Genomic DNA, 57,671 nt, shown 5'->3' with positions numbered 1-57,671 from the left:
AGCTTACATATACGATACGTTCAGGTTGCATTTTTAGCATCGTTTCGAGGCAGACCGCATCACAGCCTTTACGTGGAGGATCAACGACGATGACATCGGGGCGAAGCTCCGCGCCGTCGCTTGTGCTGCCTGCGACACTACGCTTTTTATCATAAAACTCGGGAAGGACTTCTTCGGCCTTTCCGCAGTAGAATTCCGCATTGGTTATGCCGTTTCTAAGGGCGTTCCTCTTAGCATCCTCAATGGCTTCGGGAATGACTTCGATACCATATACTCTGCCTGCCGTCTTCGCCATGGATAAAGTTATCGTTCCGATTCCACAGTATAGATCCCACACAGTTTCTTTTCCCGTCAAGCCGGCATATTCGATAGCCTGCTCATACAGCTTCTTGGTCTGGATCGGATTGACCTGGAAAAATGAAAGCGGCGAGATTTCAAATTCAAGTCCGCAAAGGGTATCTCGTATCGTGTCTTTTCCGTATATCGTATGAATCTCAAGGCCCATGATAACGTTGGTCTTCTCGGTGTTTATGCTCACGGAGATGCTGGTCATCCCATCAACTTTCGAAAGTTTTTCTATCAGAGTCTTTTGATTCTTAATGTATTCGGAAGAAGCACCGTCTTTTTTCCCTGACGAGTAATTTATAACAAGACACACCATTATCTCACCGCTTGTAAATCCTTTACGGATAAGAACATGGCGAACAAGTCCTTTCCCTGACACCTCATCATATGGAGCGATCTTATTTTCTTCCATGTGAGATCTGATGATCTCCATTATCTCTTCGTTCTCTTTTACCCCGATATGACATGCCGTGGTCGGAATGATACTGTGCGTTCTTCCTGCGTAGAATCCCGTCACGACATTTCCGTTCTTATCACATCCAACGGGAAACTGCGCCTTGTTTCTGTATTCCCAGGGTTCGTCCATTCCGATTATGGGCATCATAATACTGTCGACAAACTCCGCGTCAAAGCCACCAAGCCTTACGATATTGTTTCTTACTTTATTCTGCTTGTAGAGAAGTTCTCTCTCGTAAGACATGTTCTGGAGCTGGCAACCGCCGCACTGACGCGCAATGGAGCACTTTGCCTCAACTCGATATTCGGATCTTTTTACGACCTCTTCAAGATGCGCATAGGCATAGTTTTTCTTGGCCTTCATGATCTTGGCTTTTACAACGTCGCCGATAACCGCATCCTTAATAAAAAGGGTATAGCCGTCTATCTTGCCTATGCCCTCTCCATCATTACCTATATCTGTAATTTCAACTTCAAAAATGTCGCCTTTGTTCTTCATACATCCTACCTAAATAATGGGCCGCTACCCCGGAACCATTCCTACTTCCAGCTCAGCCTATGAAGCTCGCCTTCTCTCTCAAGTCCCTTGAAATCGTTCTGTCTGAGTGCCTCGTATAGAACGATGGCAACGGAATTGGAAAGATTGAGCGATCTTATATCTTCACCCATGGGAATCCTAATACAGGTTTCTTCGTTGTCTACAAGAATCTCTTCAGGAATTCCCGCGCTCTCTTTTCCGAACATAATATAGTCGTCCATGCCAAAAGAAACTTCGGTATATGTCCTCTTTGCCTTGGTTGTAGCCATCCAGATCTTGGCATTCGGGTGCTTTTCTTTAAAGTCATTAAAGTCTACATACCTTGTAAGATCCAGCTTTTTCCAATAATCCATTCCGGCTCTTCTCAGTTTCTTTTCATCGATCCTAAAGCCGAGCGGTTCTATAAGATGGAGATCCGTTCCCGTTGCAACGCAGGTTCTTCCGATATTTCCTGTGTTCTGTGGAATCTCCGGTTGATGTAAAATAATGTGCATTTCTAAATTACTCCTCGTCATCGGCATCCATCGACTTAGCCTTGGGAAGAGAGAAGATAAACTCCGTTCCGACACCGGTTGTGCTGATGACATTAATATTTTCTTCGTGGGCCTTAACTATCTCTTTTACAATGGCAAGGCCAAGACCCGTTCCCTTCTTATCCTTACCTCTGGACAAGTCGGATTTATAAAATCTGTCAAAGATAAGCTTCTGGTCTTCCTTGGGAATACCGATTCCGCTGTCCTTGACGGAAACAAAAACTTTGCTGTGTTTCTCAGTAGTCTCGATCTTGATCGAAGAATCCTTGTGACTGAACTTGATCGCGTTATCCACGAGATTGTAGAGAACCTGCTGAATCTTACTCATGTCGGCGTTGACAAGCATCTTTTCCTCGGTGAGCACTAGCTCTATGGCGATCTTTTTATCAAGACATGTTCCTTCAAAAGACTCTGCTACATTTCTGATAACCGCGTTGATGTCAAAGTCACTCTTATCAAGGAGCATTCCCTTGGTGTTGAGATTGTTGAGCGTAAGCATTTCATTCGTCAGCTTGGTAAGTCTGTCGGTCTCATTTATTACAATCCCAAGATACCTGTCGTGCATCTCTTCGGGAATAGTACCGTCCTGCATTGCGACCAGATAGCCTTTTATGGATGTAAGCGGCGACCTGAAATCATGTGATACGTTTGCGATAAACTTCTTTTGATCTTCTTCCTGACGCGCAATCTCGCCCGCCATATATGACAGCGAAGCTGCAAGGTATCCCATCTCATCCTCGGATTCCACGGAAAACTCGTATCCCATGTTTCCGACGGCGTACTGCTCCGTCGCCGTTGTGATCTTTCTAAGCGGCAGATACACAAGCTCTGTAAAAAAGATAAGGATGATAAGCGACAACAGGAAAAGAACAATAAGCATTAGATATGATATGTTCAAAAACCCGTCAGCCGAAGCCTTAATCTCGGAAATCGGTTCATGAATAATAACATATGCCTGCACCTTGTAATTGGCCGTGATCGGCGCAAAAACACTGAGCGTCTCTTCGTTAAATGTATTCCAAAAAGTTCCTGTCGTGTAATATGTTGTTCCGATCACCGTGGGATCGAATCCAACAATCACGTCTTTCTTGTTCTGCTCAAGAACTCTTGATGAATCCAGAACAAGTCTTCCCGAGGGATTTACGATCCAGATCGGTGAGCCGCCCATATAGCCTGAAAGCGCCACCATCTGTTGATGCACGGCTTCAAGCGAGGTCTCACTGTTGTACAGATCAGCCGCGTATGTGTTTGCTATCTGTGTGGCAACCTGATACATACTGTCAGCCTTATCACGTCTAAGGCGCTCATAAGTCATACCGTGTACAAAGGTTGCAACAACAATAAAACCGAATATGGCAAATAACAGATATGCTAAAAGAAACTTTAAATAAAGCGTCCTCTTCATTTACTGAACTACCTCAAATTTATATCCAATGCCCCAAATAGTTTTAAGGCTCCAGTTCTCATGGTCTCTTAATTTCTCACGAAGCCTCTTGATGTGAACGTCAACTGTTCTTGTATCGCCCACATACTCGTATCCCCAAATCTGATCAAGAAGCTGCTCTCTTGTAAAAACATGATTCGGTGACGCCGCAAGGAAGTACAAAAGCTCAAGCTCCTTGGGCGGCATATCTACTCTGTCTCCCATATATGTAACAGAGTAATTGGTCATATTGATCTCGAGATCGGGATATCTGACAACCTTGTCATCAGACTCGGAAAGCTCCTGAGTCTGAGGTTTATAGCGGCGAAGAACCGCCTTTACTCTTGCCACCAGCTCTTTTGAATCAAAAGGCTTTTCCATATAGTCATCGGCGCCCATCTCAAGTCCGAGCACCTTATCAAAAACCTCTCCCTTTGCAGAGAGCATGATTATCGGGACCTGTGATTTGGTCCTTATTTCTCTGCACACCTGATATCCGTCGATTCCCGGCAGCATCAGATCCAAAAGAACAAGATTGGGGGCAAAAGAATCAAAGACGTTGATCGCCGACTCTCCGTCATTGCAGATCTTGGTCTCAAAGCACTCCTTTATAAGATATAAAGAAATAAGCTCTGCGATATTATTGTCATCATCTACTATTAAAATTTTCTGTTTGGCAACCATTTTACCTATCCCCTTCATTTGATAAATGTAACTATAGTAACGCCGGCGTCGCCTTCGCCGAATTCTCCGAGTTTAAAAGACTTAACGTAAGGCACACCCTTTAGATAATTGTGCACCGCCTGTCTGAGAATTCCGGAGCCCTTTCCGTGAACGACTCTGACGTTGTTAAGATGAGCCATATATGCGTCATCCAGATATTTATCCAGCGCCGCTATTGCATCGTCGCTGTTCTTGCCTATAAGATTGACTTCCGTCTTGATATTGGAAGCCCTCGAAAGATCCATCTTGGAACTTCCGGTATTTCTTCCGTAGAACTTTTTCATTGCCGTCTTGGCATCATCGTCACTTATGATAACGAGATCGCGAATATTCGCTTTGGTTCTCATGATGCCGCACTGAACAAAGAGATTGCCGTCCTTATCGGGCTTGGAACTGATCGTTCCCTTTAGTCCCATAGACACGATCTTAACGGATTCACCGAGCTTAAGCTGAGACTCCTTAAGAATGGGATGTGTATCCTTTGGCTTTTCTTTCTTTTGAATCGCCTTGTTCTTGTCGGAAACCTTCTGTCCGATGCCCGTCCTTGCTCTCTCAAGATCCTGCATGGATGCATTGGGTCCTGCTTTTCTGAAAGCTCGTATGGTCTCATCCGCAACATTTTTGGCTTCCTGAAGGATATCTCTTGCCTTCTCATTGGCCTCTCTTAAAATCTCTTCTCTCTGGCTGTCGAGCTTACTTGATTTCTCTTCGATCCTGCGCTTTAATTCTTCTACTTCCTTCTTGTACTGCTCGATCTCGAGTCTCTCGTTCTCGATCGTTTTTCTGCTGATCTCAAGGTCCGCAAGAAGGTCTTCAAACTTTTTATCTTCTGTGCTTATCTGCTCTTTTGCTGCTTCGATTATCTCTTCGGAAAGACCGAGCTTTGAAGAGATCGCAAACGCATTACTCTTTCCGGGGATTCCGATAAGAAGTCTGTATGTTGGCTTTAGCGACTCAACATCAAACTCGCAGCTGGCATTTTGTATTCCGGGCGTATTGAGTGCATATACCTTGAGCTCGCTGTAGTGCGTTGTTGCGAGCGTTCTTATCTTTCTCTTGTGCAGATCGTTTAAGATGGATATCGCAAGAGCCGCTCCCTCTGTGGGATCCGTTCCTGCTCCAAGCTCATCAAAAAGACACAGCGAATTCTCGTCCGCATTTTTCAGTATCGATACCGTGTTGGTCATATGCGATGAGAAAGTAGAAAGAGACTGCTCAATACTCTGCTCGTCTCCTATGTCCGCATAAACTTCATTGAACACCGAAAGCTCAGACTTATCTGCCGCAGGTATCGCAAGCCCCGCCTGTCCCATCAGTGTCAAAAGACCTACCGTCTTAAGCGTTACTGTCTTACCGCCGGTATTTGGTCCGGTTATGATGAGCATGTCGAAATCGCGTCCTGCGTATACGTCTATCGGAACCACCTTGTCTTTTGCTATAAGAGGATGTCTTCCCTTCTTGATATCAAAAGCATGATGGTCGTTGAATATCGGTGTGATCGCATTTATCTCAAGTGCATAGGATGCCTTTGCAAAAACGAAATCAAGATCCGTCATGATATCGCAGTTATAGCCTATTGCCGCCGCATGCGGTGCTATCTGAAGGCTAAGCTCAAGAAGTATTTTTTCTATCTCAGCCTGCTCCTGAAGCGACATCTCTTTTAACTTATTATTGAGTTCGACAACCGCCGCGGGCTCTATGAAAAGTGTTGAACCGGAAGATGACTGATCGTGCACGATACCGCTTATCTGTGACTTGTACTCAGCCTTAACGGGAATGCAGTATCTGTCGCCACGCATTGTAACAACGGCGTCCTGAAGATATGTCCTTGAGGCTCCGTTTATCATCTTTCCCAGCACATCTCTGATCCTGTCGTTCGTAAGCATGATTCCGCGCCTTATGTGCCTCAAAGCGGGACTTGCATCAGAACTCATCTCATCTTCCGATTTGATGCACCTTCTGATCTCCTGAGATATAAATGTAAGCGGCTCCAAGAGCTCAAAGCTCTCCGAAAGAGAATCTCTTTTTTCGTCATCTCTTTCCGCGCGTCCGTATGATTTAACTCTGTTGACGTTATCGAGGAAAGACGCAAGGCCAAGAAGCGCTCCCATATCAAGCGCGCTCTCGATCTTGAGCGCCTTAAGAACTCCCTTAAGATCCTTATTGTCGCCAAAAGAGATCGAACCTTTTTTGAAAACTCTCTCTATTGCATCATTCGTCTTTTTCAGGTTCTTCCTGATCTCAGCGATATCCGAAGAAGGCTCAAGTTCAAGGCACATCTTCTTTCCGGGCTGGGAAGATGCGTGATCTGCGAGTTTCTCTATTATCTTATCGTACTCAAGTACGTGTAATGCTTTTTGGTTCATGTGCTGTAAATCCTTTATTTCACATAGTTATCCAAAGTACAGTTTACCATTTTAAGTGTACCGTGGCTAGTGTAGTTGTGCCAAATCGCAGAAATATCGGCACTTTCGCGGACTGGCATTCAAGGTAAAAAACATTTATAATTAAGCAATACGGCGGAGGTAAAAAAATGCCTATTAATCCTGAAGAAAATAAAAAAGATACCAGCTTTATAAGCGAAAAGATAAAGCAGCGTCCGATCAACAGAAAAAAGCTGCTAAGAAGAACTATCATTACGATTTCCCTTGCGGTTGTTTTCGGCATCGTTGCGTGCCTTACTTTCCTGGTGCTTCAGCCTGTTTTTAACGACACGCTTTATCCCGAGAATTCGCCCGAAAAGATTTCTTTTCCCGAAGAGACTGTAAACGACGAGCTCTCTCCCGAGGAGATGTTTGCCAATGACAATGCTATTGCCGCAAGCGAAGCAATGAGTCTTGAAGAAGACGAAAAGAATAAGATAGACGAAGCGCTTGCCTCATATTCTTTTTCCCAGTCCGACTACGGTAAACTCATGTCATCACTTAAACTTGTGGCAGATGAAGTCGGAAGAAGCGTTGTTACGGTAACTTCTGTAACAAGCGACGCGAACTGGATCAATGATTCATATGAGAGCAGCGGAAGTGCTTCCGGAATAATCGTAGCGGATAACGGCACCAATCTGTATATTTTGGCACCTTCATCTGCTGCTTCCGATGCAAAGAGTATACGCGTGACATTCTGCGACAACTCAACTGCAGATGCCACTTTAAACCTTATGGATACCGTCACCAACCAATGTGTGATCGTGGTTAAAAAAGCCGATCTTGATGAGCACACCACAAAGAGCATAACGACGGCTGCTCTGGGAAGCTCCAACTCAGGCAATCTTACCGGACTACCCGTCATCGCAGTCGGCAGTCCCATGGGGATTAAGGATTCAATATGTTACGGGATAATCACCTCGGACAAAGCGCCTCTTAATCTCGTTGATTCATCATACAAACTGATCACAACGGATATAAGCGGAAGCTCCTCCGGAAGCGGTGTCCTGGTTAATCTAAGCGGAGAGGTTGTGGGCATTATTGATATGACCTACTGTCCCACCGATATACCGAACCACATCAGCGCGATCGGTATTTCTGAAATGAAAACATTGATCGAGAATCTTTCCAATGCTACGAACAGGCCGTATCTGGGAATCCACGGAACAACGGTTCCCATTGATTTTCAACATGATAAGAATGTTCCCGCAGGCGCCTACATCACGCAGATTGAAATGAGTTCTCCGGCAATGCACGCAGGACTTCAGAGCGGCGACATCATTGTAAGGATCGGCGACTATGCCGTTAATTCATACGAGCAATTTGCATCCAGGCTTGCTCAATGCGAGCCGAATGATATAATAACAGTTACCGTTATGAGGCAGTCTCCTAACGATTATATCGAGATTCAGATGGAAGTTACTCTCAAGAGTTCAACACATAATTAAAATTTATTACTATACAGTAATTAGAAATGAGGATTTAAAATGAAGTTTATCAAGGATCTTACTCCCGGCGACAGAATTGCCGACATCTACATGTGCAAGCACAAACAGAGCGCCACTACCAAGAACGGCAAGGAATACTATTCTGTTATCTTGCAGGACAAAACGGGCACCGTAGATGCCAAGATCTGGGAACCCAACAGCGATGGAATAGATGAGTTCGACGATACAGATTACATCGATGTGTTCGGTGAAGTTACAAGCTTTAACGGAGCGATACAGGTTAACGTAAAGCGCGCAAGAAGGTGCCATGAAGGCGAGTATGATCCTTCTTTATATCTACCTGTTTCTTCCAAAGATAATGATGAGATGTACAAAGAGCTTCTTGGTATAATCGGAACGATCAAGAATCCTTATCTTAAAAAGCTCCTTGAAGAATTCTTTATTCAGGATGAAGCATTTATCACCGCATTTAGAAAATCCAGCGCGGCTAAGACCGTTCACCACGGATTTATCGGCGGATTACTTGAACACACATTGAGCGTAACCAAGCTCTGCGATTATTTCTGCACAGCTTATCCCATATTAAAAAGAGATCTGCTCTTAACAGCAGCAATCTGCCATGATATAGGAAAGACAAGAGAGTTAAGTCTCTTCCCTACCAATGATTATACGGACGAAGGTCAGTTCCTCGGACACATAGTTATGGGCGCCGAGATGGTAGGTGATAAGGCAAAAGAGATCCCGGATTTCCCCGTACTTCTAAGGCAAGAGCTTCAGCACTGCATTCTTGCTCACCACGGAGAATACGAATACGGCTCTCCCAAAAAGCCTTCCATAGTTGAAGCGGTAGCGCTTAACCTTGCGGACAATACCGATGCCAAGATGGAGACATTTACCGAGCTTCTCGGTAACATTACAACTCCCGGATGGCAGGGCTACAACAAATTCTTTGAAACCAATATCTACGATTCCAAGATGGATATGTAAATAAAAAACGCCAACCTGTTATTTGCAGGTCGGCGTTTTATTATTTATCCGTTTTCCTTAAATTGTTTTTATTCACAATCTTCGGAAGCATTTATCACCATGCTTGATACGCACCACTTATCAACAGAAGCCTGCCCCATTACGTTTACAAAATAAAGATCGTGAACACCTGAAAGGCTTGGGATTTCGTCTGCGATATAACACTTATACTCATTATTTGTGCCACTCACCATAATTTCATCCAAACATTTTCCATCGATTCCGCCGTCTCTTATCTCTATAACCGCCGGGCTGTTACTCTTAGCCAATACCATGAAAGAATTCGCTCCAAATTTCAGATCTACATTTTCAGATTTGAAATAATCACCTTCCTTTGAAAATGATACAACCTTTCTTCCGGCATCTTCTGAAATTGCCGATTCTTCAAAGCCTGTTCCATTCTCCGCTTCTACATAGTTATATGGATCAACGGTTGAAGCGTCATCAGGGCCTTTTCCGAATGCCGTCCAATTATCTATTGAGCATGCACCGTGGGTACATACGAAATAGATCTCGTTTATACCGGAAAGACCATTTGTCGGAGCGGAACAAAGCATATAATCGCCATGAGTTCCGTCTACTCTAAGTTTAGCGATAAGGCGACCGTCTATCTTTCCGCTTCTTACTTCAACAATTGAAGGCTCATCAGCCTTGTAGTTAATATCAATTCCTGATAATCCCTTATCAAAATCAACATCAATTATTCTGAAATAATCGCCTTCCTCAAGTGACATAACTTTTCTTCCGTCGGCCTCTGTGGACTCACATACCGAGCTTCCGAAGTTTGCTTCCGCTTCGACACCACCGTACGGATGTATGCTGGGTCCGCGGTGTCCCCATGGATCTCCTGCCGCCACTGTTGTGCACATCAGCATAAACGTGGTTCCTGCACATAAAATACTTGATACTACTCTTCCTTTTCTTTTCACTTACTCTTTTACCTCCTAAAAGTGTTTTTATATATACAATTGATTACTCAATCATATAGCGAACCGTGTCCTCATTAAGTGTTCCTTCTCCTCTTATACCAAACTCTATGGTCTGTCCGGGAGCAATAGTTGTATTCCATCCCTGAGGAGTGATCACATAAAGATTGTCATCTTCTTCGATGTTTACACACCAGCTGTCTTTTATGTTGATGTCAACTTTCCCCATTGTTATCTTCCAGCCTGTTTTCGGCTCATCGGAATTATTGGTAAGCTTGAAATTAACCTGATAGCCGTTGCCGCAATCGGTTATTGAACCCTCAAGCTCAAGCGCAGGCTTAGCGGGCTCTTCGGGCTGCTGTGGAGTTTCAGGCTCCTGCGGTTGTTCCGGTGTTTCGGGAACTTCCGGCTGCTCAGGTGTTTCGGGCTGCTGAGGTTCTGTTGGCTCTTCAGGCTGGTTCGGTTCCTCAGGATCATTCGGTTTGTCGGGATTGACCTTTGGCGTCGGAGCATTGTCGATTGCCCTCCAGTAATCAAAATCTACCGGATTATTAACCGTGAAATACACATCATGCATTCCTGTGATGTTTGATGTATATGCTGTGCAAGTTCCAAAATCAGGTGTTCTGATCAATGCTTTTCCAATAGGTTCGCTTTCGGGATCATCAAGATGAATTTCCATTACCGTATCGTAATATCTGGTTCTGGCTGTTATCTCTATGCCCTTAAGTCCCTTTGAAAACATCACATTCTTTAGTGAAACCACCTTCATATCACTGATCGGCGAATACTCGGTACCGTCCCTATCATAGAAGCCTCCTCCGTTTTCCATTGTCTCTGTTTCAACGGTCTCATACGGATTCACAACTACCGGAGGCTTGTTGATATCCTCTTTCGCAGGTGCTTTTTTCTCCGCGATCCACGCATCTATATAGCAGGTTCCCATTGTACATACAAAATAAATATTATTTTTTCCATAGATATCATCTGTCGGACAAGCAAAGTTATCATATTTTTTGCTTTTATTTATTTTAATCTCTCCAAGAAGTCTTCCGTCTTCTTTATCTCTTCTGACTTCAATGATTGCCGGCGTACCACCCCTGGCGTTTATCTTTAATTTTGAAAGTCCCTTATCAAAATTAACATCATTGACGTAAAAATAATCGCCCTTCTCAAGGCATATTACTTTTCTTGTCCATACGTCTTCCTCTTCGAGAGCATATCCCGAAGTACCAAAGTTAAGCTCCGCCTCGATTCCTTTGTAGGGATCAAGCTGCGGTCCCGTGTACTCAAGCGGGTCTGCCGCTATTGTCGTAACGTTCTGCATCAAAAATACTGCCGATGCAATTATACAACTAAATACTACTCTTCCTTTTCTTTTCACTTACTCTTTTACCTCCTAAAAATATAAAGGGGATCCAGTGATTGCCTAATGACAATCCTGAACCCCCTTCTATATGGCGTCATTTAACGCCTATTATAACATATTATTTCTTTTGGTTATTCAACCGTGTAGTTAATGGTGCTTCCAACCTGGCCTCTTCCGATCATACCAAACTCTGTTGATTGACCGTTGGCAAGTGTAGAGTTGTATGACATAGGAGTGAATACATAGTAATCACCTTCCTGTGAAACGTTTACACACCAGCTCTGAGAAACGTTGATATCGCTCTTCTTAACCTTGACTTTCCAGCTGTTAATTGTCTTTCCTGAGCTGTTAGTAACAGTGAAGTTGAGCTGATAACCATCATTCCAACTATTTTCTTTGTATGAAGCCTTAACTCCTGTTTCTACTACAGGCGGAGTTACAACAGGCTCCTTGTACTCTGTTACCTTCCAAGAATCAAATGAAATAACTCCGTTTGCTGATACAAAGTAGATATCTTTCTTACCGCTCAGATTCTGTGATGATTTAATTGTAAGCTCTTTAGCATCACCGCTTACTGTTGCTGAACCTAGAAGTGTTCCTGTTGCTGAGCCAAGTCTTACTTCAAGCTTTGCCGAAGCGGTTGAGCCTGCTACAACCTTGAATTCAGAAACACCATTAGAGAATACTACATTCTTAGCAACTACATTTCCGCCGTTCATGATACTTACAGCCTGCTTGCTAGGTGTAAGCATTGCATTAGTATAGCTTGCTGAAGGTATTGATTCTGCTTCAACCTTGTTGTAAGGATTGATGTCCTCATATACAGGAGGCTCTACTACAGGAGGCTGGTCTATCGATGTTGATCCTGCCGGCATAGCGTTCCAAGAATCAAGCGTTACCGAGCCGCCCTTAGCCTCAAGGTAGATATAATGTGTACCTGTTACATTTGTTCCCGCAGGAAGCTTTATGTATACCGGTTTGGTCATGTCTATTCCAACAGAAACACTTCCGATAGGTTCGGTAGCATCATCAATATATACATTGAGTTTAACCTTAGGAAGGTTAGTCTGTGCATATACGCCAAATCCTGAAAGCCCCTTGGAGAAGTCAATGTTCTGTACAAGGATGTATCCGTTGTCGTTAATAACTACGGACTGCTTATTAGGCGAAAGCATTGCGTTTGTCAAAGCGTTGGAATTTTCTGCCTCTACCTTGTTATAAGGGTTTACAGTCTGTCCAACAGGAGGTGTAACCACTACTGATCCGGACTTCTCTACCGCCTGCCATGCATCGAGTGTTACTGCTCCCTTCGCTGCTTCGAAGTAGATATAATGTGTACCCGTAAGATCTGTAGAAACATTAAGGTCTAATGCCTTAGTCATGTCTGTACCAACATTAACGGTTCCTGCAGGTGTCGTTGCATCGTCAAAGTATACATTAAGCTTAACTCCGGGCTTTGATGACTGTGCATATACCTTAAATCCTGAAAGTCCCTTTGAGAAGTCAACGTTCTGTACAAGGATGTATCCGTTTTCATTGATCATTACGGACTGTTTATTCGGTGTCACCTTTGCATCTGTTAAAGCGTTGGCATTTTCTGCCTCTACCTTGTTATAAGGATTAACTTTATCACCTACAGGAGGTGTTACCACTGTTCCGTCTGCAGCTTTTGCCTGCCAGTAGTCAAATGTGATGCTTCCATCCATTGTATCTACGAAGTACAGGTCGTGTGTTCCTGTTACGCTCGCCTTGGTATTGAACTTAAGCTCTTTAGCGTCTGTTCCTACCATGAACATTGCGATGCGCTCTCCGTCAGCCTTATCAAGTCTTACTTCCAGTCTGCTTGCTGCAGTTCCCTTTGCCATAACTGTGATCGCTGACAATCCCTTTGAAAGGTCTACATTCTTTGCTACTGCATATCCGTTCTTGTTGATAAGTACAGACTGCTTGTTAGGTGCAAGTAATGCAGAACTAAGCTCAGCAGAATCCTCTGCCTCAACCTTCTGGTAAGGATTTACTGTTCCACTTACAGGCGGCTCTACTACAGGCGGCTGCTCTACTGTTCCCTGACCTGCTTCTGCCTGCCAAGTATCAATGTTTATTCCTGAACCTTTTACTGCTACAAAGTAAAGAGTGTGCTTTCCGCTAACATCAGTTAATGCGGAAGTCTTGATCTCTTTTGCCTCTGTCGCAACTCTAACTGTAGCGATCTTCTCACCGTCAGCTTTATCTAATCTGATCTCAACTACAGAAGCCACTTTTGCTCCGGCTTTAACTGTAAATGAAGAAACACCGTTTGAAAGATTTACATCCTTTACAGCAAAATATCCGCCTTCTTTAAGGATGTTTACGGATGCACCCATAGGTGTTACCATTGCATCTTTCTTATCGTCTACATAATCCTTAGCCGCTACTGTGGTATAAGGATTTACGCCGCCACTTACCGGAGGCTCAACCACAGGAGGCTGCTCCACTGTTCCTGTTCCCTCAGATGCTTCCCAAGCATCGAGCTGAACAGAACCGCCTGCTGCCTTGAAATATACATCGTGCTTTCCTGAAAGAGCTGATGTAACTTCAAGTGTTGCTGCTGAAGTCATGTCTGTGCCGATATTGATCTCACCAACCAATGTGTCGGTTCCATCCACATAGACACCGAGCTTAACTCTGGGCTGTGTTGACTTTGCATATACTTTTACTTCTGAAACACCCTTTGAGAAATCTACATTCTTGGCAATGACATATCCGCCATCATCAATAAATACAGACTCTTTATTGGGTACGATCTTTGCGCTTACTCTTTCAGCAGAATCTTCTGCCTCAACCCTTTCGTAAGGATTAACCATTCCAACCTGAGAAGGTTCGGGTTCATCCGGAACATCGGGAACGTCGGGCTGATCCGGAACATCCGGCTGATCAGGCTGATCCGGTGTCTCCGGCTCATCGGGCTCTTCAGATGTAGAACCTGGCTCAGCTGTCCAACTGTCTACCAAGCAGGATCCGGCTACATTTACAAATGCAATGGCATCCAGATCATCTATACCCGATACGGATAGATCATATTCTTTGAACTCGTCGGTGGCGGTATACTTGACATTTCCTATCTTGTCGCCATCTTTGTCGCCTTTTCGAAGTTCAATGATACCTGCTCCGGTTCCTTTGATTTTTAGTGTGATCTTTGAGACTCCCTGTGAGAAATTCACAGAATGTGTAGAAAAATAGTCCCCGCTCTCAAGATTTACTGAAGTAACATCATATTCGTCTGTGACAGTTCCTTGATAACTGTGATCGAAATCAAGTTCCGCTTCGACATTTCCGTACGGCCTTATCTCCGGCGCAGCATATGCCGGCACCCCCTGTGCCATGATCGTAGTTGCTGCCATGGCCGCACTTAAAACTACAGAAACTTTTCTTTTCATTAAACGTTTCACCCCCTTGATTAGTGTAATGAATTTTTAGTAATTCCCCTTAAACGTTTAAGCTATTTTTATTGTAACAATAAAATATTTTTGTGCACAATGCGCAAATGTGCACAAAAATTAATCTTCTAAATAGCAATAATTACTTAACAAAAGCCATTTTGTTAAGTAAAAACTCAACAAACGCAGATTTTTTCGTAATTGCAAAAGGCGCCGGAATGTTTTTATAACATTCCGGCGCCCGGTAAAATTTATTTAATTATTTAAAGCTTCGATATAAAATTCTCAAGTCTTTCCATTGCCGCTTTTAAATTCTCAACTGAGTATGCATAAGATATTCTGATGTAGCCTTCGCCGCAATCACCGAATGCGGTTCCCGGAACCACAGCAAGCTTCTCTTCTTTAAGAAGTCTTGTACAGAACTCTTCACTGCTCATTCCGAATTTCTTGATAGACGGGAATACATAAAATGCTCCGTATGGTTCAAAGCAAGGAAGACCTATCCTCTCAAATTCATTGAGAAGATATCTTCTTCTGTGATTATACTGTTCACGCATCATCGTGACGTCGTCATCACCATTCTTAAGTGCTTCAATGGCAGCATACTGACTGGTTGTGGGTGCACACATGATAGCAAACTGATGAATCTTGACCATCTGTTTCATGATCTCTTCGGGACCGCATGCATAACCAAGTCTCCAACCGGTCATTGCATAAGCTTTGGAGAATCCGTTTATCAAAATGGTTCTCTCTTTCATTCCGGGCAAAGATACGATGGATACGTGCTTACCGTTGTATGTAAGCTCAGCGTAGATCTCATCGGAAATTACATAAAGGTCATTATCAACAACAACCTTGGCGATCGCTTCAAGGTCTTCTTTTCCCATAACAGCTCCTGTCGGATTGTTGGGGAAGGGAAGCACCAAGATCTTGGTCTTGTCTGTGATCTTATCTAGCACTTCCTGTGCTGTAAGTCTGAACTCATTCTCAACCTTAAGCTCGATAATAACAGGCTTTGCGTCAGCAAGTATTGCACAAGGCTCATATGAAACGTAGCTTGGTTGAGGAATAAGTACTTCATCACCCGGATCTATCATTGCGCGAAGCGCAAGATCAATGGCTTCAGAACCACCGACCGTAATAAATATCTCATTTATAGGGTCGTAAGTTACTCCCTGAGTTCTTTTAATATAATTGGATACTTCTTGTCTGAGTTCTTTTAATCCGGAGTTTGATGTATAGAAAGTTCTGCCCTTTTCAAGAGAGTAAATACCCTCATCTCTTATGTGCCAGGGTGTATCAAAATCAGGCTCACCAACGCCAAGTGAAATAGCGCCTTCTGTCTCCTGAACAATATCAAAGAACTTTCTTATTCCGGAAGGTTTTATATCTACAACCTTTTTTCCTATAGGACTTCTCATGGTGTTATTATCTCCCTTGTATCTTCATACTTCTTGGTAAGGATGGTTCCGTGATCCTTGTATTTCTTTAAGATGAAATGCGTAGCGGTACTAAGAACCGTATCCAAAGTGGCAAGCTTGTTATTAACAAAGCCCGCTACTTCCTGCAAAGTCTTTCCTTCGAGAATAACCATGAGGTCAAAACCGCCGCTCATAAGATATACGCTTGTAACCTCGGGATACTTATAAATTCTCTCAGCGATACTGTCAAATCCCAGTCCTCTCTGAGGTGTAACCTTTACTTCTATAAGAGCGTTTACTTTTTCTATTTCTGTCTTGGACCAATCAACCATTGTGTGGTATCCGCAGATAACGCCCTCTTCTTCAAGCGCCTTGAGTTCATTGGCGACTGCTATCTCATCCGCTCCGATCATCACGCTAAGCTCATGAACATCAATGCGGCTGTTCTTCTCTATGATTCTTAAGATTTCTTCTCTTGTACCCATATTAACCACTCCTCTTCTTCTATTCTCTCCGCTAACTATAATACTAGGTAGGCGGTAACAAATCAACAAACAACCTTGTGTATCTCATCAGGCTGCGGAAGTTCCAAAAATCTGCTCTCATCCGCATTTACTATTACGCGATCGTTTCCCTTTTCAAGCGTTCCTATGACGGATGCTGCGATTCCCGCTTCATTTAGCGCATTTACCATTTGCTCGCCATCATCAGTTGCTATCAAAAGAGCTCCTCCCGACAATAATCTGTACGGATTGATCTCATAAAACTCGCAGATCTCTATTGTTTCCTGTCTGACGGGAATACACTTAAGATCCACTTTCAGTCCGGTTCCCGCTCGCTCAGCCATCTCCCAAAGCCCGGCGAAAATTCCTCCGTTTGAAAGATCGTGAACGGCTATGGCTCCGGACTTTATGGCGACTGCGGCCTCTTTTGCCACAAGTGCATAATCTTTAAAATCAATAGCATCATCAATAAAAGACGCCGGATATTTGGTGGTGAGTTCTTTCTTGCCCAGCTTCGCTATTATCGCTGTGCCCTCAAGGCCTACCCACTTCGTAACTACCAAAGAAAGTCCCGGCTTTAGTTCTTTTTTCTTTGCCGCAAGATGCTTATCCTCCGCCGTTCCCACTGCTGTAACTGTGATGATCGGGCTCTTTACGGCTGAAGATATTTCCGTGTGACCACCGGCATAAACCACATCGCATTTCTTGCACGCTTCTATACAGTCATTAATGATCAGCTTTAATTTCTTTTCTTCGGTATCTGTATCCAAAAGTATGGAAACTACAACATGGTCGGGAACAAGCCCCTGTGACAAAAGCCCGTTAACGGCTTTAACAACGGCATAAAATCCGGCATCCTCCACATCTAACATGAACGGATACACCACGGAAAATACCTTTTCAGAATCAGAAAAAGCGCAGTCTGTCCCTACAGCTGCGCTTACTCTTTCTTTAAATTCTGTCTTTATTGGTTTTAGTATGGAACGCTTCAAAGCGTTCTCGGATAACTTTCCTATTTTCATGCCTTTTTTAAAAGGTCCTTTTCTTTATCACTCTTCCGGCTCAGCCTCTTCCTGTGGTGCATTTGCTGCGTTTATCGCATCCTGTGCTGCCTGATAAGCTGCTTCCGAGCCCTCTGCACTTTCCGAGTCCTTGGCTGCTTTGAGCGCTCCGGCTACTGCCTTTATCGTTCCGACATCCCCCGTTGCGATAGCGTTGTTAAGCTGCGCCATGTCATTTCCATCTGCCCCGGACGTACCTACAGAGACTTTCCTGGGTTCCATCTTGTAGACACTACTGTTAATCTGCTCACGCGAGGTTTCTGCACCGTTTTCGGTAACAACCTTCCAAAGCTGCGCCTTTACACCTTTATGTGCAGACTGCACGCTCACCTGTCCAAGTCCCATACCTGCGTTTGTAAAGATCTGGTCCGCTGAAGGAGCTGTCTCTTCGAGAGTCTTACTCACGTAGGATACCGCTCTTCCGGCCGGTCTTGTCTCCTGCCCGTAAATATTAAATGTAATGTGCTTATCACTTGTTGTATAGCCCTCAATATAGATAGGTGCATCTGTATTGTTCACGAATCTGAAATTCTTACCGCCGGACTCCGCAATGGCTGCATCTGCTGAATAAGCAACATAATTGACTATCATGGAATGGTTATGTCTCTCGGTAACTTCAAGCTCTGAAAGAAGCACTGCGTTGTAAAGTGTTGTAGATACCTGACAGATACCGCCACCGAAACTTTCTACGACTGTTCCGTTAAGATATGATCCCGCCTTCAAATATCCGTTAGCTTCTGTGAAAGGAGTTATCGCCTCAAGCACATTAAACTCCTGTCCGGGATATACCGTCGCACCGTTTATATGTGAACAACCGGTCTGAACATTGGTACTTCTGGATGAACCTGATGTCTTATAGCTTGTTGTATATGATCCGAGAACATCCTTAACTTTAGCAAGCTCTTCTCTGCTTCCGAGAGGCTCATTTGCTGTTATGGAAAGAGCCAGCTCCTCGCCGCTTCCTACCTTGGCATCCTTAACATAAGCCTTGATAAGCTCCGCAGATGCAGCTGTATCTACTTCATAGCCCGTCTGGCCTTCTGTTATCTCAAATCCTTCCGCGCCCTTTTTAAGGCCGAAATTCACGGTCTCTCTGTTAAAATTCTTGGCGCAGTTTTCAAGTACTGTGGCAATCGCTTCATCGTCGAAACCATACTCTATATCAAAATTATAGTTATTGACCTCAAGATCCTTGAGCGCCTTATATCTCGCTATCACATTTCCTTCGTGACCAAGCGCATATGCATCTTCCACAACGTCTCTGTTATCCCAGGATATACCAAGCTCAGAACCTGTGATCGTGAGCTTCTGATCCTCTTCGCCGATAAGCGAAATTTCCGCCTCGTGAAGATTGCTAAAATAATCATCAATCGTCGCGGCAGCCTGCTCAACAGTCATATCCGAAACATCTATATTGCCGATGCTGACCCCTTTTGCGATTGTCTTTTCCGCAGCATTTACAGGTGCTGAGGGAATCAAAAACGCCAGTAAGAAAAAGAGGCAAATCCCTCCAAATAGTTTTTTCATAATGCTTCCTCTGTGCTATTATGTTCTTATATTATTGACTTAAAAAAGCCTTGATTACTGAAAGGATATTATAGATGAAATTCCCTTTTTTCGCAAGCTTCGTTGTGGTAGCAATTTTTTTTAATATCAGTATGCGCAGAGTCTCAAGAAAAGAAGAAGACAAAGAGGCTGCTTTCTGGCGCAAAGAACGCGAAGCCAACAATGTCAGAAGAAAAAGTTTGGATAATCTTGACTATATCAGCATCCCTGTGGATATTCTTCCTTTTGATACCGCAGGTGACAATGCCGCGTTAAAAGAAGCAGAGAAAAAAGTCTCTGACCTTAAAGACGAAAAAATAGTTAATCTTACGGGAATCACGAACACCGATCTTAAACTCAAATACGGAACAGCCAATATAACCGAGCTTTCAAGGTTTGATCAGAACTACACTTCACTTGTATGTGCTCTTCAGGAATGGGGAAAAGAATTGTATAATCTCGGAAGATACGAGGATTCTGCCAAGGTGCTTGAGTTTGCGGTCAAGACAAGATCTGACGTGACCGCAACCTACAAACTCCTTGTCGATATGTACAAGACAAAGCTTGAATTAAACGAAGAAGAAATTAAAAGAAAAATTGAGGGACTTATTCCCATTGCAAAGAATCTAAATTCCCTCAGTAAAAAAAATATCTTGGCATTGCTTGAAAATTAAATCGCGCAAGGGCCTCCGCCAATCTCTACAATGTAGAACGTAGCTTCGTATCCGAGCTTTTTAAGGTAGTTTTCTCCGACTGTCTTAATGAAATTATCAACCGCTTCGTCTTTTACGATTGAAACCGTACAACCACCGAAGCCGCCGCCTGTCATTCTTGAGCCGATAACTCCGGGTATCTTCCACGCTTCCTCTGCAAGCGTATCAAGCTCTATTCCCGTAACATCATAATCATCGCGAAGAGATTCATGTGATGCTCTCATAAGTTTACCGAACTCATCGAGATCACCGGCCTTAAGAGCCTTAACGGCATCGATAGTTCTCTGATTCTCATATACGGCGTGTTTAGCTTTCTTTTGCATATCGGGATCTGTCAAAAGAGCTTTATGCTCCTCAAACTCTTCCGGCGTAAGATCGCCAAGTCCCTTTATGTCTACACTCTTTTGAAGGATCGCAAGTGCATCTTCGCACATCTTACGTCTTGCATTGTACTGTGAGTCCGTAAGTTTGTGCTTTTTATTGGTATTTGCGATAACAATCTTTGCTCCCTTTAAAACAATCGGAGCATATTCATAAGAAAGATCCGCAGTATCAAGGAATATAGCGTTGTTCTCTTTTCCCATCGCGGAAGCAAACTGATCCATGATTCCACAGTTGCAACCGTTGTAATTGTTCTCCGAATACTGACCTATAAGCGCAATATCCTGATTGGAAACATCAAATCCATACAGATCTCTTAAGATAAATCCTGTAAGCACCTCTAAAGACGCAGATGATGAAAGTCCTGATCCGTTAGGAATATTTCCGTCTATTACCATATCAAAACCGGTATCAAGCTTCATTCCTCTTTTTTCAAAAGCCCATACAACACCCTTGGGATAATTGGTCCATCCCGCTTCATCGGATGGCTTTAGCTCATCAAGAGATGTTTCTATAACACCTGCGCTTTCGATATTTACAGAATAAAATCTAAGCTTGTTGTCACTTCTCTTAGAAACAGCAGCATATGTTCCGATAGTGAGTGCGCACGGAAATACATGTCCGCCGTTATAATCTGTATGTTCCCCGATTAGATTAACTCTTCCCGGAGCGAAATATGTCTTTACATCCCCGCCATCCGGAAACACCTTGTTGAAAGCGTCTATTACCGCTTTCTTCATGTCCTGATCTATCATTGTAACCCCCTACCCCTTAGTTCTTGGCAGCTTCGATAAGCTTATCTTTAAGCTGATTCTCAATCTGGGCAAGCTCAAGCTCTGCCTCGCGGCGTCTTGCCTTACCGTCAGTCTGGATCTTAAGAACCTCATCGAGAGTTGTGATAAGCGTCTCGTTTGTATGCTTAAGTGTCTCGATATCAACGATTCCTCTCTCTGCTTCCTTGGCGCTCTCGATAGTAGCAACCTTGAGAGCATCTGCATTCTTCTTAAGAAGCTTGTTGGTCATATCGTTAACTTCACGCTCTGCCTGAGCAGCCTGAGTTGAATGCTCGATTCCGATAGCAATGACCATCTGGTTCTTCCAAAGAGGAATGGTGTTAACTATAGTAGACTGAATCTTCTCTGCCATAACGGTATCGGAACTCTGTACCATACGGATCTGAGGTCCTGTCTGCATTGCTATTGTTCTTGTAAGCTCAAGATCATAAATCTTCTTCTCAAATCTGTCGCACTTATTGGCAAAATCCTTAGCTTTCTCTGCGTCCTCGGGAAGACCTGACTCCTCTGCCTTCTTCTGAAGTTCAACAAGAGTATTGGTTCTCTCTTCTTCAAGTCTCTTCTTTCCTGCAAGAATGTACATGGAAAGCTCTTTATAGTAGTTAAGATTAAGATCATACATCTTATCAAGGATATCAACGTCTTTCATAAGTGTGATCTGATGTCTTTCAAGCTCTTTACTGATAGTCTGAACGTTGGTCTCAACCTTGTTGTACTTAGCCTTCATAGCCTCAAACTTGTTTGCACCCTTCTTGAAAAATGCAAATAAGCCCTTCTCATCCTCGGCAATCTCGAAGCTCTTAAGCTGAGTAACAAGATCGGTGATCATATCACCAACTTCGCCCATATCCTTTGTCTTTACGTTATCAAGTGCCTTCTCTGAAAAGTCGGCAAGCTTTTTCTGTGTTCCTACGCCATAGTTCATGATTCCTGCTGAATTGGCTATGTCGATCTGCTTGCTGAACTCCTCAACCTGCTTAAGTTCCTCGGGAGAAAGCTGTGCCTCAATAGCAACGTTACCGTTATCTTTAGCTTCTTCCTTGGGAGCTTCCTGCGCAGCTGTAGCTGTAGCGGTTGCCGCTTCTTCCCCAAAAGTAAGTGTAGGTGCAGCGGGTGCTGCATCAAAATTAAATTCCTCGCCCATCATTTCCTCCTGATTATGTATTTCTTATTCGCTCTTCATCTGCATGGCAACTCCTTGCCCTTCTGCAGTAAGTCCGTCCTGTGCCATCATTGTCTTCATAACTGAGATATCCGAAGAAATATCCCATGCCATATCCTGAAACAGGCTGTCCAAAAGATTCTCAAACGCTTCGTTGATCGTATCCATTGCATCACTAATCTCTGCCTTGGTCTTGGTTACGTTATCAAGATCAGGTTGCTTTTCAAGCTCAATATATGCGGATAAAAGCTTCTTCGTCGTCGGAAGATAATAATCCATAAGCTTGTGAAGCTCATCAGCGCTCTCGGGATTCTTGCGAACCTGAGCAAAGATCTTGTTCATGATCTCTTCAAGACGATACAGCTTATCTGACATCTCTTCCGTATCGGGAATCTTATCATTTATCGTTCTTACAAACTTAATGTATTCTGTTCCGTCGCTTAATATATCTTTGGCAGTTCCCGGAAGTCCGGCTTCCTGCCTAGCCTTCTTATTGGCCTCTTCAAGCTCTTTTCTTTCTCTCTCGACTCTGTCCTTCTCGGCTCCAAGATACATCTGATAAGCATTATCCGTTATCATGCATGTCTTTTCCGTGGCGTCGAGTCTGGCTCTGGGAAGGTATCCCTCCTTGATCAGTTCTTTTATATCTTTAAGAACCGTCTCGTCCCTCTTAAGACATCTCTGCGCAAGTGCACTGATATCAAAGTATTCAACTGTTCCGAGCACTCTTCCGTAGTCATAATATTTCTTGGTAAGCCTTTGCTTCTTGGCTCCTTTGTGTATAACAAAACACAGCATTCCAAAGATCGCGCCCAGTGCTATTGCTACCGGCGTTGCCACCGTTGACACTGTTGCCGCCATTATCGCCGCCAAAAGCGCGCCGACTCCGGTTATTGCACCAAAGAATGTTCCGAAAAAAACAGTTAAAAATCCTTCGGATTTATTGACCTTCTTTTGTAAAAAAGGAATCTGTCTCTGTATCCTGGCAGCATTGAACTGCTGTCTGTATACTCTGCCCTGACCTCCGCTTGAGTATCTTGTATGCCTAGGTATCGATACCGATTTAACGCTTCTTGTGATATCTGAAGCAAGTTTACTGTAATCGTTACTGTCAATTGCGGCAGAAACGCTTTTTAGTATATCCTTGCCTACATCTACAAGCTCATCTTGTATATTTTTTGCCATAACTATTCCTGATCCTCCAACAGCCGATTACAATAAGTAAATCAGCGATAAAACGTATCTAATATTTTACAGTAAAAAAAATCAAAAAACAACGCCCCAACAGTAGTAGTCGAGGCGTTTTTATACTTTTTTTACTTACTTGATATCCACTTTGATCTTATCGAGGTGCCATACCTCATCAACATACTCTTTTATAGTTCTGTCAGACGAGAATTTACCGCAGCTTGCAGTGTTGAGAAGTGCCATCTTCGCCCAGCGTTTCTTATCGGAATATGCATCCGAAATTCTCTTTTGTGCTTCCAGATATGATTCAAAGTCTTTTAAGATAAAGTACTGATCTGCTTTGCTTGAATTCTGCGTATTGAGAAGGCAGTTGTATAAAGGTCTGAACAGTTCCTTATCTTTGGAGAATGTTCCGTCAACAAGCATATCCAGAACCGTCTTTACATTAGGATCGCTGTTGTAGATATCCATCGGATTGTAGTTTCCGTTCTTTTCGTAATCCATAACTTCCTGAGAAGTAAGTCCGAAGATAAACGCATTTTCTTCTCCGACTTCATTTACGATCTCTACATTCGCTCCGTCCAGAGTTCCGAGTGTAACGGCGCCGTTTAGCATCATCTTCATGTTACCTGTTCCGGACGCCTCTTTACTTGCCGTCGATATCTGCTCGGATACATCGGCTGCCGCAAAGATAAGCTCTGCGTTGGATACCTTGTAATCTTCTATGAATACGACTTTTATCTTTCCGCCGATACTCTTGTCGTTATTAACAACGTCGGCCACCGCGTTTATAAGCTTGATCGTAAGCTTTGCGGTAAGATAACCGGCTGCTGCCTTTGCTCCGAAGATATAAGTCTTCGGATAGAAGTCCTGTCCGGGATGGCTCTTAATATCGTGGTACTTATAAATTACCTGGAGGATATTAAGGAGCTGACGCTTATATTCATGAAGTCTTTTTACCTGAACATCAAATATTGACTTGGGATCGACCTTAACGCCGTTGTGCTCAAGGATATAAGCCGCAAGTCTTTCCTTGTTCTTGTACTTGATATCCATGAATTCTTCCTGAGCCTTCTTGTTGTCCGCAAAGTCTTTCAGCTTGGACATCTGAGAAAGATCGACAATCCACTCGTCTCCGATCTTCTTGGTGATCCATTCCGCCAAAAGAGGATTTGCATGCATAAGGAATCTTCTCTGTGTGATACCGTTGGTCTTGTTATTGAACTTCTCAGGCATCATCTCATAGAAATCCTTGAGCTCTCTTTGCTTAAGAATCTCAGTATGGAGCTTGGCAACACCGTTTACGGAATGGCCGCCCACGATCGCAAGATGAGCCATCTTGACCTGATTGTCATAGAGAATGGCCATACTTCTTATCTTGGCCTGAACGTCAATTCCCGCCTGGTTGGTGTATTTACGCATGATCTGATCGACAAACCTTCTGTTTATCTCATCAACTATCTGATAGATTCTCGGAAGAAGTCTCTGGAACAGGTCAACAGGCCATTTCTCCAGCGCTTCCGACATTATCGTATGGTTTGTATAACAGCAAGTCTTTAACGTAACATCCCATGCTTCGTCCCATGAAAGGAAATATTCATCCATCAAAAGACGCATGAGCTCCGCAACCGCAACCGTCGGATGCGTATCATTCAGCTGAAATACAGCCTTTTCGTAAAACTTCTTGATGTCCTTGTGGTTTCTTAAATATCTCTTCAGCGCAGTCTGAACAGAAGCGGAGATAAAGAAATACTGCTGCTTTAATCTCAGCTCTTTTCCCGCGATATGATTGTCATTGGGATACAAAACTTCACAGAGCTGGCTTGCAAGGTTCTCCTGCTCAACAGCCTTCTGATAATCACCCTTGTCAAAAGAGTCGAGGTGGAAGCATTGTACCGGCTCGGCTCCCCAGATTCTCAGTGTATTGACTATACCGTTTCCGTAGCCGACGATCGGAAGATCGTAAGGAATGGCCTTAACCACCTGATAACCTTCCTGTTTGAACAAGGTTCTTCCCTTGTCATCGGTATACATGTTTACGTAGCCGCCAAATTTGACTTCTTTTTCGTATTCGTTTCGCCTAAGCTCAAAAGGATTACCGTTCTCAAGCCAGTTGTCAGGCGCTTCGACCTGATAACCATCCACAATTTTTTGCTTAAACATACCGTATTTGTAACGTATTCCACAGCCGTAAGCCATGTAGCCAAGCGTGGATAATGAGTCAAGGAAGCAAGCCGCAAGTCTTCCAAGACCTCCGTTTCCAAGCGCAGGATCGGGTTCCTGATCTTCGATCAGGTTTACATCTATTCCGAGCTCATCAAGAGCCTCTTTTACCGGCTTATAAGCCTGAAGATTGATAAGATTGTTGCCAAATGCCCTTCCCATAAGGAATTCCATAGACATATAGTAGACAATCTTAACGTCCTGCTCAGATGCCGCCTTCTGCGTAGTCATCCAATGGTCGACAATGGCATCCTTGATAGCGTAAGCAGCCGCCTGGTATATTTCCTGAGGCGTTGCCTCTTCCATAGTCTTTCTGTACAGAGTCTTTACGTTGTATAGCACACTGCGCGTAAACAATTCTTTGTCAAAAGATAACTGTTTCTTCTTCATGCGATGCGCCCTCCTTAGCTGTTGCAAACGTATACCTATCAATATTTTACCGCAAAACAGTTAATAATCAAACTTTTTCGTGATACCAAAAAGAGGACTCCGCTTAGGAAGCGGAATCCTCTTTGATTCACTTGATAAAAGTATAGTACTTAAGGCTATATTTATCAAACCTTTTCTACGCCGATAGTAACCTTCTCGCCGTTGATATCCCATTCTTTTGCATTGGCAACGTCTGTGCCGAATACGATCTCATTGGCAAGTACCTTGGTTGCGATACTGTCGTTGTTGGCCTTAACGATCTCGGCAAGCTTGTCGTTACCGTTAAGTGAAACCTTGATGTGATCCATAACTTCGAAGTCTGAATCCTTACGCATTGTCTGGATCTTACTGATAATTTCGAGAACAAAGCCTTCCTTGATAAGCTCTTCCGAAAGATTTGTATCAAGCACAACTGTGATTCCCCAGTTCTCCTGAGAAATGAAGCCTTCCTTCTGAGCGATCTCGATAAGGAGATCTTCCTTAACAAGCTCAACATCAACGTCGTTTACATTGAACTTGATGCTGCCGTTGGTATTAAGCTCATCCATTGTAGCGTTACCGTCAAGACCTTCAAGATATGCCTTGATAGCTCCGATGTTCTTACCATATTTAGGTCCGAGTGTCTTAAGCTGAGGCTTGAAGCTGTAGCTTGTAAAATCTCTTACGTCATCTGTAAATGCAACATTCTTGACATTGAGCTCTTCTCTGATGATATCCGTATAGAACTCACCAACAGTCTGCTCTGCCTTAACATACATCTGTCCGATAGGCTGACGGTTCTTGATGTTTGCTGCGTTTCTTGCAGCACGGCCGAGTACTACGATATCAAGAACTTCTTCCATATCCTTCTCAAGCTTCTCATCGATCATTGACTGATCTACTGCAGGGAAATCGCAGAGGTGGATACTGATAGGAGCATCCGGGAAGCTTGTACGAACAAGATTCTGGTAAATTTCCTCAGTCATGAAAGGAACCATGGGCGCTGCTGCCTTTGAAATAGTAACAAGTGCAGTGTAAAGAGTCATGTATGCAGAAATCTTATCCTGCTCCATTCCCTTTGCCCAGAATCTTTCTCTGCTGCGGCGAACGTACCAGTTGGACATCTCGTCAACAAAGTTATCAAGAGCCTTTCCTGCTTCAGGAATTCTGTAATTCTCAAGGTTCTCATCAACCGCCTTTACGCAGCTGTTGAGCTTGGAAAGAAGCCACTTATCCATAACAGTGAGCTTATCAAGCTCAAGCTTGTATTTGGAAGCGTCAAATCCGTCGATATTTGCATAAAGAACGAAGAACGCATATGTATTCCAAAGTGTTCCGAGGAACTTGCGCTGTCCTTCCTGAACAGCGTCTCCTGAGAAACGGCTGGGAAGCCAAGGCGCACTGTTAACATAGAAGTACCATCTGATGGCATCTGCGCCGTACTTGGCAAGAGCATCGAAAGGATCTACCGCATTACCCTTGGACTTACTCATCTTCTGTCCGTTCTCATCCTGAACAAGACCAAGAACGATAACGTTCTTAAATGCAGGCTTGTTGAAAAGAAGTGTTGCCTCAGCATGAAGTGAATAGAACCAACCTCTTGTCTGGTCTACAGCTTCTGAAATGAACTGAGCGGGGAACTGCTTCTCGAAGAGTTCCTTGTTCTCAAATGGATAGTGAAGCTGAGCAAAAGGCATTGCTCCTGAATCAAACCAGCAGTCGATAACCTCTTTTACGCGGTGCATCTTCTTGCCGCACTTAGGACATGTAATCTCAAATTTATCAATATATGGTCTGTGAAGCTCGCAAGTCTCAGCAGAAGGATCTCCGGAGAGCTCAGCAAGCTCTTTTCTTGAACCAACGGAAAGCTGGTGTCCGCAGTCATCACACTCCCAGATATTAAGAGGTGTTCCCCAATATCTGTCACGTGAGATACCCCAGTCCTGAATATTCTCAAGCCAGTCACCGAAACGTCCCTTACCGATTGACTCAGGGATCCAGTTGATCTCCTTGTTGTTGCGGATAAGATCGTCCTTAACTTCCGTAACCTTAATAAACCATGATGAACGAGCATAGTAAAGAAGGGGTGTTCCGCATCTCCAGCAGTGAGGATAATCATGCTCCATCTTAGGTGCTGAATAAAGAAGTCCTCTCTTATCAAGGTCTTTTAATACCTCGGGATCCGCACTGATCGCGCCCTCTTCCATTTCCTTCTGAGTAGGCTTACATCTCATGCCGCCGAAAGGAGTCTCGGGCTTAAGCTTACCCTCTGAATCTACCATCTGTACAAGAGGCGCATCGTACTTACGTCCTACACGCGCATCGTCTTCACCGAAAGCGGGAGCGATGTGTACGATACCTGTACCGTCTGACATAGTTACGTATGTATCGCAATAGATAAAGAATGCCTTCTTGTGCTGCTTCTCTGCCTCATCTGCTGCACACTGATACAAAGGCTCATATTCCTTGTACTCAAGGTCTGTTCCGACATATGATTCAAGAACTTCGTATGCCTTCTGTCCCTCTTCCTGAACAAGAGATCCGAGAACCTTGTCTGCAAGTGCCTCTGCAAGATAATATACGTTGCCGTCTACAGCCTTAACCTTGATATATTTCTCATCGGGGTTAACGCAAAGACCGATATTTGAAGGAAGTGTCCAAGGTGTTGTTGTCCATGCAAGGAAATATGCATCCTCGTCCTTAACCTTGAAGCGAACTACGGCTGTGCGCTCTTTTAAGAGCTTATAGCCCTGAGCAACCTCGTGGGATGAAAGAGGTGTACCGCAGCGAGGGCAATAAGGAACTACCTTGAAGCCCTTGTAAAGTAGACCCTTTTTCCAGATTTCGTTAAGAGCCCACCACTCGGACTCGATAAAGTTGTCATCATATGTGATGTAGGGGTGCTCCATGTCAGCCCAGAAACCAACTGTGCCGGAGAAATCCTCCCACATTCCCTTATATTTCCAAACAGATTCCTTACATTTCTGGATGAAAGGCTCCATTCCGTACTCTTCGATCTGCTCTTTTCCGTCAAGACCAAGGAGCTTCTCAACCTCAAGCTCAACAGGAAGTCCGTGTGTGTCCCATCCTGCCTTACGAGGAACTGTATAACCTTTCATTGTACGATATCTGGGAATCATATCCTTGATCGCTCTTGTAAGAACGTGTCCGATATGAGGCTTACCGTTAGCTGTCGGAGGTCCGTCATAGAACATATACATCTCGCCTTTGCTGCGAGTATCCACGCTCTTCTTGAAAACGTCCTCATCTTTCCAGAATTGTTCAATCTTTTTCTCTCTGCCGACAAAGTTCATGTCAGTTTCGACTTTGTTATACATTCCAAAACTCCTTTCAAAAAAATGAAGCCCCGTCCTTTGTAAAAAGGACGAGGCTAAATTATGTTCACTCGTTATACCACCTGTTTACACATACGCGCCATAGCTTATAAAGTCTACGGTTGAATACGCTCCCCGATAACGTCGGGATATACGTCAGAACCTACTGTCATTTCAGTCCCGCAGCTCAGAAGTGATTTTCGGAAGTTCCTACTCGCACCGATTCGCACCAACCACCGGCTCTCTGAAAGCTTTCAAATACTGCCTACTGTCTTCGTCACAGCCTTTGTATTCTTAATAATGACATATAATACTACTAAACTTTTAATCGTGCAAGTCTGTTTTATGTCCAGGCCTTAAATTCCTCGTCGGTACACTTAACGTAATGAGTACCGTCAACGAGATGTTCGGTTCCCTGTTCATAGTCGATGCCCGATGTCTTGTAGTCATAGTTAACTGACACCCTGTTCTTCTCGAACTCAGGGTTCGGCACTGGAATCGCAGACAAAAGACTCTTCGTATACGGATGGATGGGATTACTGAATATCTCTTCCGTAGTACCCGTCTCAAGAAGGTGTCCTAAGTGAAGCACACCGATCCTGTCCGAAATGTACTTGACCATCGAAAGGTCGTGCGCGATGAACAGATAAGCTGTTCCCGTCTCTTCCTGAATGTCTTTCATAAGGTTAACTACCTGCGCCTGAATTGAAACATCAAGCGCCGAGATACACTCGTCTGCAATAACAAGCTTGGGATTCTGGATAAGCGCTCTTGCAATACCTACACGCTGTCTCTGTCCGCCCGAGAACTGATGAGGATATCTGTCGGCATGCTCCTTGGCAAGTCCAACCTTGGCAAGAATAGCTTCTATCTTTTCCTCTCTCTCCTGCTTATTCTTGTAAGAATGATGAATATCAAGTCCCTCACCGATGATGTCCTTAATCTTTTTTCTGGGATTAAGAGACGCCATGGGATCCTGGAAGATCATCTGCATCTGCACTCTGAGCTTGTCTTTTGTGCTCTTTGAAAGCTTGCCGCTGATCTCCATTCCATCAAACGTAACCTTACCGGAAGTCGGATCATAAAGTCTTATGATACTTCTTCCGATCGTCGATTTACCTGAACCGGACTCACCTACGAGACCGTAGGTCTCTCCGGGATAAACCTTAAAGCTTACATCGTTTACAGCCTTTACCGTGAATGTCTTGCTCACGGGGAAGTACTGCTTAAGTCCTTCTACTTCAAGAAGCGGTTTTTCATTATAATTTGCCGCCATTATTCTCCGCCTCCTTCTTCATTCTATCAATTCTTGCCTTGAGCTCCGCGGGCATCTCTACCTTGGGCGCTCTGGGGTCAAGAAGCCATGTTGCCGCCTTATGAGTTTCTGTTATCTCAAACATAGGCGGTTCCTTCTTGTCATCGATCTCAAGCGCATATGCGTTTCTGGGCGCAAATGCATCTCCCTCTTTTTCATGCAAAAGATTCGGAGGAGAGCCGGGGATCGTATAGAGTCTTGGCTCGTCTGTATCAAGATCGGGCATAGCGGAAAGAAGTCCCCATGTGTAAGGGTGTCTGGGATCATAGAAGATCTCATTGATATTTCCGACTTCGACGATCTTACCCGCATACATAACATTTACATAATCCGCAACCTTGGCTACAACACCGAGATCGTGAGTAATATAGATAACTGCAATGTTTCTTTCCTTCTGGATCTTCTTGATAAGCTCAAGTATCTTGGCCTGGATATTAACATCAAGCGCTGTTGTGGGCTCATCGCAGATAAGAAGATCGGGATTACACGAAAGAGCTATCGCGATAACTATTCTCTGTCTCATTCCACCGGAAAGCTGATGAGGATACTGCTTCATTCTCTTCTCGGCATCTTCGATTCCAACCTCTTCAAGAAGCTTAACGGAACGGTTCCATGCATCCTTCTTATCGATCTTGTAGTGCCAGATCATACCTTCCATGATCTGCTTACCGATAGTCATGGTAGGATCGAGTGATGTCATGGGATCCTGGAAGACCATAGCCATACGTCTTCCGTTGATGTGCTTTCTGATCCACGCCTTATCCATCTTGAGGATATCGGTCTCTTTCCACTGAGCGTCCTTATCAAGGTCGGGATCGTAATCAATTCCGCCCTTGTTGTCACGGTATCTGTAAATGATCTCACCGCTGTTTATAGTCGCGTTCTTGGCAAGGATACCCATAGCCGCACGCATTGTTACAGACTTTCCTGAACCGGACTCTCCAACGATGGCAACAGTCTCGCCCTGATAGAGGTCGATGTTGATTCCGCGGATAGCATGCACTTTTCCTGCTGTTGTATCAAAAGTGATATCAAGATTCTTGATATCCAGTATTTTTTCTTTTTTCTTCTCTGTACTCATAGCGTTTACATCTCCTTCAGCTTGGGATCAAGTGCTTCCCTAAGACCATCGGCCACGAGGTTAAAGCTCAGCATCAAAAGCGCCATCACTATGATCGGAGGGATTATCTGGTAAGGATGTGTAGTGAAGCTGTTAAATCCTTCTGAGATAAGTGATCCAAGTGAGCATCTCGGTACCGGAATTCCAAGTCCTACAAAGGAAAGGAACGCCTCCGTGAAAATAGCCGTAGGTATAGAAAACATAACCTGAGTAATGATAGGTCCGATAATATTGGGCAGGATCTCGCTGAAAATAATATGCATGCTTCCTGCGCCGAGTGTTCTTGATGCAAGAACGAACTCCTGCTCTTTGAGCTTAAGCATCTCAGCACGGGCGATCCTACTCATTCCCACCCACTCTGTAAGCATAAGAGCGATGATGATGGTGATCATTCCGGGCTTAAATACAAGGAGCAAAAGAGTCACGATAACAAGTCTGGGAATACCGTTGGCGATCTCAAGGATTCTCTGCATCACCATATCGACCTTGCCGCCGAAATATCCCGAAATAAGACCATAGCTCATTCCGATGATCATATCGATGATAGCGGCCGCAACTGCGATGATAAGTGAAACCTGAGCACCTGACCAGGTTCTTGTCCAGATGTCTCTTCCGAAGTTGTCGCTTCCGAACCAGTAGAAGGTGTCGGGAAGCTTCTTTTCAAAATAATAGTTAACGGTCTTTGTTCCCGACGTTGTATTGATATTCTCATGTCCGTCGAAAAGACCGGTGTATTCGATAATAGGTATTCTGGGCGCAAGGTTTTTCTGCTCCAGATTCTGTCCCGAATAGGTATAAGCATTCATTCCGGGACCTACAAATGCAAAGAAAGTGATGATAAGGACAAAAGCAAGTCCGAGTACTGCACTTCTTTTTCTGATAAAGCGGGCGATGACTTCCTTCCAGAAACTCTGGGAAGCAAAGTTAGAGTCAACCTCGATGTCCGCATTGTTCTTCTTTAAAACAAAATCCGCATCGGTAGGGATATATTCATTTTGGTTAATAACCGCTGATTCATTTGACATATCAGTCTCCCTCCTTTGCCACACGGATTCTCGGATCGATGATTCCGTACATGATGTCTACCACGAGCATGATACCGATGTACATTGCCGAGTAGATAAAGCTTAGCGCAATGACAACATTGTAGTCATTGGACTGAATAGCGTTTACAAGGAGTGATCCGACTCCCGGGATTGAAAAGATCTTTTCTACAACGAGGGATCCCGTCATAAGGTCTACAACAAGCGGCGCCAAAACCGTGATGATCGGAATAAGCGCATTTCTAAGCGCGTGGCTGAACACAAGCTTTCTTCCCGAAAGTCCTTTGGACTCCGCAAGAAGCATGTAATCGGAACCAAGCACCTCTATCATCTCTGATCTTGTGAATCTTGCGATAGATGCCATTGTAAACATTGAAAGTGAAATTGAAGGTAATACCGATGAACCAAGCACATCCTTAGCCGAGAACAGCATAGGGAACCACTTGAGCCTGAATCCAAACTGATATGAAAGCGCAAGCGCAAACACATAAGAAGGTACAGATACACCGATTACCGAAATGATGGTTGCCAAAGTATCCCACACGGTATCGTGCTTAAATGCGGCAAGAAGACCAAGCAAAAGACCTACTACCGCGCCGATAAGTACCGCCGCAAATCCGACTCCGATGGAAATAGGAAGTCTTGTAGCGATAAGCTGTGTGATAGGTGTGTTCTTGGATATCTTGTAGCTTACACCAAGATCACCTCTGAACATGTTTCCGACGTATTTAAAGAACTGAATAATGATCGGCTGATCGAGACCGTATTTTGCATACAGCGACGCTCTCTGTGCTTCGTTCAATTTCTCATCGTTGAACGGAGATCCGGGCATTAACTGCATCAGTATAAAAAGAATAAGTGTAATGGCAAGTAGTGTGAAAAGTGCTGTCACTACTCTTTTCAATATATATTTTCTCATATTGACTCCGAAAAAAGATAATGCGCAAGGGTGATATAGGTTATCACTACCCACCCTTGCGCAGTAATCATCTTATATTGCTATTAGTTCTTAACTGCTCTCTTATATACTCTGTTGAGTGCTACAGGATGGAACTCGATTCCTGATACGTTTGTTGAGATAAGCTCAGCATTGCACTGTGTATAAAGAGGGAAGATAACCGCATCATCCATTGCGATCTTCTCTGCATCATAAAGAGCTGCCCAACGAGCTTCGGGATCCATTGCGATCTCACCTGTTGTGCAATCGCTTATGATCTTGTCATACTCTGCGTTGCTCCAGAAGCCGTAGTTGTTCGGGTTGTTTGTGATCCACATACCAAGGTATGTCATAGGATCAGCATAGTCAGGACCCCAACGTGTAAGACCAAGCTCAAAGTCAGCTTCCTGCATACGCTCTACTCTCTCCTTCTTGGGCATCTGCTGAAGCTCAACAGTAAGTCCGGGAAGAGTTGTCTCAAGCTGCTCCTTAACTACCTGTGCAACCTTGATGGGAGCGTCGTCTGCATCGTGGATCATTGTAAGAGTGATGCTTGTAGCGCCGAGCTCTTCAAGACCCTTGTTCCAGTACTCTACAGCCTTGTCTGCATCATATCTGCAAACGTCCTCGAACTTCTTCTGGTCTGCGGAGAAATCGCTTCCGTCAGGGCCTGCTGCGAAGTCCATTGGAACACCTGTATATGTGGGAGCTGAACCATCCTTAAGAACGTCTGTTGTAATAGCCTCTCTGTTGAGTGCCATTGTAAGAGCAAGACGAATGTTGAGATTCTGAAGCTCCTTAACGTCTCTCATGTTGGGAGAGATATACCAAAGATATCCTGCACCGATTGCTGTGAATGCGGGATCATCCTTAACCTGGTCAACCTGCTCGCCGTTTACAAGTGTTGTATCAAGGTCACCGTTCTGGTAGCTCATAAGAGCCTGCTGTGAATCCTGGATTACCTGATAGCTGAGTCCGGGAAGCTTAACGGTTGCAGCGTCATAGTAATTCTCGTTCTTTGTCAAATGAATTGTTGTTGCTGCGGGCTGATACTCGTCAAGCACGAAAGCACCGTTTGAAAGTGTTGTCTCGGGGCTTGTTGCGAAAGTATCTGCACATCCCTCAAAGAATGCCTGGTTTACAGGGTAGAATGTAGGGAAGTACATAAGGCTTAAGAAATAAGAAACAGGGCAGTTGAGCTTAACTTCAAGAGTCTTGTCGTCAACGGCTGTAACACCAAGCTCTGCCTTATCCTTCTTGCCATCGATAATATCCTGAGCATTTACGATCTGTCCGATATCACTGAACATGAAAGAATACTCGGAAGCAACTTCGGGATCAACCGCTCTCTGCCAAGCAAATACGAAATCTGCTGCTGTTACGGCATCTCCGTTGCTCCAATTTGCATCCTCGCGGATATGGAATGTGTATGTAAGACCGTCATCAGCTACATCAACGCTCTCGGCAAGCGCGTTAACTGCCTGTCCGTCTGCATCCATCTGCATAAGTCCGTCTGTGTAATCTGCGATAACTTCGAATGATGTTCCGTCAGTTGCCTGCTGGGGATCAAGTGACTCAACGGGAGTCTCAAGCATAACGTTAAGATCTGATCCGGAGCCCTCTCCTGTTGTTTCAGCAGCTGTGTCTGCTGTGGTCTGCTGAGCATCTGAACCCTGCTGGTCCTGAGATACTCCACTGACAGCTGAGCTTCCGCAAGCTACAAGGCTCAGTGTCATGGCAGATGCAAGTACGATAGATAATAATTTCTTCTTCATACTTTTCCTCCTCTTGTTTCAAAATACATGTATACAATTATATGTATATTTAATATATGCGTTTTATTTAGCACTGTCAACCAAAATCGCGTTGTCGCGTTGAACTACTATAAGAGCTCAAGAAGCCTCTCCACGTCTGCTTTTTGGGTCGCCCAGTCTGTAGCAAAACGGATTACCGTATGATTATCATCATATTTTTCCCAAAATCCGTATCTGACATTCTTATCAAGCTCTTTTAACTTCTCATTTGAGACAATAACGAACTGCTGATTGGTCGGAGAATCCAGGAAAATCTCGTATCCTTTTTTCTTTAAACCATCTTTTAATAGTTCCGCAGTCTCTATGGCGTTTCTGCCAAGCTCGAAGTAGAGATCGTCCGTAAACAGCGTGTCGAACTGAAGTCCCAAAAGCCATCCCTTTGCAAGAAGTGCTCCGTGCTGCTTGATCACCGGAATGGGATGCTTTGTCGTAACTCCCTTTGTAAAAACAACCGCCTCACCAAAAAGCGCTCCGACCTTGGTTCCACCGATGTAAAAGACATCCGCAAGACTTGCGATATCTTTGAGGCTTACGTCGGTTCTTTTGCTCATAAGACCGTATCCGAGCCTTGCTCCGTCAAGAAAAAGAGGGATCTTATACTCTTTGCATATCTGAGAAATGTTCTCAAGTTCTTTCTTGGTATAAAGAGTTCCGTACTCTGTCGGATGAGAGATATAAACCGCTCCCGGGAATACCATGTGCTCGTGATTGGCATCGCCGTAGAAATCCTCAAGAAGCTTCTTAAGATCTGCAGCTGCGATCTTGCCGATATCAGATCCGTATTTCTCAGTATCTTTTTCCTCGCCATGACAAGGAAGCGTTATTACTTTATGTCCGGCATGCTCGATCGCTCCTGCCTCATGAGCTGCAATGTGGCCTGTGGACGCCGCAACGATCCCCTCGTAGGGTTGGATCAGCATATCAATTATTGTCTGATTGGTCTGAGTTCCTCCGACAAGGAAGAATACATCCGCATCCGGTGTTCCGCACGCTTTCTTTATCTTGTCGGCTGCACTCTTACAATATTCATCCGTTCCGTAGCCGTCTATCTGCTCGAAATTGGTCTCTGTCATCCGCTCAAGGATCCTGGGATGAGCACCCTTTGTATAATCACTTGAAAAAGAAATTCTCTTATCCATATTTACTCCTCTTCCACTCCCGTGAAATCTGTATATTCCTCGAGTACTTTAACAAATGCTTCGAGTCCTTTTTTATCTTCTTCCGAAAATCTTGCAAGTAAGGGGCTGTCGATATCAAGAACGCCGATCACCTTTCCGCCTCTGTGTATGGGCACCACGATCTCCGAATTGGAAGCTCCGTCGCAAGCGATGTGGCCTGCGAACTCATGCACGTTGTCAACAAGCTGCGTTTTGTCCTCGCCCGCAGCGGTTCCGCACACTCCTTTTCCGAGCGGTATCCTTATACACGCAACCTTTCCCTGAAAGGGTCCCAGCAAAAGAGATCCTTTATTCATAAGATAAAAACCGGCCCAGTTGAGATTCTCTATGTTGTCAAATAAAAGAGCAGATGCATTGGAAAGGACGGGAATGAAACCCGGTTCGTCTTCCGCAAGTGCCTTGATCTGCTCGCCCAGTAGTTTGTAATCTGTCATGTATTTTTCCTTCTTTCAATGCAAAATTAAACTTAGATTTGTACTGCATTAAAAACTATGATATATAAAAATAGTAAATGAATCAATTACGTAAAATCAATTAAATCGGAGTAAAAATGATCAACCAAAATACCATATATTATTCAGATGCAAAAGTGATCCTCAAGAGGGGTGAGGGACGTGAATTCAAGGCCGGCGGTGCCTGGATCTATGACAATGAGATTGCCCGTATTGAGGGTTCTTTTGACGATGGAGATATTATTGAGCTCAACGACTTCGACGGCTATTTCCTCGGATACGGCTTTATCAACACAGCTTCAAAGCTTCGAGTTCGCATGATGTCCAGGAAAAAGAACCATCCCGTAAATGAAGAGCTTATCAAGACAAGAGTCAGAGACGCCTGGGAATACAGGAAAAGGGTCATGACTTCCTATATAAGTACTTATCTGTATCAGTACGATTCTCCCATGGCGCTTACCATGCTCTCCTGCAGACTCATCTTCGGAGAGGCGGATTTCCTTCCCGGTATCACTATCGACAAGTTCGCAGATGTACTTGTCATTGAATCACTGGCTCTTGGCACCGACAGAATGAAGAACATCATCCTTGATGCCTGCAAAGAAGTCCTTGCGGAAGACGGCGTTACGATACGCGGTATCTATGAAAGAAGCGACGCCAAAGTGCGCGAGCTTGAAGGTCTTGAGCGCATAAAAGGTTTTATCGGAGAAGAATTCGACACCAAGGTTCTTATTGAAGAAAACGGCGTTAAATATTATGTAGATGTAGAGAACGGCCAGAAGACAGGTTTCTTCCTTGATCAGAAGTTCAACAGACAGGCGATCCGCGGCTTATGTAAGGGCAAAAGAGTTCTCGACTGCTTTACTCACACAGGCTCATTTGCTCTTAACGCAGCAGCAGGCGGTGCCGCTAAAGTCATCGGTGTCGACGCTTCGGACCTTGGCTGCGAACAGGCAAGAGAAAATGCTGCTCTCAACAATTTGTCCGATGTTGTGAGCTTTGAATGCGCCGATGTATTTGACCTTCTTCCAAAGCTTGAATCGGAAGGCGAATCTTTTGACGTTGTTATTCTCGATCCTCCCGCGTTTACCAAATCAAGAGCTTCTATCAAAAAAGCTGTCACAGGCTACAAGGAGATCAACATGCGCGGCATGAAGCTCGTAAAGGACGGCGGCTATCTTGCAACCTGCTCCTGCTCTCACTTTATGGACGAAGAACTCTTCCTTAAAACCATAAAGGACGCAGCCAGAGATGCGCATAAGAGACTAAGGCAGATCGAGTTCAGGCAGCAGGCAGCAGATCACCCTATTTTATGGGGCGGAGCGGCTTCTTATTACCTTAAATTCGTTATTTTTCAAGTTTGCGATGAAAAATAAAAAAAATGTGTTGACAACCCAGCACTTATACTCTAAAATCAATTTTGTTGTCGCGGTAAACACGGCAACGAAATAAACGCGATAGTAGCTTAGTTGGTAAAGCGCCACCTTGCCAAGGTGGAGACCGCGGGTTCGAGCCCCGTCTATCGCTTAAAAAAGGACATCCAATCGGATGTCCTTTTTTCATGCGATAAGACGGGTGCGAGAACCCGCGAGCGGGTGAAGAGGCCCTCGCTATGAGCACTTAGATGGCGCGAAGCGGCATCTTACGTGCGAGGCATGCAGAACACTTAGCGAGGTTCTCTCGAGCTGTAGTGTTCTGTAGTCTATCGCTTTTTTCTTTTAAGCAGGCAAAACCGCCTATTTCATCCCTTTTTCCTCATTCAATTTATTGTATAATAAGAAAGACCCAGTAATATCACTGATATTTGCGCGCATAAAGGAGAAAAGATGAGCGAACAAAAATTACCGGTAATCACAATCAACAGAGAATTCGGTGCAGGCGGAAGGAGCCTGGCTGCAATTCTGTCAGAAAAACTTGACATTCCTTATTATGACAAGGACTTTGTATCAAAAACCATGGAGGAAAGCGGCTTCGACGAGGAAGACGTTGAACGCGAAGGCGAGGAATTAAGTCGTTCTTCAAAGGTGCTCGATGACCTTTTTAACAGCACCGTTTCCTATACCAGTTCCCATGATGCCATCTTTAAAGCTGAAAAAAAGGTTATCTTAAAGCTTGCAGAAAGTCCCTGCATTATTGTAGGACGCTGCGCCAATATGATCTTGGCAGAAGCCGGTGTCGATTCAATTAACGTATATCTCCACGGTCCCATGGAAAATAAGATGCAACGTCTCGATGAGATCTCCATAGACGGAAAGCCTGTTACAGAAAAGTCCATGGAAGAACACGACCGCAAGCGTCGTACATTTTTCAAGAAATATACCGGAAAAGAAATGTCCGATGCATCAAATTACACATTCTGTTTTGATGTCGGAAAAATAGACATTCCTCAGTGTGCAGAAATAATACTTGCCACTTTGAATAGACCCTAAGACAACGCATTATAGGAGGAAACCACTATGAAAACCAGCATTAGGCAGAAGCTTATCTGCCTTCTAATTGCCACATCCATGCTTATACTTTCGGGATGCGGCGGCCAGAGGATGATGATGGGAACCGGAGGTACATCCGGAACTTATTATGCCTTCGGCGGTGTACTTGCACAGTACATGAAAGAGTATACGGATTACAGCGTAACCGCAGTATCAACTGCTGCATCCAAAGCCAATATCCAGAGTATCGGCGACGGCGATTATCAGATCGGATTTACCCAGTCAGACGTAATGAGCTACGCCTGGGAAGGAAGCAGATCATTTGAAGAAGACGGCCCTTCCACTGACTTCCGTGTCCTCGGTGCCCTTTATGCCGAGACCGTTCAGCTTATAACCATGAAGGACGACATTAAATCCGTAAGTGATCTGAAAGGAAGAAGCGTCTCCATCGGAGCACCCGGTTCCGGCGTGTATTTCAACGCCATGGACGTGCTTGAAGGCGCAGGACTTTCGGTTGATGATATCAAACCACAGTATCAGAGCTTTGATGACAGTAAAGAAGCTCTTAAGGACGGACAGATCGACGCGGCATTTATCGTAGCCGGCGCTCCTACTTCCGCCATCACAGAGCTCGCCACAACAAACGGTGTGAATCTGATCCCCATTGACGGAGAACTTAGAGACAACATCATGAGCATCTGTCCGTATTATACCCCCATGCAGATAGCCGAAGGGACCTATCCGGGACAGGATCAACCGATCGAGACAATAACGATCAAGGCTACTTTGATCGTAGATGCAGATCTTGATGATGAATGTGTATATAATCTCACTGCTGCTGTTTTTGATCATAAAGAAGCCATAGCAAAAGAAAATGCTAAGGGCGAAGAGCTTTCAATAGAAAATGCCACATCCGGAATTAACGTACCTTTCCACAAAGGTGCTGCCCGTTACTATGAGGAGCACGGTATTTCGGTACCTACACAGTAATGTAAAATATGACCAAAGAAGGAGATTTAATGAGCAATCAAGTTAAAGACTTAAATATAAACGCACCTTCGCAGGAAAACCTTGATGAGGTTATGAAAAAATATGACAGAGAATCCAATGTCCGCATCTGGACCGGAAAACCTGCAATAGCAGTTAAAGCTATATTGATAGGTTTTTCTTTGTTCTGTATATGGGTAACTCTGTTTGCCACATTTCTTGAAGAAATAAGACTTACATCATTCATGGGGCTTATCGTACTCCTTGGATTTTTGTATTATCCTGCAAACAAAAACAACAATAAAGAAAACCACATACCCTGGTACGACATACTTGGTATGATCTTAGGAACAGGCGCATTTTTGTATTACACCTTCAACGCCGAGCAGATCATTCAGCAGGGAACAAGATTTCAGCCCTACCAGATCGTGATCGCCGTGATCGGCATCATAGCACTTTTGGAAGTGACAAGACGAAGCGTAGGCTGGCCTATCCTGATCGTAGCACTGTTCTTTATCGTCTATGCCCTTGTCTATGGACTTACCAATCCATCGGCTCTCGGTAGACTTAATTATCTCGTGCGAAATCTGTTTTATGCAAAGACAGGTATTCTGTCGACCCCGATCAATGTTTGTTCCAAATATATTGTCGTGTTTATCATCTTCGGAGCGTTTCTTGAGCGCACCGGAATTTCAGAGCTTTTCATAAATCTTGCCAACTGCATTGCCGGTCGTTTCGCCGGAGGCCCCGCGAAGGTTGCCGTTATCTCATCTGCACTTTGCGGTATGGTAAGTGGTTCATCCGTTGGAAACACGGTTACTACCGGTTCCGTTACAATTCCTATGATGAAAGAGACCGGATATAAATCATCCTTTGCCGGCGCCGTAGAAGCCGCTGCATCAACCGGAGGCCAGATCATGCCCCCTATCATGGGTGCTGCTGCCTTCCTTATGGCTGATATCATCGGTGTTCCTTATTCCGACATTCTTTCAAGAGCTATTTTCCCGGCGGTCCTGTACTTTACAGGTATTTTCGTAGCTGTTCATCTGGAAGCTAAAAAACACGGCCTTACAGGTGTCCCGGTGGAAAAACTGCCTAAGTTCTCACAGCTTTTAAAGAAGATCTATCTTCTTGCTCCTCTTGTACTTCTTGTTATCTGGGTTTCCAAGAACATGATGACAATGCAGAGAGCTGCTGCTTATTCCATCGTAGTTGCCATCCTCGTAGGCGTGATTGAAGGTTTTGTCAGCGGAGATCGATTCACCTTAAAGAAGTTCCTTGAGTCACTTGAAGCCGGAGGAAGAGGAACAATTACAGTTGGTGCTGCCTGCGGAGTTGCAGGTATCATTTCAGGAACTATCACAATGACAGGTCTTGCCAATGAAATGATCAACGCCATCGTTGCCGTTGCGGGAGACAAGCTCTTTATCGCTCTCTTCCTTACGATGCTGTGCTGTATCGTCCTTGGTATGGGCGTTCCTACAACAGCCACTTACTGTATCATGGCTGCAACCTGTGCACCGATCCTCACAAGAATGGGCGTTCCGATAATAGCAGCTCACTTCTTTGTATTTTATTTCGGTATTGTGGCAGATATCACTCCTCCTGTGGCTTTGGCTGCATATGCAGGAAGTGCTATCGCAAAGTCCAATCCAATGCGTACTGCCATCGCCGCAACAAAGATGGCTGTAGCAGCTTTCCTGATACCGTATATCTTCTGCTTTAGCCCTGCGATGCTGCTTATAGATACTACCGTATCGAGCGTCATAATAATCTACGCAACCGCTCTGATCGGAATCATGGCAGTTGCTGCCGCACTGGAAGGATATCTGTTTACCGACATGAAGATCTGGGAAAGGATCATTATGATCGTAGGCGGAATCATGCTTATCTCTCCCGGTACTATAACAGATGCCGCTGGTGTTTCTGTTATAGCAGTTGCTCTTATCCTGCAGTTTATATCTAAAAAAAGAATAGCTAACGCTTAATATAATAACTCTATAACAAAAACCGAGGCATAATGCCTCGGTTTTTATATATCTGTCGTCTTAGACCTCTTTCACCGGTACCAGTTCTATATAACCCCTCTCGCCTATAGGCTCGAGCTGGATCCTGGGATTATTGTCATCCCATTTATATCCTATAAATTCAGGGTTATATTTCTTCTCTGCATCCCAGATCTCTCCGATCGCCTGCTCATAATTTTCTTCAGCAAACGGTTCTCCCCTGAAAAGAAGATATGAAGTCTTGGGAAGGTCGATAACCTCAAAGCCCTCCGGTACACAACCTTTGTATGTGGGTTCTACTTCCACACCCTGAACATACTCGCTCGTTCCGGGCTTGATAAGCTGCTTGGGAAGCCAGAGACAAACAGGTTCTCCCGTTATGGACTTAATACTTGTAAGAAGCCCCCATACATCACAGCCGACTTCCTTACAGTAGCTCCAATACTCTGTGGCTTTGATGCCTCTTTTTATGATAACTTTTCTCTCAGGTCTTTCGACCACTTGGATAAAAACATTTCTTGTTTCACTCATTTCGCTCACATTCCTTTCCTTTTCCATGATCAGACTGGGAGTAAAGAGCCAGATAGGTACAGGACTTGTCGCATATTCCTTTGGATTACAACCGAATTCACGTCTGAATGCGCGCTGATATCCATCGACGCTTCCAAAGCCCATTTCCATAGCGATATCCAGAATGAGATTCTTTTCATCTCTTAGGCAAAGCGCTGACTTTGATAACTTAAGGCGCCTTATATAAACAGCCGGCGTCATGCCCAGGTATTTGATAAAAAGCTTTCTGGCATACCACGGAGAAAAAGAAACAGCTTTCGCAAGATCTGTTATGTCTATCTCTTCCGTTATATGTTCACTTATGTAATCCTGCATCTTGCGTACTGCTTTTCTTTGTTCGTCCATCCGCTCATCTCCTTGTGAGCTAATAATACCTAAAAGTATGCTTTTGATTCTCGACTTTTTTTGCCCATTATCATTATATTACATTAAAAAACCCCGGATAAACCGGGGTTGTTATTATCCTGCATAAACTATATTGTCAAATAGGTCGTATTCACTGATCCCATTGATAAAGTGATCACCGTATTCTCCATCAGGCTGAGTAATTATAAGGTATCCGAGGAAATCTCCGTTTGCTGAAGTAAATCCAATACGGTCCTGCACAAGTGTACTGATGTAGATCGTGTCTCCTGCACTTGCGGTCCTTGCTGCCTGACCTGCTTCATATTCATCTTCAAAAGCAATGTCCTGTTTAAGGGTTAGCCCTATTTTATCTGCAGCGTAAAAGGTCTTCTCGTCTTTAGCAATAAATCCGTCTTTGCCATAGATAAAGGTTTTGGTTCCTCTCCATGAACTAAGTGCCTGTATCGACTTAAAAAGTACAACCTCATTGCCTTGGATCTTCACTCCGGAATCTTCATCGTTCAAAATACCCAACGGTTCGGATCCGATCTTCTCAAATGAACCATTGTTCCACATATATAATGTGGTCTCCCATCCGTTTAAAGGATCGTTGAGTTCGCTCATAATGAAATCGCCTTCTGAATTATGTACATAATAAGAAGTTGCCATTTCCCAGTCATTATTGGTATCTCTGTTTATGAGCTCGATGGTCTGATCGTTAATGACTAGATCATAATGTGTGTCATCTGAACCCGTTGCCATCAGCGTATCCATCTTGCCGTCTCCGCCGAGGTCTACCTGCTTTTCCTCATCATATTTAAGTTCAAAAAAGGTAAACGAACCATCAGCGGTAGCTTCACCGGAAACATCTGTTGAAGTAGCTTCAGTTGTGTTTTCTGTCAAAGAAACTTCGACCTCGGTTTTCTCATCTGATGTAACTGCTGCCTCTGTATTCTCAGTAGAAATGCTATTGTCTATATCCTCACTTGTATCCCCACAGGCACACAGAAGTGCAGATACCATTGTGATCCCTAATAATATATTTACATGTTTCTTCATTATTTTTCCTCCTAATCTGCGTTAGATGAGGACATTTTACACCATTTGTCGCAATTTGTAAATATATTATTTCAGCATGCTTAACAATCTCTAAAATACTGCCATTAGGCCTCAAACTCGGGGTCGATAGGTGAAATGCTGTAGTAGAAAAGCATTCCGTCATAAAGCTCCGTAGGTGCGATATTTATACGGTAGGAAGAATGTATAAGATAACCTAATCCATAGAAGCCTTCTCCCACACTTCCTGTTGTCACATTTGAATGAACGAGATCATAAAGAGCCTTGTCATTTTCAGCTGAAAGATCTTCAAAATCCAAATAGAACTTTTTATCCTCCATGTACTTAGCCTGATATGCCATAGGATCTGCAGTTGTCACGTAGTAATTCTTTCGCATATAAGGGTCATCTGCTGATGTTCTGATAACGCTTGAATTAAATGTTCCCTTAAAGAAATCTGTTCCGAGACAGTAATATGAATCACCGTACTTGTTCTTCAGCTCATTTCCCATAGTAGTAATTAAAGTAATATTATGCCCTTTTTTGCCGATATGTCCGTTATGTGCGGCGAGCATGATCTTACCTGAGCCGATTTCTTTTTCAAGGTCTAAGATCCAGCTAACATTTCCCGCCATGGCCCTATCTCTGAATGCTGACATTTCAGCATTAATGCCTTCAAACATCATATAATCAACAGTCACTTCTATGTTCTGTGTAACTTTTACTGCACAAGTTGTATCAAAGTCAAAATCATTTCCTGCTTTGCTTTCAATCGCTTCTCTGATCTGCGAAAGCTCATCCTTTACCTTCTGCGCCTGTTCTTTGTTTAACCTCGCCTGTCTGTTTTCATCCAAAAGATATTCAATTCCGGAAACATCGATTCCGCTGATGCCATTCTTATCCATGTAATCAGAGAGGAATGCATATCCCTTATCAGGGTTCTGCATATCAAAGCCATATATTCTAAGGCACTCTTCTTCAGGAACCGACTGATTATACTCTCTCATCCAGTCAAGAAGATCTGCCATCTGCTGTGTATGGTAAATTACAAAAGACATCTTGTTTACTATTTCTCTTGCGTCTCCCTCGCCGCCTTGAATATACGCATTTGCCTCAAGGCAATCGCCAAAATCCGCTTCCAGAACGATAGCCTTAAATCCGTGTTTCTCTACAAGGATCTTAAGCACATCGAGCTTGGATTCCTGAAACTCAACCGCTCCGTGGCTTGCTTCGCCAAGTCCGAAGATCTTAACGTTATCGGGTACATTGATATCATCCATTGACTTAGCAAGTTCAATAACATCTTTATTCTTATGGCTTGCAAGAACTGTCTTGTAGTTAAGTCCGACAACCAGTAGCATGCTGATCACCAAAACAATAATAAGTAAAACCTTTCCAATTTTTTTTAATACCTTTAATACTTTCATTTTTCTGTCCTTCCCTTCAGTTGTTTTATACATGTGTGTCATTTGATGGTACAAGAATAACAAAAAGGGAAATGCGTTGCCTTTGAATTGGCTTACATTTCCCTTTGGTTTTCTTACGGTTTTGTAAGAGTGATATTCTTATTCTTTTTTATTAATTAAAAAAATCGGAATGACAGGATTCGAACCTGCGGCCTCTGCGTCCCGAACGCAGCGCTCTACCAAACTGAGCCACATTCCGTAGTGCTGTCGTATACAAAACCCGACAGCAAATCTGATTATATCAGCGATATAATTATTTTTCAATACCCTCTTGGGCTTTGCTTTCTTCCACAGGTGCTTCCTTGTTCTCTTTTCCGACAAGGTCTTTAAGATCCTCGAGGCAGATAGTCATCATATCCTCATTGGTCGGATTTTCAAGTGTAGCAACACGCCTTGCCTGGTTGGTAATAATCTCCTCAAAGAGATTTCTTATCTCTCTTGCGTTGGCAAAGTTATCGATGCTGCCCATCTTCTTGGATGTGATAAGTGCTCTTATCTGATGCTTAACGTCATCCTCAACCTTGTAGTCGTACTTGTCGCAGTTCATATTAAAGATCTGCTCAAGCTCATCGACGCTGTAATCGGGGAACTCAATATACTTATTGAACCTCGACTTAAGACCCGGATTGGAATTGATGAACTTCTTCATAGGATTCGTATATCCTGCTACGATAACAACAAGGTCGTCTCTGTTATCTTCCATCGCCTTAAGAATCGTATCGATCGCTTCCTGTCCGAATGCATCATCCTTCTGTGCCAGGGAATATGCCTCGTCGACAAAGAGCACGCCACCCATAGCCTTCTTGATCTGCTCCTGCGTCTTGATGGCCGTCTGTCCGACATAACCTGCTACAAGTCCCGAGCGATCCACCTCTACAAGCTGTCCCTTGGAAAGAACTCCAATCTGCTTGTAGATCTTGGCGATAATTCTCGCAACGGTCGTCTTACCCGTTCCGGGGTTTCCGGTAAACACAAGGTGAAGAGAAACCGGAACCGATTTTAGTCCCTGTTCTTTTCTTTGCTTCTGTACTTTGACGAAAGCCGTAAGCTCTTTTACATCGGATTTGATAGTATCAAGACCGATCAGCTTATCGAGAGTCTCCATCGGATCCTCTTCGGGCTCCGCTTTCTTTTTCTCTTCGACTTTCCTTGCATTTTCATCATTAGCAAAAAGAGCCTTAGCTTCAGCCAAGGCTTCGTTGGCATTGTCTATCGGATCTTTCTCACCGGTAGATTCTGCCGTAGTACCTGCGCCGATCGCCGCCGAACCTGAATTACTTGTTGTAACCTTCTTCGCCGGAGCCGCAGGCTCCTTGGAAGGTGCCGGTGAAAAGAAATCTCCGTACAAACTTCCAAGAAGATCTTTTTGCATGCTCGTTATTTTATTTAAAGTTTCTAATTCTTTCTCTCTTGAGTTCTTCATGCTCTTAATTTAATCGTTCAAAAACCAGCCGTTTCTCTTAAGGAATGTTCTGTTTGCAACCATTTCATCTACATTCTGTCCGATGATCTGTGAAGCCTTTTCCTTGTATGTTCCTGCCTGCTTGGTATCCATATACTTGTAAGCATCATAGGACATCTTCTTGCTTCCGTCGAGATTCTTAAGTCCCTGAGCGATATGACTCTCCATCTCGTGCGCATCATCAGTCTCTCTAAAGAGAATGAAGCTTGAGATATACGGATTGCTCTTAGCCATTGTGTAAGCGTATACGATAGATGCAAGTTGCGCATCCTCGCCAAAGCTTGAAGTATATCCGATCTCCGAAAGTGAAATCTGTCTTACCTGTCCCGCAGGATTAAGGAACTCAGGCTTACACATATAATCTGTCAAAAGATAAATGTTCTCGATCGTAATGTAAGGAGTTGCAAGTGAAGTATTAACATACTCAGCCTGCTGTTTCCATGCATAAGGATCAAACAAAGGTGCATTGTAAGGGTGAACTGAAAGTGACCAGTCAACATTACCCTCACGGTTCATGTAGTAGTTAAATCTATCGAGATACTCTTTTGCAAGGAAGCATCCGGGATTGGACTTTCTGTTCCACTCCTGATCGATAGAGTTATAAACTCTTGCATTGCCGTTAACGCTCTTGATTCCGTTATAGAAGATTCTGAACGCCTTAACGTACTCGCTGACATTGAGCTCAATATTGGTTGAGTTCATGTAATACCACTCGGTTCTTGCGTTGATCTCGTTACCGATTACCCAGTTATCAACAGTTCCGAAAGCTCCGCCTGAATATCTGTCGGCAAGGAAAGCTGCAATAGCCTTAAGGTGCTGTGTGCCGCCGTCCTCCTTGGTATTCATTGCATATCCGGGACAAACGTGTGAATCCCTAGAAAGAGGATGGATCAAATCTGCACCGGCTGATGTCTTGTTATTTAAGATAGTAAGTGTAAGCTGGAAATTATTGATCGAGCACCATCTTACAAATCCGTCGTACTGCTGAAGAGCAGCAGTGTTGAACTGGTATGTCTTACCGTCATATGAAAACTCTGTTGTGGGATATGCGGGATTGGATGAAGGTCCTACGATATCTCCCATGTAAAGGTTATATACCATCTGCGCAATGCCGAGATCCTTGAATGTATCTGCATTGGCATCATTGGGAAGGATACCCTTCATACCGTGATCGTTACGTCCTACAGTTTTGGTCGCAACCGCCTCGGGATTGGTGATGTAATGCTCATCACTTACCTGAACGTAAGATCCGCCGCTCTTTACTGCAACAAGGAACTTCTTGCTGAGATTTGAATTCTCTGTTCCAAGTCCCAGGTCAAAAGAAAATGTTGCCTTGCCGCCTTTGTCGGCAGAAGCCACAACCTTACCTGTTGTGCCATCCTGATATACTTCATCTGCGAAAAGATAATACTTTCCGTCATCCGAACCGGGTGCCGAAGCTGTCGATACGTTAACTACAACCTGACCTCCGGAAATTGTACAAGAATCAATGTTTACAGGTCTTCCTGCCGCAATAACCTGTGTGCCTTCCCCTATAAAAGAATCATAGCTAAGAACCGCCGTCATCACTGTAACCGCTGTCATCACGATTCCAAGCACTTTTTTCATAAAAATATTCTTACTCACAACTTTCCTCCGAATCGTTATTTTCCTAAAGAACTAGTACTTTATTGAGTTTATACTTTATGAACTCAATTTGCAACAGCCTCGGCAAATGCTTCAACCTCAGCCATGTCTTTGGCATGAAGAGCGCTCTTTATGGTAAGTGTTTTTTCAAGAATATTTACGTTCTTAAGAAGAGCGAGTTTATCCGACATAAGCTTGGCTGTAACAGGTGCCCACGTTCCGTTCTGAGCAAGAGCAAAGGTACGATTCTGAACTCCGAGTGCGATCATGTCGTTTATAAATGCTTCTACCGGGGGATAAATTCCGCCGTTGTATGTAGGGCACATAATAACTACTTTGGCGCACTTCCATACTTCTCCGATAAGATAAGAAACATCTGTGCCGGAAGCATCATACACTCTTACGGTCTTTCCTGTTTTTTCTCTTATCTTGGAAGCAACTGCTTCTGCCGCACTTGCTGTATGTCCGTATAAGCTTCCGTATACTACGAGGATATCATCAGTCTCAGGTGTCCAGGTGCTCCACTTCTGATATTTTTCAAGAAGATATGAAAGATCTTTTCTCCAAACGGGGCCGTGCAACGAAAGGAACATTTGAATATCAAGTCCTGCTGCTTTCTTAAGAACTGCCTGCACCTGCATTCCGTACTTTCCTACGATATTGGAATAATATCTTCTGGAAGAATCAAGAAAATCGCTGTCATAATCATATTCGTCGGCAAATATTCCACCGTCAAGAGCTCCGAAGGTTCCGAATGCATCTGCGGAAAAAAGAGCCTTTGACACATCGTCATACGCCATCAAAACTTCAGGCCAGTGAACCATGGGAGCCGCAACAAAACTAAATGTATGCTTACCTGTAGATAAGGTATCTCCTTCTTTTACCTCGAGCTTTTTATACTCTGCGGATTCCGGGAAAAACTGGCCCATAAACTCAAAAGTCTTGGCCGATCCGACAACCGTTACATCGGGATAAAGACTTGCAACTCTGCTTATAAGTGCGCAGTGGTCGGGTTCCATATGAAGAACCACAAGATAATCAAGCTTTTTACCCGAAAGTGCTTCCTGCAGGTTCTCAATATACTGATCCGCAACGGTAACATCCGCTGTATCAAACACCACATTCTTTTCATCCGCCACATAATAACTGTTGTAAGATACTCCCTCGGGAATAGGAAAAATATTCTCAAATCGCTCCAGCCTCCTGTCGCTTCCGCCTATCCAAAAAATATCCTCTGTAACCTTCTTAATTCCTATCATTTGTGTCCTCCTTGGTTGTGTTATTGTTATGGAATTCAAGTATTGTCTTTTCAACTATATTTATATCTATAGGTTTGGCAATATGTGCATTCATGCCCGCATCAAGGGACTTCTGCACATCATCGGCGTAGGCGTTGGCAGTCATGGCTATAATAGGCAGATTCTTTGCGTAGTCGGTTCCTATATTTCTTATGGCGACAGCTGCCTCGTATCCGTTCATGACAGGCATCTGGATATCCATAAGTATCAGATCGTAGTCGCCTTCTTTAGACTCCTTAAACATTCTGACAGCTTCTTTTCCGTTTTCTGCCCTTGTAACGCTTGCGCCTTCCATGTTCATAAGCTCTGTAAGAATATCTGCGTTGATATCATTATCCTCCGCCGCAAGGATCTTAATTCCGGCAAGAGGTTTTTTGGTCTCTTCTTTTGCACTTTCCTTGGATCTCTTGGCAAGATCGTCGATGGTCTGCTTGAGACTCGATATGAAGAGAGGCTTTTGAACAAGTTCATTTGCACCTGCTGCTCTTGCTTCGTCTTCTATTGCGCTGTAATCATCAGCCATGACTATGATAAGGATGTTATTATTTCTCTTATCCTTCATCCTGATATTTCTAACGATCTCGGGCGCAGTCATTATCTGAACCTTCTGATCTACGATTATCATATCCACAGGCTTGTTATCCGCCTGATAAACATCCAAAAGATGGATCGCGCCAAAACCTGTCGGCGACTCGATAACGTCGATTCCGTCGTTATTGAGGATACTCGAAAGCTGCTCACATTCGTTGTGGTTGGCGTCGATAAACATTACACGCTCTATGCCGTGTCTTTTCCAGAAATCAACGTCAACGGCGTCAACAACCTGGAGTCTTAAGTTGATTATGAAGGTACTTCCCTTTCCTTCCTCACTCTCAACCCTGATCGTTCCGCCCATCAGCTCAACAAGATTCTTGGTGATGGCAAGTCCGAGTCCCGTTCCCTGGATTCCTCTTATCGTATCATTATCTTCTCTTGTGAACGCTTCAAATATCTTATCTTTGTATTCGGGCTTCATTCCGATTCCGGTATCCTTTACCGTGAATCTGACATTCTGGAAGCCTTCCGAAGTAGACGGCGATTCATTGATCGTAAACTCTATTCTTCCGCCCTCAGGTGTATATTTTACAGCATTTCCGAGCACATTCATAAGGATTTCGTTTATCTTCTGCTTATCGCCTATGAAAATGTCATGCTCCATATCCGTTACTTTCACGATATAATCAAGGTTTTTAGCCTTGGCCTGGAACATGATGACAGAATTGATCTCCTCTAAAAGCAGACCAAGTGCCATCTCTTTATTATATAGTGTTGTCCTTCCGCTCTCAATCTTACTCATATCAAGAACGTCGTTAAGAAGCGTCAAAAGATTCTGAGACGCAAGTGTGATCTTATGCGCATATTCACGTACTTTGTCTGGCTCATCCGAATGCTTGTCTATAAGAAGGTTAAATCCTATGATCGCATTCATAGGTGTTCTGAAGTCATGCGACATGTTTGCAAGGAAGCTTGTCTTTGCCTTGTTGGCTGTCTCCGCCGTACTGAGTGCTTCCTGAAGCTGATGGTTACGCTTGATCTCCTGCGTTCTGTCATAGAGCGCAACGGCAAGCCTTCTTCCCTTGTCGTCTATTGTACATACCACGGCTCCTCTGTAATACAGAAGCTCGCCGGTATTTAGATTTTCAAATCTTATCTCATCAATAAGCTCTGCTCTAGTCGTCTTAAAGCATCTCTCAAGAATGGCTCCGAGTCTTTCTTCTTCACCCTCGCACTGGGCCTTTGTAAGTACTCGGATGTCTTCCTTAAGCTCTTTTAACGGAACGCCGAGTATTGCCTCCGCATTCGCGGTGATAAACTCTGCTGAGAATGTCTTTTCTGTGATAATAGCAAGAATATCGTTGTTCTTCTCAACGACGTAATCAAACAGCCACTCTCTGTAGTGGATATCGTTCTCTTTTTTCAAAAGATCCCGTTCATTACGCGTGTTGATCTCGCTCATCATATGCTTTAGCTGCATCGCCATGTCACTCATGGAGTCATAGAGCTGATGGATCTCATCCTTACCTTTGTCCTCAATTCCAATCTCAAAATCTCCGCGCTTGATATCCTCGGCAATAACGTTCAGGTTTTCGATCCTTGAACACAGCCAGTTAGAGAATACGGAAGCTGCAAGATAACCTAAGATAAAAAGAACTATCGCAATGATAAAGTCGCTCTCCAAGAGGACAAAAACGTCCGCTACAAGCTCGTTTCTGTCTACGTAATAGTAAAGCTTCCATATATCATTCAGACTTTCGTCCTTCATAAGGAAATAGTTGTGACTTTCGATAAAGTCCTTGCCCTTGTCATTTTTCCCTTTGAAGATATCCTGTGTAACTTTCTTATCAAGCGCATCATCTTTGAGCTTTTTATGAGAAATGATCTCCTTGTTGTCTCCGACGATAAGAATACCGTTGTCAAGATACGCGCTCTGCGTAGCAACGGAGAAGAAATGATCTTTATTTATCTTAAGAACTACCATTCCGATAACATTGGAGGTTGTCTCAGCATCAAGAAGAGAGTTGATGATATAGACGTTTCCGTTTCGGTCCGTGACCCACTGCGCGCCCTTTTGATTCTTGCAGCGCGAATACCAGTCCTGTTCATTGCTTGTTGTAGGTCTTTTCAAAAAATCACCGATCGAATCCCTCGGGATCTTTTCGGAATAGATCGTGATCTCATCAATACTCTCATCACTGCTTCTGTAGTACCAGATCAGCGGTTCGATATTACCCTTTAGCTGTTCCGTAAGCGTATATGGATCCACATCCGCATAATCAAGTGCTCTTCTAAAGCCCTCTTCATATGAAAAGAACTTGATCACGTCTGTTTCTCTTTTGGCATTGTTTTCTATTCCGTAGGAAATAACATCGATACTGCCCTGCATAGCTGCCTGCGTCTGGGCTTTTAGATTATTGCTGGAAACTATATATGCATATATTCCCAAAATGGCAATAGGGATGACAATGAGGGTCGCAAATATGATCCTCATCTGCGATTTTATACTGTGAAGCCTGCTTTTGTTCGTCTCTTTTTCCATATAAGTATCCCGTCTATTCTCTTCCGCTTGCTATGGCTTGTACTTTTACGTCGAGTTTTTTCATTGCTTCTTCCAAATTTTCTTTTTTCAGAAGAACATGTTGAAGCTCCTCTCCAAACGCAACTTTCACTTCTCTGCTGTTGTCTCCCCAGTCGTTATATGGGAAAAACATAAAATTATCCAATACGTCTTTTATCTCATCAAACTCTTTAGGCATTCCGAAATCCACATCCGTCAGATACGTCTTGCTTCCCGGACTGTCTCTCCAGAGCGCCTTCTGGCCATCGTAGCTTGCAAGGGCCTTTACTATATTCAGTGCTTCCTCTGTATGTTCACCGTATTTATTGACAGCTATTCCCGTATCACAGCCTCCTACGATAACGGGTATATTTCCGCTCGTACTTCCGTATGGCATAGTTCCGATATTCATATTCGGGCAAAGTGACTTGATGTAGTTGTAATCTTCAGGTCCTGCAACAAGAAAAACACTTTTTCCTTCCGCAAACTCATGGATCGCCGCGTCCATATCAAACAGATATAAGTCGGAAGATAACGCATTGTGATCGATCATCTTTTCCCACTCTAAAAGATACGGATACAATTCTTCGTAAAAAGATGCATTGCCGTTCCTGAGCCTCAATCCGAAGGACTGTCCTTTAGGCGTATTGAAATATCCATCTGCCAAAAGAGCCAGTGCACAATTCGAAAGACGTTCTCCGTCTTTAAGTCCTGAGGTGATAGCCCTTCCGGGTTTGGATCTATTGATGTCATCGCATATACTCAGAAAACTGTCGTATGACGTTGGCATACTCAGTCCGTATTCTTCATACAGATCTTTGTTGTAATAAAAGCACTCATAAATACTTACGCTCGGTACGGCATAAACATTGTCCCTATAAGCAAATCCATATCTGGCTTCCCCGGTAAACGGGTAGCATGCTTCAGTAACCGGTACAAGATATCCGGCTCTGGCATATTTGCTTGTCATTTTCTGCGTAACAAAGATAATATCCGCTGCGCCGTTGTATGAGAGCTGTGAATCGATCACAGACTCATAATTATCCCTCTGGATATATTCAAATTGGATGGTATACTCCGGAAATGTTTCGGCGAGATACGCCTTAAGATTGATCAGGTAAGGTTCTTTCTGCCAACACGCAATCCGAATAACGCCTCCGGATTTATCCGTAAGCGTACTTCCAACCTGCCCGTTCTCGGCACTGTCTTCCTTGCCCGTTGACGAAATTGTTTTGCTCATCTCGTCGGAACCGGAACCATCTTGGTTTATGTCTGCTTCGCCGCAGCCGCATAGTCCCCCCGAAAAAACAAGCAATAACGTCAAGATACATACTAAGATATAGGATAACTTACTGCGCCTCATACTTCCCTCATAAGATAAGCTCAAAGTATTATCTCAACAATATCTTATTTACTTCTCCTGTATAAAGAATATGATAATCTTCGTCTTTATACAGCTTTTCTATTATTTCTTTATCAACAAAACAATCTTTTTCAAATCCCTGCTTGTAGATAACCTTACAGGTTATGACTTCTTTTGCTTCATCGATAAATGGAATTCCGTCGTCATAATTGACGTTAAGTCTTGCCCCCGCAAGCTTATCCTCATCCCTGCCCGATACCATACCAAGGTATTTGAGCGCTCCCCTGTATGCCTCCTGATCCATAAAGCTTATAGAATACTCTCCGGATTCATCGAGACATTCTCTTGTATACCTGCTCTTTCTGACAAATATAAAGGTGACTCTTTTGTTCCAAACATAGCCTACACCGCCCCATTCAGCGGATACTGCATTGACCTTCCCGTCCTTAAGTGAGGTTATTATTATCTTCTCACCAACAAATCGATACGGGCCGTTTTCGATGTCTTCCGGGTTAACCGGTTGGAATACGTGCATAGATACCTCCTATCCGGAAATACTGCTTAAAAATCCCTTATCTTATCGTCGTCTGTCAGTCCAGTATTTTCGATATTTTTTATCGTTACACCGTAACTAAAATCATCGCTTACTTTAATAGTAACATGGTCTCCTACCCTATGTCCAAGTAATTGTTTACCCAATGGAGACTCTATACTTATGAGACCTTTTAATGAATTTTGTCTCATTGTTGTCACTATTTTATATTTCTCTTCCGATTTATCTTCATCAAGTACCACGGTAACGGATTTATTCATTCCGACCTGGTCTTCCTTGCTGTTGTCGTCTATAACTTTGGCAGTTTTTATCATCCTTTCAAGGAATCTTATTCTGCTCTCATTCTGATTTTTTGCCTTCTTTGCAGCGTAGTATTCAAAATTTTCGGAAAGATCGCCCTGTGCTCTGGCTTCTTTGACATGTTCAAGGAGCTCTTTTCTGACAACAACCTTGCGGTGCTCGATCTCTCTTTCCATGTCCTCTATATCTTTTCTGGTCAATTCGTTGTTCACGTACTTTTCCCCCTTAAATGGAAAAACAGGCGAAGCTGTGGGCTTCGCCTGCTGTAATAATTCTTAGTAAGATCAAGCCTTTCCAACTGATCCGAAGAGTTCCATCTTCTCCTTAACTGTAGCCTTGATAGCCTCAGCACCGGGAGCAAGAAGCTTACGAGGGTCAAATCCCTTACCTTCAAGATCCTTACCTGCTTCAACATACTTACGTGTTGCATCAGCGAATGAAAGCTGGCACTCTGTATTAACGTTGATCTTGGAAACACCAAGTGTGATTGCCTTCTTGATCATGTCTGCAGGGATACCTGTACCGCCGTGAAGAACGAGAGGCATAACACCTGTCTTCTGCTGAATAGCATCAAGAACGTCGAATCTAAGTCCCGGCCATCCCTCAGGATACTTACCATGGATGTTACCGATACCTGCAGCGAGCATATCTACGCCGAGATCAGCAATTCTCTTGCACTCCTCGGGATCAGCACACTCACCCATTCCTACTACGCCGTCTTCCTCGCCGCCGATTGAACCAACCTCAGCCTCGATTGAAAGACCAAGCTGATGAGAAACGTTAACGAGCTCTGATGTCTTGGCAACGTTCTCGTCGATGTCATAGTGTGAACCATCAAACATGATTGATGTGAATCCTGCCTGGATGCACTTGTAACATCCGTCATATGTACCGTGGTCTAAGTGAAGAGCTACGGGAACAGTGATTCCAAGGTTCTTGTCCATCTCTCTAACCATAGCAGCTACTGTGCTGAAGCCTGTCATATACTTACCTGCACCCTCAGATACACCGAGGATAACGGGTGAATTAAGCTCCTGAGCTGTTAAAAGAACTGACTTTGTCCACTCAAGGTTGTTGATGTTGAACTGTCCTACTGCGTAGTGACCTTCTTTTGCTTTTACAAGCATGTCTTTTGCGGATACTAACATAGTTTTTCTCCTTATTAAATTTATTTATTTTTTGTGGACACACTTATTTTACGTTCCTGTGCCCGAATAAACGACTAAGACTATTATATACTGACCGTCGCCAAAAATAAAGTTAAACCTTTCACAATCAGTCAAAATCGATGAAGTTGTCAGCCCAGAATTCTTCTGATGTTACAGGCGATGTGCTATCGTACCTAAGCACTGTTCCTGACTTCCTGGACAATGTCACCGTAAGAATGCCGTCTTTAGCCCTTTCCTGACCCGAGCCGACAATGAAGCCCAAACTGTCCGTCCGGATCATGTTGGAAAGCGCTGCATCAGCGGGCATTCCCGTAGGAGTAATATCTATCTCTTTAGTCACTTCAAAATCGTTGTTGTTAATGATCACGATAGATACAGCCGCTCTGTTGAATCGTCCGTATGCAATGAAGTTGGTATCGGCATAAAGCTCTTTTATAGATCCAAGCTTAAGTTCCGAACAGCTCTTGTGAATTTTTATCATCTGCTTGTGGAATTCAAGCATTTCCATATCCTCTTTTCCCCAAGGATATGTTCTTCTGTTATCCGGATCCGTAAATCCACAAAGTCCTGCCTCATCGCCGTAGTATAAAGTCGGTGAACCCGGCCATGTCATCTGTATCATGACTGCCTCTCTCATAACAGGCTTACTGATACCTGTATCAGCAGATGAAGCCATGAGCGTATTGCTCCTTCCGACCTTCTGACTTGTCCTTGTAAGGAATCTTGAA

43 protein-coding genes, 2 tRNA genes and 1 other annotated feature (2 of these 46 only partly in view) are annotated in these 57,671 nt (G+C 43.8%); of the genes, 8 read left to right on the top strand and 37 right to left on the bottom strand.

Features of this window, described 5'->3' with window-relative positions; translation table 11 throughout:
- The 5 genes in view from rlmD to D6856_RS05740 are tightly spaced (at most 41 nt apart) and all read right to left on the bottom strand, a layout consistent with a single transcriptional unit that may run on beyond the window.
- On the bottom strand, positions 1 to 1,300 hold the 5' portion of the coding sequence (gene rlmD, locus D6856_RS05760) for a 23S rRNA (uracil(1939)-C(5))-methyltransferase RlmD (protein ID WP_120686136.1). 152 nt of this gene lie to the left of the window's left edge; the window shows 1,300 of its 1,452 coding nt (coding positions 1-1,300); it begins with the start codon at positions 1,298 to 1,300; its stop codon lies off the left edge, out of view.
- A 41-nt stretch (positions 1,301 to 1,341) separates the two neighbouring features.
- On the bottom strand, positions 1,342 to 1,833 hold the full coding sequence (locus tag D6856_RS05755; RefSeq protein ID WP_120686135.1) for a tRNA (cytidine(34)-2'-O)-methyltransferase: 492 nt from the start codon (positions 1,831 to 1,833) through the stop codon (positions 1,342 to 1,344).
- A 7-nt stretch (positions 1,834 to 1,840) separates the two neighbouring features.
- A complete protein-coding gene (locus tag D6856_RS05750) occupies positions 1,841 to 3,277 on the bottom strand; it encodes a sensor histidine kinase (RefSeq protein ID WP_120686134.1) in 1,437 nt (478 codons plus the stop codon).
- Positions 3,278 to 3,979: a response regulator transcription factor gene (locus D6856_RS05745; protein ID WP_092246381.1), complete on the bottom strand. Its 702-nt coding sequence runs from the start codon at positions 3,977 to 3,979 to the stop codon at positions 3,278 to 3,280.
- A gap of 14 nt (positions 3,980 to 3,993) precedes the next feature.
- Positions 3,994 to 6,384 carry an endonuclease MutS2 gene (locus D6856_RS05740; RefSeq protein WP_120686133.1) on the bottom strand — a complete coding sequence of 797 codons (2,391 nt, stop codon included), beginning with the start codon at positions 6,382 to 6,384 and terminating at the stop codon, positions 3,994 to 3,996.
- 167 nt (positions 6,385 to 6,551) lie between these two features.
- Between D6856_RS05740 and D6856_RS05735 the strand changes: the two genes are divergently transcribed.
- Both D6856_RS05735 and D6856_RS05730 read left to right on the top strand, forming a co-directional pair.
- The gene (locus D6856_RS05735; RefSeq protein ID WP_120686132.1) at positions 6,552 to 7,889 is read left to right on the top strand and encodes a S1C family serine protease; all 1,338 of its coding nucleotides are present in this window, start codon (positions 6,552 to 6,554) and stop codon (positions 7,887 to 7,889) included.
- Positions 7,890 to 7,928: 39 nt separating this feature from the next.
- On the top strand, positions 7,929 to 8,876 hold the full coding sequence (locus D6856_RS05730; RefSeq protein WP_092246390.1) for a 3'-5' exoribonuclease YhaM family protein: 948 nt from the start codon (positions 7,929 to 7,931) through the stop codon (positions 8,874 to 8,876).
- Between the two features lie 68 nt (positions 8,877 to 8,944).
- Here the strand turns inward: D6856_RS05730 and D6856_RS05725 are convergent, their stop codons facing one another.
- From D6856_RS05725 to D6856_RS05695, 7 genes are all read right to left on the bottom strand, one after another.
- Positions 8,945 to 9,844: a carbohydrate-binding protein gene (locus D6856_RS05725; RefSeq protein ID WP_120686131.1), complete on the bottom strand. Its 900-nt coding sequence runs from the start codon at positions 9,842 to 9,844 to the stop codon at positions 8,945 to 8,947.
- 43 nt (positions 9,845 to 9,887) lie between these two features.
- Complete coding sequence (locus D6856_RS05720; protein ID WP_120686130.1) at positions 9,888 to 11,225, bottom strand: carbohydrate-binding protein; 1,338 nt, start codon at positions 11,223 to 11,225, stop codon at positions 9,888 to 9,890.
- Positions 11,226 to 11,341: 116 nt separating this feature from the next.
- Positions 11,342 to 14,626: a carbohydrate-binding protein gene (locus D6856_RS05715; RefSeq protein WP_120686129.1), complete on the bottom strand. Its 3,285-nt coding sequence runs from the start codon at positions 14,624 to 14,626 to the stop codon at positions 11,342 to 11,344.
- A gap of 263 nt (positions 14,627 to 14,889) precedes the next feature.
- Positions 14,890 to 16,047 carry a pyridoxal phosphate-dependent aminotransferase gene (locus D6856_RS05710; protein ID WP_120686128.1) on the bottom strand — a complete coding sequence of 386 codons (1,158 nt, stop codon included), beginning with the start codon at positions 16,045 to 16,047 and terminating at the stop codon, positions 14,890 to 14,892.
- A complete protein-coding gene (locus D6856_RS05705) occupies positions 16,044 to 16,532 on the bottom strand; it encodes an Lrp/AsnC family transcriptional regulator (protein WP_092249626.1) in 489 nt (162 codons plus the stop codon). Before D6856_RS05705 ends, D6856_RS05710 begins: the two co-directional genes overlap by 4 nt.
- 62 nt (positions 16,533 to 16,594) lie before the next feature.
- On the bottom strand, positions 16,595 to 17,572 hold the full coding sequence (locus D6856_RS05700) for an AIR synthase-related protein (protein ID WP_120686127.1): 978 nt from the start codon (positions 17,570 to 17,572) through the stop codon (positions 16,595 to 16,597).
- A gap of 27 nt (positions 17,573 to 17,599) precedes the next feature.
- Positions 17,600 to 19,138, bottom strand: a complete 1,539-nt coding sequence (locus D6856_RS05695; RefSeq protein WP_120686126.1) for a VanW family protein — start codon at positions 19,136 to 19,138, stop codon at positions 17,600 to 17,602.
- A gap of 74 nt (positions 19,139 to 19,212) precedes the next feature.
- On the opposite strand from D6856_RS05695, the gene D6856_RS05690 reads away from it, so the two are divergent.
- Complete coding sequence (locus D6856_RS05690) at positions 19,213 to 19,830, top strand: hypothetical protein (RefSeq protein ID WP_120686125.1); 618 nt, start codon at positions 19,213 to 19,215, stop codon at positions 19,828 to 19,830.
- Here the strand turns inward: D6856_RS05690 and D6856_RS05685 are convergent.
- The 12 genes from D6856_RS05685 to D6856_RS05630 all read right to left on the bottom strand — a co-directional run bounded on the left by D6856_RS05685 (position 19,827) and on the right by D6856_RS05630 (position 37,201).
- Positions 19,827 to 20,990, bottom strand: a complete 1,164-nt coding sequence (locus D6856_RS05685; RefSeq protein ID WP_120686237.1) for a galactokinase — start codon at positions 20,988 to 20,990, stop codon at positions 19,827 to 19,829. The genes D6856_RS05690 and D6856_RS05685 overlap by 4 nt on opposite strands.
- A gap of 31 nt (positions 20,991 to 21,021) precedes the next feature.
- Positions 21,022 to 22,188, bottom strand: a complete 1,167-nt coding sequence (locus tag D6856_RS05680; RefSeq protein ID WP_120686124.1) for a toxic anion resistance protein — start codon at positions 22,186 to 22,188, stop codon at positions 21,022 to 21,024.
- A gap of 24 nt (positions 22,189 to 22,212) precedes the next feature.
- A complete protein-coding gene (locus tag D6856_RS05675; protein ID WP_120686123.1) occupies positions 22,213 to 23,391 on the bottom strand; it encodes a 5-bromo-4-chloroindolyl phosphate hydrolysis family protein in 1,179 nt (392 codons plus the stop codon).
- 135 nt (positions 23,392 to 23,526) lie between these two features.
- Positions 23,527 to 26,007 carry a glycogen/starch/alpha-glucan phosphorylase gene (locus tag D6856_RS05670; RefSeq protein WP_120686122.1) on the bottom strand — a complete coding sequence of 827 codons (2,481 nt, stop codon included), beginning with the start codon at positions 26,005 to 26,007 and terminating at the stop codon, positions 23,527 to 23,529.
- Between the two features lie 164 nt (positions 26,008 to 26,171).
- Positions 26,172 to 29,363 carry an isoleucine--tRNA ligase gene (gene ileS / locus D6856_RS05665; RefSeq protein WP_120686121.1) on the bottom strand — a complete coding sequence of 1,064 codons (3,192 nt, stop codon included), beginning with the start codon at positions 29,361 to 29,363 and terminating at the stop codon, positions 26,172 to 26,174.
- Between the two features lie 40 nt (positions 29,364 to 29,403).
- Positions 29,404 to 29,650 (bottom strand) — a binding site (T-box leader).
- A 53-nt stretch (positions 29,651 to 29,703) separates the two neighbouring features.
- On the bottom strand, positions 29,704 to 30,636 hold the full coding sequence (locus D6856_RS05660; protein ID WP_092249602.1) for an ABC transporter ATP-binding protein: 933 nt from the start codon (positions 30,634 to 30,636) through the stop codon (positions 29,704 to 29,706).
- Positions 30,620 to 31,756, bottom strand: coding sequence for an ABC transporter ATP-binding protein (locus D6856_RS05655; RefSeq protein ID WP_120686120.1), 1,137 nt, complete (start codon positions 31,754 to 31,756; stop codon positions 30,620 to 30,622). The genes D6856_RS05660 and D6856_RS05655 overlap by 17 nt, the downstream gene beginning before the upstream one ends.
- 5 nt (positions 31,757 to 31,761) lie before the next feature.
- Positions 31,762 to 32,820: an ABC transporter permease gene (locus D6856_RS05650; RefSeq protein ID WP_120686119.1), complete on the bottom strand. Its 1,059-nt coding sequence runs from the start codon at positions 32,818 to 32,820 to the stop codon at positions 31,762 to 31,764.
- Between the two features lies 1 nt (position 32,821).
- Positions 32,822 to 33,757, bottom strand: a complete 936-nt coding sequence (locus D6856_RS05645) for an ABC transporter permease (protein WP_120686118.1) — start codon at positions 33,755 to 33,757, stop codon at positions 32,822 to 32,824.
- A gap of 83 nt (positions 33,758 to 33,840) precedes the next feature.
- Positions 33,841 to 35,550 (bottom strand): peptide ABC transporter substrate-binding protein, encoded by a 1,710-nt coding sequence (locus tag D6856_RS05640; RefSeq protein WP_120686117.1) that lies wholly within the window; start codon positions 35,548 to 35,550, stop codon positions 33,841 to 33,843.
- 107 nt (positions 35,551 to 35,657) lie between these two features.
- Positions 35,658 to 36,728, bottom strand: coding sequence for a threonine aldolase family protein (locus D6856_RS05635; protein ID WP_120686116.1), 1,071 nt, complete (start codon positions 36,726 to 36,728; stop codon positions 35,658 to 35,660).
- Between the two features lie 2 nt (positions 36,729 to 36,730).
- Complete coding sequence (locus tag D6856_RS05630; protein WP_120686115.1) at positions 36,731 to 37,201, bottom strand: GAF domain-containing protein; 471 nt, start codon at positions 37,199 to 37,201, stop codon at positions 36,731 to 36,733.
- 116 nt (positions 37,202 to 37,317) lie between these two features.
- On the opposite strand from D6856_RS05630, the gene D6856_RS05625 reads away from it, so the two are divergent.
- The 5 genes from D6856_RS05625 to D6856_RS05605 all read left to right on the top strand — a co-directional run bounded on the left by D6856_RS05625 (position 37,318) and on the right by D6856_RS05605 (position 42,623).
- Positions 37,318 to 38,595, top strand: coding sequence for a class I SAM-dependent rRNA methyltransferase (locus D6856_RS05625; protein WP_120686114.1), 1,278 nt, complete (start codon positions 37,318 to 37,320; stop codon positions 38,593 to 38,595).
- Positions 38,596 to 38,673: 78 nt separating this feature from the next.
- Positions 38,674 to 38,746, top strand: a tRNA-Gly gene (locus D6856_RS05620).
- 299 nt (positions 38,747 to 39,045) lie between these two features.
- Positions 39,046 to 39,648, top strand: coding sequence for a cytidylate kinase-like family protein (locus tag D6856_RS05615; RefSeq protein WP_120658166.1), 603 nt, complete (start codon positions 39,046 to 39,048; stop codon positions 39,646 to 39,648).
- 27 nt (positions 39,649 to 39,675) lie between these two features.
- Entirely contained in the window at positions 39,676 to 40,638 is a 963-nt protein-coding gene (locus D6856_RS05610; protein WP_120658167.1) for a TAXI family TRAP transporter solute-binding subunit, read from the top strand.
- A 29-nt stretch (positions 40,639 to 40,667) separates the two neighbouring features.
- Positions 40,668 to 42,623 (top strand): TRAP transporter permease, encoded by a 1,956-nt coding sequence (locus tag D6856_RS05605; protein WP_199704122.1) that lies wholly within the window; start codon positions 40,668 to 40,670, stop codon positions 42,621 to 42,623.
- Positions 42,624 to 42,683: 60 nt separating this feature from the next.
- Here the strand turns inward: D6856_RS05605 and D6856_RS05600 are convergent, their stop codons facing one another.
- From D6856_RS05600 to D6856_RS05540, 13 genes are all read right to left on the bottom strand, one after another.
- On the bottom strand, positions 42,684 to 43,556 hold the full coding sequence (locus D6856_RS05600; protein WP_120686112.1) for a helix-turn-helix domain-containing protein: 873 nt from the start codon (positions 43,554 to 43,556) through the stop codon (positions 42,684 to 42,686).
- Positions 43,557 to 43,670: 114 nt separating this feature from the next.
- Entirely contained in the window at positions 43,671 to 44,615 is a 945-nt protein-coding gene (locus tag D6856_RS05595; RefSeq protein WP_120686111.1) for a hypothetical protein, read from the bottom strand.
- Between the two features lie 104 nt (positions 44,616 to 44,719).
- Entirely contained in the window at positions 44,720 to 46,039 is a 1,320-nt protein-coding gene (locus D6856_RS05590; RefSeq protein WP_158588842.1) for an erythromycin esterase family protein, read from the bottom strand.
- Positions 46,040 to 46,203: 164 nt separating this feature from the next.
- Positions 46,204 to 46,277: transfer RNA gene (locus D6856_RS05585), tRNA-Pro, on the bottom strand.
- 54 nt (positions 46,278 to 46,331) lie between these two features.
- Positions 46,332 to 47,450: an AAA family ATPase gene (locus tag D6856_RS05580; RefSeq protein ID WP_243114039.1), complete on the bottom strand. Its 1,119-nt coding sequence runs from the start codon at positions 47,448 to 47,450 to the stop codon at positions 46,332 to 46,334.
- A 60-nt stretch (positions 47,451 to 47,510) separates the two neighbouring features.
- Positions 47,511 to 49,166, bottom strand: a complete 1,656-nt coding sequence (locus D6856_RS05575) for a DUF5722 domain-containing protein (RefSeq protein ID WP_120686108.1) — start codon at positions 49,164 to 49,166, stop codon at positions 47,511 to 47,513.
- Between the two features lie 65 nt (positions 49,167 to 49,231).
- Complete coding sequence (locus D6856_RS05570; protein ID WP_120686107.1) at positions 49,232 to 50,425, bottom strand: FprA family A-type flavoprotein; 1,194 nt, start codon at positions 50,423 to 50,425, stop codon at positions 49,232 to 49,234.
- Positions 50,412 to 53,540, bottom strand: coding sequence for a hybrid sensor histidine kinase/response regulator (locus D6856_RS05565; RefSeq protein WP_120686106.1), 3,129 nt, complete (start codon positions 53,538 to 53,540; stop codon positions 50,412 to 50,414). The genes D6856_RS05570 and D6856_RS05565 overlap by 14 nt, the downstream gene beginning before the upstream one ends.
- A 13-nt stretch (positions 53,541 to 53,553) precedes the next feature.
- Positions 53,554 to 54,921, bottom strand: a complete 1,368-nt coding sequence (locus D6856_RS05560; RefSeq protein WP_120686105.1) for an ABC transporter substrate-binding protein — start codon at positions 54,919 to 54,921, stop codon at positions 53,554 to 53,556.
- Between the two features lie 28 nt (positions 54,922 to 54,949).
- Positions 54,950 to 55,456, bottom strand: a complete 507-nt coding sequence (locus tag D6856_RS05555; protein WP_120686104.1) for a flavin reductase — start codon at positions 55,454 to 55,456, stop codon at positions 54,950 to 54,952.
- A 26-nt stretch (positions 55,457 to 55,482) separates the two neighbouring features.
- A complete protein-coding gene (locus tag D6856_RS05550) occupies positions 55,483 to 55,986 on the bottom strand; it encodes a GreA/GreB family elongation factor (RefSeq protein WP_120686103.1) in 504 nt (167 codons plus the stop codon).
- A 72-nt stretch (positions 55,987 to 56,058) separates the two neighbouring features.
- Positions 56,059 to 56,922, bottom strand: coding sequence for a class II fructose-1,6-bisphosphate aldolase (fba, locus tag D6856_RS05545; RefSeq protein WP_120686102.1), 864 nt, complete (start codon positions 56,920 to 56,922; stop codon positions 56,059 to 56,061).
- A gap of 127 nt (positions 56,923 to 57,049) precedes the next feature.
- Positions 57,050 to 57,671, bottom strand: the final stretch of a protein-coding gene (locus D6856_RS05540; RefSeq protein WP_120686101.1) for a glycoside hydrolase family 13 protein. Its footprint extends 1,472 nt past the window's final position; the window shows 622 of its 2,094 coding nt (coding positions 1,473-2,094); its start codon lies beyond the right edge, outside the window — the gene reads right to left on this strand; its stop codon occupies positions 57,050 to 57,052.

The sequence above is a fragment of the Butyrivibrio sp. XB500-5 genome, from assembly GCF_003625505.1.
Classification (GTDB): domain Bacteria; phylum Bacillota; class Clostridia; order Lachnospirales; family Lachnospiraceae; genus Butyrivibrio.
Note: the sequence above shows the minus strand (reverse complement) of the source record. Positions and strands in the feature narration are given on the sequence as shown.

Excerpts from the sequence above, each read along its gene's own strand:
- D6856_RS05715 (WP_120686129.1), bottom strand. The coding sequence starts at position 14,626 with ATGAAAAGAAAAGTTTCTGTAGTTTTAAGTGCGGCCATGGCAGCAACT.
- D6856_RS05735 (WP_120686132.1), top strand. The coding sequence starts at position 6,552 with ATGCCTATTAATCCTGAAGAAAATAAAAAAGATACCAGCTTTATAAGC.
- D6856_RS05625 (WP_120686114.1), top strand. The coding sequence starts at position 37,318 with ATGATCAACCAAAATACCATATATTATTCAGATGCAAAAGTGATCCTC.
- D6856_RS05705 (WP_092249626.1), bottom strand. The coding sequence starts at position 16,532 with ATGGGTACAAGAGAAGAAATCTTAAGAATCATAGAGAAGAACAGCCGC.
- D6856_RS05745 (WP_092246381.1), bottom strand. The coding sequence starts at position 3,979 with ATGGTTGCCAAACAGAAAATTTTAATAGTAGATGATGACAATAATATC.
- D6856_RS05560 (WP_120686105.1), bottom strand. The coding sequence starts at position 54,921 with ATGAGGCGCAGTAAGTTATCCTATATCTTAGTATGTATCTTGACGTTA.
- D6856_RS05630 (WP_120686115.1), bottom strand. The coding sequence starts at position 37,201 with ATGACAGATTACAAACTACTGGGCGAGCAGATCAAGGCACTTGCGGAA.
- D6856_RS05580 (WP_243114039.1), bottom strand. The coding sequence starts at position 47,450 with ATGCAAAAAGATCTTCTTGGAAGTTTGTACGGAGATTTCTTTTCACCG.
- D6856_RS05675 (WP_120686123.1), bottom strand. The coding sequence starts at position 23,391 with ATGGCAAAAAATATACAAGATGAGCTTGTAGATGTAGGCAAGGATATA.
- D6856_RS05635 (WP_120686116.1), bottom strand. The coding sequence starts at position 36,728 with ATGGATAAGAGAATTTCTTTTTCAAGTGATTATACAAAGGGTGCTCAT.
- D6856_RS05685 (WP_120686237.1), bottom strand. The coding sequence starts at position 20,990 with ATGAAGAAAGCGGTAATAGACGCTTTCAACAAGGTGTTTCCGGATGGC.
- D6856_RS05595 (WP_120686111.1), bottom strand. The coding sequence starts at position 44,615 with ATGAAGAAACATGTAAATATATTATTAGGGATCACAATGGTATCTGCA.
- D6856_RS05680 (WP_120686124.1), bottom strand. The coding sequence starts at position 22,188 with ATGGGCGAGGAATTTAATTTTGATGCAGCACCCGCTGCACCTACACTT.
- D6856_RS05645 (WP_120686118.1), bottom strand. The coding sequence starts at position 33,757 with ATGAGAAAATATATATTGAAAAGAGTAGTGACAGCACTTTTCACACTA.
- D6856_RS05555 (WP_120686104.1), bottom strand. The coding sequence starts at position 55,456 with ATGCACGTATTCCAACCGGTTAACCCGGAAGACATCGAAAACGGCCCG.
- D6856_RS05660 (WP_092249602.1), bottom strand. The coding sequence starts at position 30,636 with ATGGCGGCAAATTATAATGAAAAACCGCTTCTTGAAGTAGAAGGACTT.
- D6856_RS05605 (WP_199704122.1), top strand. The coding sequence starts at position 40,668 with ATGAGCAATCAAGTTAAAGACTTAAATATAAACGCACCTTCGCAGGAA.
- D6856_RS05700 (WP_120686127.1), bottom strand. The coding sequence starts at position 17,572 with ATGAAAATAGGAAAGTTATCCGAGAACGCTTTGAAGCGTTCCATACTA.
- D6856_RS05590 (WP_158588842.1), bottom strand. The coding sequence starts at position 46,039 with ATGAAAGTATTAAAGGTATTAAAAAAAATTGGAAAGGTTTTACTTATT.
- D6856_RS05670 (WP_120686122.1), bottom strand. The coding sequence starts at position 26,007 with ATGAAGAAGAAACAGTTATCTTTTGACAAAGAATTGTTTACGCGCAGT.
- D6856_RS05565 (WP_120686106.1), bottom strand. The coding sequence starts at position 53,540 with ATGGAAAAAGAGACGAACAAAAGCAGGCTTCACAGTATAAAATCGCAG.
- D6856_RS05740 (WP_120686133.1), bottom strand. The coding sequence starts at position 6,384 with ATGAACCAAAAAGCATTACACGTACTTGAGTACGATAAGATAATAGAG.
- D6856_RS05695 (WP_120686126.1), bottom strand. The coding sequence starts at position 19,138 with ATGAAAAAACTATTTGGAGGGATTTGCCTCTTTTTCTTACTGGCGTTT.
- D6856_RS05710 (WP_120686128.1), bottom strand. The coding sequence starts at position 16,047 with ATGAGAAGTCCTATAGGAAAAAAGGTTGTAGATATAAAACCTTCCGGA.
- D6856_RS05755 (WP_120686135.1), bottom strand. The coding sequence starts at position 1,833 with ATGCACATTATTTTACATCAACCGGAGATTCCACAGAACACAGGAAAT.
- D6856_RS05650 (WP_120686119.1), bottom strand. The coding sequence starts at position 32,820 with ATGTCAAATGAATCAGCGGTTATTAACCAAAATGAATATATCCCTACC.
- fba (WP_120686102.1), bottom strand. The coding sequence starts at position 56,922 with ATGTTAGTATCCGCAAAAGACATGCTTGTAAAAGCAAAAGAAGGTCAC.
- D6856_RS05750 (WP_120686134.1), bottom strand. The coding sequence starts at position 3,277 with ATGAAGAGGACGCTTTATTTAAAGTTTCTTTTAGCATATCTGTTATTT.
- D6856_RS05655 (WP_120686120.1), bottom strand. The coding sequence starts at position 31,756 with ATGAGTACAGAGAAGAAAAAAGAAAAAATACTGGATATCAAGAATCTT.
- ileS (WP_120686121.1), bottom strand. The coding sequence starts at position 29,363 with ATGTATAACAAAGTCGAAACTGACATGAACTTTGTCGGCAGAGAGAAA.
- D6856_RS05615 (WP_120658166.1), top strand. The coding sequence starts at position 39,046 with ATGAGCGAACAAAAATTACCGGTAATCACAATCAACAGAGAATTCGGT.
- D6856_RS05730 (WP_092246390.1), top strand. The coding sequence starts at position 7,929 with ATGAAGTTTATCAAGGATCTTACTCCCGGCGACAGAATTGCCGACATC.
- D6856_RS05640 (WP_120686117.1), bottom strand. The coding sequence starts at position 35,550 with ATGAAGAAGAAATTATTATCTATCGTACTTGCATCTGCCATGACACTG.
- D6856_RS05600 (WP_120686112.1), bottom strand. The coding sequence starts at position 43,556 with ATGGACGAACAAAGAAAAGCAGTACGCAAGATGCAGGATTACATAAGT.
- D6856_RS05690 (WP_120686125.1), top strand. The coding sequence starts at position 19,213 with ATGAAATTCCCTTTTTTCGCAAGCTTCGTTGTGGTAGCAATTTTTTTT.
- D6856_RS05570 (WP_120686107.1), bottom strand. The coding sequence starts at position 50,425 with ATGATAGGAATTAAGAAGGTTACAGAGGATATTTTTTGGATAGGCGGA.
- D6856_RS05610 (WP_120658167.1), top strand. The coding sequence starts at position 39,676 with ATGAAAACCAGCATTAGGCAGAAGCTTATCTGCCTTCTAATTGCCACA.